62 protein-coding genes (2 of these 62 running past the window's edge) are annotated in these 56,850 nt (G+C 41.8%); 55 read left to right on the forward strand and 7 right to left on the reverse strand.

Going from position 1 to position 56,850, the window contains the following annotated elements; genetic code table 11:
* The 16 genes from mnmA to M1E09_RS06025 all read left to right on the forward strand — a co-directional run.
* Positions 1–593, forward strand: partial view of a tRNA 2-thiouridine(34) synthase MnmA gene (gene mnmA / locus M1E09_RS05950; RefSeq protein ID WP_456273931.1) — the 3' portion only. The gene continues 523 nt to the left of window position 1, outside the view; only the last 593 of its 1,116 coding nucleotides appear in the window; its start codon lies beyond the left edge, outside the window; it ends in the stop codon at positions 591–593.
* Positions 594–748: 155 nt separating this feature from the next.
* Positions 749–1,414 (forward strand): tetratricopeptide repeat protein, encoded by a 666-nt coding sequence (locus M1E09_RS05955; RefSeq protein WP_456273932.1) that lies wholly within the window; start codon positions 749–751, stop codon positions 1,412–1,414.
* A gap of 23 nt (positions 1,415–1,437) precedes the next feature.
* On the forward strand, positions 1,438–3,822 hold the full coding sequence (gene recD2 / locus M1E09_RS05960; protein ID WP_456273933.1) for an SF1B family DNA helicase RecD2: 2,385 nt from the start codon (positions 1,438–1,440) through the stop codon (positions 3,820–3,822).
* Between the two features lie 197 nt (positions 3,823–4,019).
* On the forward strand, positions 4,020–4,208 hold the full coding sequence (locus M1E09_RS05965; protein ID WP_148937764.1) for a hypothetical protein: 189 nt from the start codon (positions 4,020–4,022) through the stop codon (positions 4,206–4,208).
* A 16-nt stretch (positions 4,209–4,224) separates the two neighbouring features.
* On the forward strand, positions 4,225–4,356 hold the full coding sequence (locus M1E09_RS05970) for a DUF3918 family protein (protein ID WP_456273934.1): 132 nt from the start codon (positions 4,225–4,227) through the stop codon (positions 4,354–4,356).
* A 482-nt stretch (positions 4,357–4,838) separates the two neighbouring features.
* Positions 4,839–5,912 carry an AI-2E family transporter gene (locus M1E09_RS05975; RefSeq protein ID WP_456273935.1) on the forward strand — a complete coding sequence of 358 codons (1,074 nt, stop codon included), beginning with the start codon at positions 4,839–4,841 and terminating at the stop codon, positions 5,910–5,912.
* 376 nt (positions 5,913–6,288) lie between these two features.
* Complete coding sequence (alaS, locus tag M1E09_RS05980) at positions 6,289–8,922, forward strand: alanine--tRNA ligase (protein WP_456273936.1); 2,634 nt, start codon at positions 6,289–6,291, stop codon at positions 8,920–8,922.
* Between the two features lie 80 nt (positions 8,923–9,002).
* The gene (locus M1E09_RS05985; protein ID WP_409251462.1) at positions 9,003–9,269 is read left to right on the forward strand and encodes an IreB family regulatory phosphoprotein; all 267 of its coding nucleotides are present in this window, start codon (positions 9,003–9,005) and stop codon (positions 9,267–9,269) included.
* A 3-nt stretch (positions 9,270–9,272) separates the two neighbouring features.
* Positions 9,273–9,689, forward strand: coding sequence for a Holliday junction resolvase RuvX (gene ruvX / locus M1E09_RS05990; protein WP_456273937.1), 417 nt, complete (start codon positions 9,273–9,275; stop codon positions 9,687–9,689).
* Positions 9,690–9,701: 12 nt separating this feature from the next.
* On the forward strand, positions 9,702–9,986 hold the full coding sequence (locus M1E09_RS05995) for a DUF1292 domain-containing protein (RefSeq protein WP_456273938.1): 285 nt from the start codon (positions 9,702–9,704) through the stop codon (positions 9,984–9,986).
* Positions 9,987–10,143: 157 nt separating this feature from the next.
* Entirely contained in the window at positions 10,144–11,280 is a 1,137-nt protein-coding gene (mltG, locus tag M1E09_RS06000) for an endolytic transglycosylase MltG (protein WP_456273939.1), read from the forward strand.
* A 170-nt stretch (positions 11,281–11,450) separates the two neighbouring features.
* The gene (locus tag M1E09_RS06005; RefSeq protein ID WP_456273940.1) at positions 11,451–12,086 is read left to right on the forward strand and encodes an O-methyltransferase; all 636 of its coding nucleotides are present in this window, start codon (positions 11,451–11,453) and stop codon (positions 12,084–12,086) included.
* 84 nt (positions 12,087–12,170) lie between these two features.
* The gene (gene udk / locus M1E09_RS06010; RefSeq protein ID WP_456273941.1) at positions 12,171–12,806 is read left to right on the forward strand and encodes a uridine kinase; all 636 of its coding nucleotides are present in this window, start codon (positions 12,171–12,173) and stop codon (positions 12,804–12,806) included.
* A gap of 250 nt (positions 12,807–13,056) precedes the next feature.
* Positions 13,057–13,533 (forward strand): transcription elongation factor GreA, encoded by a 477-nt coding sequence (gene greA / locus M1E09_RS06015; RefSeq protein WP_456273943.1) that lies wholly within the window; start codon positions 13,057–13,059, stop codon positions 13,531–13,533.
* Positions 13,534–13,679: 146 nt separating this feature from the next.
* Positions 13,680–15,443: a peptidoglycan D,D-transpeptidase FtsI family protein gene (locus M1E09_RS06020; RefSeq protein ID WP_456273944.1), complete on the forward strand. Its 1,764-nt coding sequence runs from the start codon at positions 13,680–13,682 to the stop codon at positions 15,441–15,443.
* A 115-nt stretch (positions 15,444–15,558) separates the two neighbouring features.
* Positions 15,559–16,314 (forward strand): DUF1510 family protein, encoded by a 756-nt coding sequence (locus M1E09_RS06025; protein ID WP_456273945.1) that lies wholly within the window; start codon positions 15,559–15,561, stop codon positions 16,312–16,314.
* Positions 16,315–16,382: 68 nt separating this feature from the next.
* On the opposite strand, the gene M1E09_RS06030 is transcribed toward M1E09_RS06025, so the two are convergent.
* Positions 16,383–16,592, reverse strand: coding sequence for a YrzA family protein (locus M1E09_RS06030; RefSeq protein ID WP_456273946.1), 210 nt, complete (start codon positions 16,590–16,592; stop codon positions 16,383–16,385).
* Between the two features lie 179 nt (positions 16,593–16,771).
* Between M1E09_RS06030 and mtnN the strand changes: the two genes are divergently transcribed.
* The 5 genes from mtnN (at position 16,772) to M1E09_RS06055 (ending at position 18,744) form a co-directional block, all read left to right on the forward strand.
* The gene (mtnN, locus tag M1E09_RS06035; protein ID WP_456273948.1) at positions 16,772–17,467 is read left to right on the forward strand and encodes a 5'-methylthioadenosine/S-adenosylhomocysteine nucleosidase; all 696 of its coding nucleotides are present in this window, start codon (positions 16,772–16,774) and stop codon (positions 17,465–17,467) included.
* 132 nt (positions 17,468–17,599) lie between these two features.
* On the forward strand, positions 17,600–17,851 hold the full coding sequence (locus M1E09_RS06040) for a YrhC family protein (RefSeq protein ID WP_456273949.1): 252 nt from the start codon (positions 17,600–17,602) through the stop codon (positions 17,849–17,851).
* Between the two features lie 375 nt (positions 17,852–18,226).
* Positions 18,227–18,364, forward strand: a complete 138-nt coding sequence (locus tag M1E09_RS06045) for a YrzI family small protein (RefSeq protein WP_456273950.1) — start codon at positions 18,227–18,229, stop codon at positions 18,362–18,364.
* A gap of 52 nt (positions 18,365–18,416) precedes the next feature.
* Positions 18,417–18,554, forward strand: a complete 138-nt coding sequence (locus M1E09_RS06050; RefSeq protein ID WP_456273951.1) for a YrzI family small protein — start codon at positions 18,417–18,419, stop codon at positions 18,552–18,554.
* Positions 18,555–18,606: 52 nt separating this feature from the next.
* Entirely contained in the window at positions 18,607–18,744 is a 138-nt protein-coding gene (locus M1E09_RS06055) for a YrzI family small protein (RefSeq protein ID WP_456273952.1), read from the forward strand.
* Positions 18,745–19,432: 688 nt separating this feature from the next.
* Here the strand turns inward: M1E09_RS06055 and sigK are convergent.
* Positions 19,433–20,152, reverse strand: a complete 720-nt coding sequence (sigK, locus tag M1E09_RS06060) for an RNA polymerase sporulation sigma factor SigK (RefSeq protein ID WP_456273953.1) — start codon at positions 20,150–20,152, stop codon at positions 19,433–19,435.
* Positions 20,153–20,333: 181 nt separating this feature from the next.
* Here sigK and M1E09_RS06065 point away from each other — a divergent pair, with 181 nt between their 5' ends.
* Positions 20,334–20,468: a hypothetical protein gene (locus M1E09_RS06065; protein ID WP_456273954.1), complete on the forward strand. Its 135-nt coding sequence runs from the start codon at positions 20,334–20,336 to the stop codon at positions 20,466–20,468.
* Positions 20,469–20,685: 217 nt separating this feature from the next.
* Positions 20,686–21,471, forward strand: a complete 786-nt coding sequence (locus M1E09_RS06070) for a phosphatidylserine decarboxylase (protein WP_456273955.1) — start codon at positions 20,686–20,688, stop codon at positions 21,469–21,471.
* Positions 21,472–21,554: 83 nt separating this feature from the next.
* On the opposite strand, the gene sda is transcribed toward M1E09_RS06070, so the two are convergent.
* Entirely contained in the window at positions 21,555–21,695 is a 141-nt protein-coding gene (sda, locus tag M1E09_RS06075) for a sporulation histidine kinase inhibitor Sda (RefSeq protein ID WP_456273956.1), read from the reverse strand.
* A gap of 520 nt (positions 21,696–22,215) precedes the next feature.
* On the opposite strand from sda, the gene M1E09_RS06080 reads away from it, so the two are divergent.
* The 8 genes from M1E09_RS06080 to M1E09_RS06115 are packed head-to-tail and all read left to right on the forward strand — an operon-like array spanning position 22,216 to position 27,244.
* A complete protein-coding gene (locus M1E09_RS06080) occupies positions 22,216–22,737 on the forward strand; it encodes a YqeG family HAD IIIA-type phosphatase (RefSeq protein WP_456273957.1) in 522 nt (173 codons plus the stop codon).
* Entirely contained in the window at positions 22,719–23,834 is a 1,116-nt protein-coding gene (yqeH, locus tag M1E09_RS06085) for a ribosome biogenesis GTPase YqeH (RefSeq protein WP_456273958.1), read from the forward strand. Before M1E09_RS06080 ends, yqeH begins: the two co-directional genes overlap by 19 nt.
* A 36-nt stretch (positions 23,835–23,870) precedes the next feature.
* Entirely contained in the window at positions 23,871–24,704 is an 834-nt protein-coding gene (aroE, locus tag M1E09_RS06090) for a shikimate dehydrogenase (RefSeq protein WP_456273959.1), read from the forward strand.
* Between the two features lies 1 nt (position 24,705).
* Positions 24,706–24,999 carry a ribosome assembly RNA-binding protein YhbY gene (gene yhbY / locus M1E09_RS06095; protein ID WP_456273960.1) on the forward strand — a complete coding sequence of 98 codons (294 nt, stop codon included), beginning with the start codon at positions 24,706–24,708 and terminating at the stop codon, positions 24,997–24,999.
* Positions 25,000–25,011: 12 nt separating this feature from the next.
* Entirely contained in the window at positions 25,012–25,587 is a 576-nt protein-coding gene (locus M1E09_RS06100; protein ID WP_456273961.1) for a nicotinate-nucleotide adenylyltransferase, read from the forward strand.
* Positions 25,574–26,140: a bis(5'-nucleosyl)-tetraphosphatase (symmetrical) YqeK gene (gene yqeK / locus M1E09_RS06105; protein ID WP_456273962.1), complete on the forward strand. Its 567-nt coding sequence runs from the start codon at positions 25,574–25,576 to the stop codon at positions 26,138–26,140. The genes M1E09_RS06100 and yqeK overlap by 14 nt, the downstream gene beginning before the upstream one ends.
* 4 nt (positions 26,141–26,144) lie before the next feature.
* Positions 26,145–26,501: a ribosome silencing factor gene (rsfS, locus tag M1E09_RS06110; RefSeq protein ID WP_456274915.1), complete on the forward strand. Its 357-nt coding sequence runs from the start codon at positions 26,145–26,147 to the stop codon at positions 26,499–26,501.
* A complete protein-coding gene (locus M1E09_RS06115) occupies positions 26,498–27,244 on the forward strand; it encodes a class I SAM-dependent DNA methyltransferase (protein ID WP_456273963.1) in 747 nt (248 codons plus the stop codon). The genes rsfS and M1E09_RS06115 overlap by 4 nt, the downstream gene beginning before the upstream one ends.
* Before the next feature lie 89 nt (positions 27,245–27,333).
* Here the strand turns inward: M1E09_RS06115 and comER are convergent, their stop codons facing one another.
* Positions 27,334–28,155 carry a late competence protein ComER gene (gene comER, locus M1E09_RS06120; RefSeq protein ID WP_456273964.1) on the reverse strand — a complete coding sequence of 274 codons (822 nt, stop codon included), beginning with the start codon at positions 28,153–28,155 and terminating at the stop codon, positions 27,334–27,336.
* 130 nt (positions 28,156–28,285) lie between these two features.
* On the opposite strand from comER, the gene M1E09_RS06125 reads away from it, so the two are divergent.
* The 3 genes from M1E09_RS06125 to M1E09_RS06135 all read left to right on the forward strand — a co-directional run bounded on the left by M1E09_RS06125 (position 28,286) and on the right by M1E09_RS06135 (position 31,912).
* Positions 28,286–28,912 carry a helix-hairpin-helix domain-containing protein gene (locus tag M1E09_RS06125; RefSeq protein WP_456273965.1) on the forward strand — a complete coding sequence of 209 codons (627 nt, stop codon included), beginning with the start codon at positions 28,286–28,288 and terminating at the stop codon, positions 28,910–28,912.
* A gap of 141 nt (positions 28,913–29,053) precedes the next feature.
* Positions 29,054–29,608: a ComE operon protein 2 gene (locus M1E09_RS06130; RefSeq protein ID WP_456273966.1), complete on the forward strand. Its 555-nt coding sequence runs from the start codon at positions 29,054–29,056 to the stop codon at positions 29,606–29,608.
* A gap of 6 nt (positions 29,609–29,614) precedes the next feature.
* On the forward strand, positions 29,615–31,912 hold the full coding sequence (locus M1E09_RS06135) for a DNA internalization-related competence protein ComEC/Rec2 (protein WP_456273967.1): 2,298 nt from the start codon (positions 29,615–29,617) through the stop codon (positions 31,910–31,912).
* 64 nt (positions 31,913–31,976) lie between these two features.
* On the opposite strand, the gene M1E09_RS06140 is transcribed toward M1E09_RS06135, so the two are convergent.
* A complete protein-coding gene (locus M1E09_RS06140) occupies positions 31,977–32,111 on the reverse strand; it encodes a YqzM family protein (RefSeq protein ID WP_456273968.1) in 135 nt (44 codons plus the stop codon).
* A gap of 292 nt (positions 32,112–32,403) precedes the next feature.
* On the opposite strand from M1E09_RS06140, the gene holA reads away from it, so the two are divergent.
* The gene (gene holA / locus M1E09_RS06145; RefSeq protein ID WP_456273969.1) at positions 32,404–33,441 is read left to right on the forward strand and encodes a DNA polymerase III subunit delta; all 1,038 of its coding nucleotides are present in this window, start codon (positions 32,404–32,406) and stop codon (positions 33,439–33,441) included.
* 94 nt (positions 33,442–33,535) lie between these two features.
* Here holA and rpsT read toward each other — a convergent pair whose 3' ends face one another.
* Positions 33,536–33,787, reverse strand: a complete 252-nt coding sequence (rpsT, locus tag M1E09_RS06150; RefSeq protein WP_456273970.1) for a 30S ribosomal protein S20 — start codon at positions 33,785–33,787, stop codon at positions 33,536–33,538.
* Positions 33,788–33,987: 200 nt separating this feature from the next.
* Here rpsT and gpr point away from each other — a divergent pair, with 200 nt between their 5' ends.
* From gpr to deoC, 14 genes are all read left to right on the forward strand, one after another.
* Positions 33,988–35,118 carry a GPR endopeptidase gene (gpr, locus tag M1E09_RS06155; protein ID WP_456273971.1) on the forward strand — a complete coding sequence of 377 codons (1,131 nt, stop codon included), beginning with the start codon at positions 33,988–33,990 and terminating at the stop codon, positions 35,116–35,118.
* A gap of 177 nt (positions 35,119–35,295) precedes the next feature.
* Positions 35,296–36,501, forward strand: a complete 1,206-nt coding sequence (spoIIP, locus tag M1E09_RS06160; protein ID WP_456273972.1) for a stage II sporulation protein P — start codon at positions 35,296–35,298, stop codon at positions 36,499–36,501.
* 40 nt (positions 36,502–36,541) lie between these two features.
* A complete protein-coding gene (locus M1E09_RS06165; protein ID WP_456273974.1) occupies positions 36,542–36,877 on the forward strand; it encodes a YqxA family protein in 336 nt (111 codons plus the stop codon).
* 407 nt (positions 36,878–37,284) lie between these two features.
* Positions 37,285–39,120, forward strand: coding sequence for a translation elongation factor 4 (gene lepA, locus M1E09_RS06170; RefSeq protein ID WP_456273975.1), 1,836 nt, complete (start codon positions 37,285–37,287; stop codon positions 39,118–39,120).
* 121 nt (positions 39,121–39,241) lie between these two features.
* Positions 39,242–40,384 (forward strand): radical SAM family heme chaperone HemW, encoded by a 1,143-nt coding sequence (gene hemW / locus M1E09_RS06175; protein WP_456273976.1) that lies wholly within the window; start codon positions 39,242–39,244, stop codon positions 40,382–40,384.
* A gap of 312 nt (positions 40,385–40,696) precedes the next feature.
* Entirely contained in the window at positions 40,697–41,725 is a 1,029-nt protein-coding gene (hrcA, locus tag M1E09_RS06180; protein ID WP_456273977.1) for a heat-inducible transcriptional repressor HrcA, read from the forward strand.
* Positions 41,726–41,853: 128 nt separating this feature from the next.
* Positions 41,854–42,447 carry a nucleotide exchange factor GrpE gene (gene grpE, locus M1E09_RS06185; RefSeq protein ID WP_456273978.1) on the forward strand — a complete coding sequence of 198 codons (594 nt, stop codon included), beginning with the start codon at positions 41,854–41,856 and terminating at the stop codon, positions 42,445–42,447.
* A gap of 32 nt (positions 42,448–42,479) precedes the next feature.
* Positions 42,480–44,306, forward strand: coding sequence for a molecular chaperone DnaK (dnaK, locus tag M1E09_RS06190; protein ID WP_456273979.1), 1,827 nt, complete (start codon positions 42,480–42,482; stop codon positions 44,304–44,306).
* Between the two features lie 183 nt (positions 44,307–44,489).
* The gene (gene dnaJ / locus M1E09_RS06195) at positions 44,490–45,611 is read left to right on the forward strand and encodes a molecular chaperone DnaJ (protein ID WP_456273980.1); all 1,122 of its coding nucleotides are present in this window, start codon (positions 44,490–44,492) and stop codon (positions 45,609–45,611) included.
* 24 nt (positions 45,612–45,635) lie between these two features.
* Complete coding sequence (gene prmA / locus M1E09_RS06200; RefSeq protein WP_456273981.1) at positions 45,636–46,577, forward strand: 50S ribosomal protein L11 methyltransferase; 942 nt, start codon at positions 45,636–45,638, stop codon at positions 46,575–46,577.
* 24 nt (positions 46,578–46,601) lie between these two features.
* The gene (locus M1E09_RS06205) at positions 46,602–47,354 is read left to right on the forward strand and encodes a 16S rRNA (uracil(1498)-N(3))-methyltransferase (protein ID WP_456273982.1); all 753 of its coding nucleotides are present in this window, start codon (positions 46,602–46,604) and stop codon (positions 47,352–47,354) included.
* A 5-nt stretch (positions 47,355–47,359) separates the two neighbouring features.
* Positions 47,360–48,706, forward strand: coding sequence for a tRNA (N(6)-L-threonylcarbamoyladenosine(37)-C(2))-methylthiotransferase MtaB (mtaB, locus tag M1E09_RS06210; protein WP_456273983.1), 1,347 nt, complete (start codon positions 47,360–47,362; stop codon positions 48,704–48,706).
* Positions 48,707–48,986: 280 nt separating this feature from the next.
* Positions 48,987–50,651 (forward strand): glycoside hydrolase family 13 protein, encoded by a 1,665-nt coding sequence (locus tag M1E09_RS06215; protein ID WP_456273984.1) that lies wholly within the window; start codon positions 48,987–48,989, stop codon positions 50,649–50,651.
* Between the two features lie 132 nt (positions 50,652–50,783).
* Entirely contained in the window at positions 50,784–51,455 is a 672-nt protein-coding gene (gene deoC, locus M1E09_RS06220; protein ID WP_456273985.1) for a deoxyribose-phosphate aldolase, read from the forward strand.
* 36 nt (positions 51,456–51,491) lie between these two features.
* Here deoC and M1E09_RS06225 read toward each other — a convergent pair whose 3' ends face one another.
* Positions 51,492–52,430: a Na/Pi symporter gene (locus M1E09_RS06225; RefSeq protein ID WP_456273986.1), complete on the reverse strand. Its 939-nt coding sequence runs from the start codon at positions 52,428–52,430 to the stop codon at positions 51,492–51,494.
* A gap of 284 nt (positions 52,431–52,714) precedes the next feature.
* Between M1E09_RS06225 and rpsU the strand changes: the two genes are divergently transcribed.
* The 6 genes from rpsU to yqfC all read left to right on the forward strand — a co-directional run.
* Positions 52,715–52,888 carry a 30S ribosomal protein S21 gene (rpsU, locus tag M1E09_RS06230; protein ID WP_006838418.1) on the forward strand — a complete coding sequence of 58 codons (174 nt, stop codon included), beginning with the start codon at positions 52,715–52,717 and terminating at the stop codon, positions 52,886–52,888.
* Positions 52,889–52,902: 14 nt separating this feature from the next.
* A complete protein-coding gene (locus tag M1E09_RS06235) occupies positions 52,903–53,355 on the forward strand; it encodes a GatB/YqeY domain-containing protein (RefSeq protein WP_456273987.1) in 453 nt (150 codons plus the stop codon).
* A gap of 426 nt (positions 53,356–53,781) precedes the next feature.
* A complete protein-coding gene (locus M1E09_RS06240; RefSeq protein ID WP_456274916.1) occupies positions 53,782–55,068 on the forward strand; it encodes an NfeD family protein in 1,287 nt (428 codons plus the stop codon).
* A gap of 35 nt (positions 55,069–55,103) precedes the next feature.
* Positions 55,104–56,105 (forward strand): flotillin-like protein FloA, encoded by a 1,002-nt coding sequence (floA, locus tag M1E09_RS06245; RefSeq protein WP_456273988.1) that lies wholly within the window; start codon positions 55,104–55,106, stop codon positions 56,103–56,105.
* A gap of 30 nt (positions 56,106–56,135) precedes the next feature.
* Positions 56,136–56,552, forward strand: a complete 417-nt coding sequence (locus M1E09_RS06250; protein ID WP_456273989.1) for a hypothetical protein — start codon at positions 56,136–56,138, stop codon at positions 56,550–56,552.
* A gap of 68 nt (positions 56,553–56,620) precedes the next feature.
* Positions 56,621–56,850, forward strand: partial view of a sporulation protein YqfC gene (gene yqfC, locus M1E09_RS06255; protein WP_456273990.1) — the 5' portion only. The gene runs 55 nt beyond the window's last position; 230 of the gene's 285 nt are visible here — the first part of the coding sequence; the start codon lies at positions 56,621–56,623; the stop codon falls past the right edge of the window.

Raw genomic sequence — 56,850 nt, forward strand, 5'->3', positions numbered from 1 at the left:
ATAAGAAAAAGGTAAGGGAAATCGCCAAAGAAGCCGGGCTTGCAACTGCGGCCAAGAAAGACAGCACAGGTATTTGCTTTATCGGCGAACGTAACTTCAAAGAGTTCTTAAGCAACTATCTTCCTGCACAGCCTGGGAATATGGAAACACTGAGCGGAGAAGTAAAAGGCAGACATGACGGGTTGATGTATTATACGATCGGCCAGCGCCAGGGACTTGGAATCGGCGGAGCAGGCGAACCGTGGTTCGTAATCGGTAAGGACCTCGATAAGAATGTTCTTTTTGTGGAGCAAGGATTTGATCATCCTGCCCTATATTCTGACTCAATTTCAGCTGTCGATATTAACTGGACCTCTGCTGCTGCCAAGCCTGAAGATTTTGAGTGCACAGCGAAGTTCCGTTATCGCCAGGAAGACCACGCAGTGAAGGTTGAACTGCTTGAGGGCGGAAACGCAAGAGTGATCTTTAAAGAACCTGTCAGGGCGGTAACACCAGGACAAGCCGTTGTCTTTTATAACGGAGATGAATGCCTTGGCGGAGGAACGATCGATGAAATTTTCAAAGATGAAAAGAAACTTGATTTCGTCGGCTGATATCAAAAGGTTAATCAGATGTATATCTGATTAACCTTTTATTTTTAGCTTGGTTTTCATAGGAAGATAAGCAGTTATGATATACTAGGGACAGAATAAGGAAGACAATCGTAAATGACATAATACATAAAACAACAAACAAGAGGTGTACAGAAATGGATAAAAATTTAAAAGGAATTCAGCTGCTTCAAGAAGGAAAAATGGAGGAAGCTGTTAAGTTTTTTACAGAGGCTATTGAAGAAAATCCAACAGATCCGGTCGCATACATAAACTTTGGGAACGTATTGCTTTCTGTGGGAGAGAACGAAAAGGCGGAGAAATTCCTGAAAAGAGCGATCTCTCTTGATTCAGAAGCCGCTTCGGCTTATTATTCACTGGGCAATCTTTATTTCAATGGAGAAAACTTTGACGCAGCAAAAGAAGCCTTCGAAACGGCGATCAAAAAAGGGTTGGAAAATGAGGATGTCTTTTTTATGCTTGGCATCTGTCTTGTGAACCTGGAGCAGCCGAAACTTGCTCTTCCATACCTGATGAGAAGTGTAGAGCTTAATGAAGAGGATACCGATGCACGCTTTCAATATGGCCTGTGCCTGGCAAAGACAGAGGCATATAAAGAAGCGATTGAACAACTCGAAATTGTAGTGGAACAAGATCCTGCTCATGCGGATGCTTATTATAATCTGGGAGTTGCCTATGCAGGGTATGCAGACGATGCAGAGAAAGCAAGGAGCTGTTTTGAGAAAGCACTTGATGTTCAGCCTGACCATATGCTTGCAGGATACGGATTGAAAATGATCGACCAGTTAAAAGAAGAGAATTAACTTAGAAACAAGGGGGTTTCTAAATGAGCAGGCAAGACTCGTTAGAACTTTTTGATGAAAATGAAATATATGTAAAAGGCAAACATCTTGTCACCATCTTTCATAATGAAAGCAATCTTTATTCTGTCATCAGAATCAGGGTCGAGAAGACGAATGCGGAGTATGAAGATAAGGAAGCAGTCATTACAGGACACTTCCCAAAGATTCATGAACAGGAAACTTATATCTTTCATGGAGCATTCAAGGATCACCCTAAGTTCGGCATGCAATTCCATGCCGAGCGCTTTAAAAAAGAAATCCCCCAGACTAAGCAAGGAATCGTCGATTACCTTTCAAGTGAGCTATTCAAAGGAATCGGCAAGAAAACCGCTGAGAAAATTGTAGAACAGCTCGGAGAAAATGCGATCAGCAAAATCCTGGAGACTCCAACCCTCCTTGATGATATTCCTAAGCTCCCACCTGATAAGGCAAAGACTCTTTATGACTCACTAGTGGAACACCAGGGGCTTGAAAGAGTGATGATCAGCCTGAATACCTTTGGGTTTGGTCCGCAAATTTCGATGAAGATTTATCAGGCATACAAGGAGCAGGCACTTGAAATACTACAAAAAAATCCGTATAAGCTGGTGGAAGATATTGAGGGGATCGGTTTCGGAAGAGCGGATGAACTCGGCAGCAAATTAGGCATTACCGGCAGCCATCCTGACCGTATCAAAGCTGCCTGCCTTTATACCCTCGAACAGAATTGCCTTCAGGAAGGCCATGTGTATCTCGAAGCAGAAACTCTGCTGACAAATGTCAAGTCCCTGCTTGAAAAGAGCCAAAGTGAAAGAATCAGTTTTGAGGATATTTCTCGAGAAGTCATTAAGCTGCAAGAAGAAGGCAAAGTCATCGGAGAAGAAAAACGGGTGTATTTGCCTTCCCTTTATTTTTCGGAAAAAGGGATTGTCACTAATATTGAAAGACTTCTTTCTCAAGACCAATACAAAGACCAGTTTCCTCAGTCTGAATTTCTTATGGCCCTTGGCGGACTCGAAGAAAGGCTCAACGTTCAGTATGCCCCGACTCAAAAGGAAGCGATTGAGACTGCGTTAATGTCGCCGATGATGCTCCTGACAGGCGGTCCGGGGACAGGGAAAACAACCGTTATCAAAGGGATCGTCGAGCTTTACGCAGAACTTCATGGATGTTCTCTCGATCCGAAGCAGTATAAAGACGAACCGTTTCCGGTCCTGTTGGCAGCTCCAACCGGGAGAGCGGCTAAAAGGATGACGGAATCGACGGGGCTTCCTGCGGGGACGATTCACCGGCTATTAGGCTGGAATGGGACAGACAGCTTTGACTATGATGAGGACAGGTCGATCCAGGGGAAGTTGTTGATTGTGGATGAAATGTCCATGGTTGATACTTGGCTTGCCCATCAGTTGTTCAAAGCCCTTCCTGATGATATCCAGGTCATCCTTGTTGGGGATGAAGACCAGCTGCCTTCTGTAGGCCCGGGACAGGTATTGAAAGACCTTTTGAAGTCTGAAGAGATACCGACAGTGCGTTTGACAGATATATACCGGCAGGAGGAGGGTTCCTCGATCATCGAAATGGCGCATGAAATGAAGGAAGGGAGGCTTCCGTCCAATCTGCTTCAGCCTCAAAGGGACCGCTCCTTTATAAAATGTACAACCTCCCAGATTGCAGAAGTTATAGAAAAAGTGGTCACCAATGCTAAGACAAAAGGTTACAGCGCAAAGGATATCCAGGTTCTCGCCCCGATGTACAGAGGTCCGGCTGGAATCGACAAGTTGAATGTCATGCTACAGGAAATCTTTAACAGCAATGATGGCTCCCGAAAAGAGATTGCCTTTGGCGATACCAAGTACCGGATTGGAGATAAAGTATTGCAGCTGGTCAATCAGCCTGAAAGCAATGTATTTAACGGGGATATCGGTGAAGTCATCTCGATTTTTTATGCAAAGGAAAATACCGAAAAACAAGATATGGTTGTCGTTTCCTTTGAAGGAAATGAAGTAACCTACACCAGACAGGAATTGAATCAAATCACGCTTGCTTACTGCTGTTCCATCCATAAATCGCAAGGAAGCGAATTTCCGATTGTCATCCTTCCCGTCGTAAAAAGTTATTTCAGGATGCTGCGGAGGAATCTGCTATATACAGCGATAACAAGAAGCAGAAACGCCTTGATTCTATGCGGGGAAGAGCAGGCACTAAAAATAGGTGTTGAAAGAGAAGAGGATGTCCAAAGGCTGACAACATTGTATGACAAGCTCAAGGGGACGAACAATCAAGAGGCAGTCCCAATTGATGAAAAGCAGCCGGAAAACAAATTTGAAGCAATGTTCCAAGCCGACCCGATGATTGGAATGGAAAACGTTACACCTTATGATTTTATGTGAAGTGGCGAACTCTATTAGTATCCGGGGACGTTAGAACCGGATATCAAAGCATGATGGCGCCGTTCTTCCTCGTATTGCAATTAATTGAATAGGCTTTAGGCAATTTGGGCATACTGCTACTGGAAAATATGGCAAAGATCTACTTTTAAAAGCAATTAAAAGCAGGCGATGCCACGGATTCAGAAGGGTGGCGGAATGTGATGAAATGCCCAAATTGTCAAAGCAAGGATATAGGCAAGATTGGAATCAACCAGTATTACTGCTGGAAATGTTTTATTGAACTTTCAATTACCAAAGGTGTCATACACACACACCAGGTCGAGGAAGATGGAACGTTAAGCTCTTTGGATGATTTATTTGACGAGGAAGACCGCCAATTAAGCTAAGAAAGAGGTGGGCTTCATGAACAAAACACTAGCCTCAATGATCGGATTTGGAGCTGGAATTGCTGCTACGGTAATGTCTCGCCGTTCAGACATGATGAGCGGGAGAAATATGAAAAAAATGCGTAAACAAATGAAAAAGATGTTTTAAGGAACAGAGGGATTTCCCTCTGTTTTTTTGTTTTCCTGCAGGCAGCCTTTTGGGTTAAAAGGGTGATGATAACAAGGGAACACACTATTATAAAAAAGAATCTGGTTAGTAATAGGGCGATTATCAAGGAAACACACTATGATAAAAAAGAATCTGGTTAGTAATAGGGCGATTATCAAGGAAACACACTATGATAAAAAAGAATCTGGTTAGTAATAGGGCGATTATCAGGGAAACACACTATTATAAAAAAGATTCACATGAGTAATAGGGTGAATAGAAAAGAAACACATCATTATAAAAATGTTTCTGGTTTATACAATATCGATTATTCGAGAATATTTACATACCCTCGCTTAAACATTAACTTAGACGGGTCTCACCCAATCAGCAACCATACCTAGAGGCGCTAACATTGAATGGTTTCCTATTTTTTGCCCACATTAAGTAATAGATGAAACCAGACGAAAGGAGAGCGGGATATGAATAACCGTCCATACGTCAAGTGGCTCTACAGGCTGTCAATCACTCTGCTTGCTGTCATCACTGTCTATGTACTCTACCTGCTCCAGCCTGTATGGAAGCCGATTTTGAATGTCCTCATACTTGTATTAATACCTTTTTTATTGGGCGGTTTTATCACCTATCTTCTTCATCCTTTAGTTGAAAAACTTTTTAAGGCAGGCATCCACAGGGGTGTCGCCATTCTTTTAATTTATATCTTTTTTTTCGGTGGCCTTGGATATGCCATTTATAAAGGAATTCCGGCCATCATCCATCAGTTGAAGGATCTCGCGGAGAATGCACCGCTTTATACAGAACAGTACCAACGCTGGCTTGACTATATCCAAAAGCAGACATCCACTTGGCCGGACGGAATACAACAGGAACTGGAGATGAGAATTGAAAAGTTTGAAGACTGGCTCAATGGCATCGTTGCAATCATCTTATCCGGTGTGCTGAAAGTAATGAACAGCATGCTGTTGTTTGCTATCGTTCCGTTCATCTCTTTTTACCTGTTAAAGGATTTTCCAAAAGTAAAGAATACGGCAAGGAGTTTGACACCAGAAAAGTGGCGCAAAAATGCTGGGAACTTTTTGAAAGACCTTGATGAATCACTTGGAGGTTATATAAGGGGACAATTACTCGTTTGCTTTCTGATCGGGTCGATTGCAGCTATCTCTCTGTGGGCGTTTGGGATGAAATACCCTTTGCTGCTCGGAATCATAATAGGCATTACCAATGTCATTCCTTATTTCGGCCCGATTTTCGGAGCCGTTCCAGCTGCCATCGTGGCCAGTACTGTTTCAACTGATATGGTCATCAAGGTAATAGTCATCGTTTTTGTCCTGCAATTTTTGGAAGGGAATGTCCTATCTCCTTTAATCGTAGGGAAAAGTCTTCATATGCATCCGCTTTTTATCATGGGAGCCCTCATCATTGGCGGAGAAGTGGGCGGAGTGCTGGGTCTGATTGTGGCTGTCCCTTTATTGGCGATGTTAAAAGTGGCCTTTCTCCATGCCCGTACTCATTTTACAGCCCATGAAAACAGTTAAATGAAAATAAATTATCGGTTTTTCCCCGGTTCAGATTGACAAATGCCAGTGATATTTCTATAATTCGACATATACAATAAAACATGATCAAATCGACGAAAGATCGAGTATGTTATAGTCCATCTGAGTGTGAAGGCACGTAAGAGAGGAATTTCCGAGGCTGAAAGAAATTCCAGATGAAGGATAACAGAACGCTAATCCAGAGTGCAGGCAAACCTGCCGTTCGCCGCGTTAAGGCTTCAGAGTGATGAATTTCCGAAAAGAAATTCATAACCAGGGTGGTACCGCGAGCAAGCTCTCGTCCCTGACCAGGGATGAGGGCTTTTTTGTATGCTTTTTTAGAAAAGTTCTCAGAATATGAAGGAGGAGAAAACAGATGAAAACATTAACAGGTGCTGAAATCAGAAGGAAATTCCTTGATTTTTTCAAGGAAAAAGGCCACAGGGTAGAACCAAGTGCATCACTCGTTCCACATGAAGATCCTTCATTGCTGTGGATCAACAGTGGTGTAGCTACATTGAAAAAATATTTTGATGGACGGGTGATTCCTGAGAATCCACGCATTGTAAATGCCCAGAAATCAATCAGGACCAATGATATTGAAAATGTTGGTAAAACAGCACGCCATCATACTTTCTTTGAAATGCTGGGGAATTTCTCCATTGGCGATTATTTCAAAGAAGAATCCATTGAGTGGGCGTGGGAATTCCTCACGGATGAACAATGGATCGGTTTTGATCCGGAGAAACTATCAGTGACAATCCATCCGGAAGATGAAGAAGCATTCGAAATCTGGAGAGACAAAATTGGTGTCCCTGCAGAGAGAATCATCCGTATTGAGGGCAACTTCTGGGATATCGGTGAAGGCCCAAGCGGACCGAACACAGAAATTTTCTATGACCGTGGATCTGAATATGGCGACAACCCTTACGACCCTGAATTATATCCTGGTGGAGAAAATGATCGTTACCTGGAAGTGTGGAACCTGGTATTTTCTGAGTTTAACCATAATCCCGACAATACTTATACACCACTTCCAAAGAAGAATATTGATACAGGAATGGGACTTGAAAGGATGGCTTGTGTCGCACAGGGCGTTCCGACTAACTTTGATACAGACCTTTTCATGCCGATCATTTCTGCTGTCGAGGAGATTGCAGGTGTGAAATACCGGGAGGATGAACAGAAGGATGTTGCATTTAAAGTCATTGCAGATCATATCCGAACTGTATCCTTTGCTGTTGGTGACGGAGCATTGCCTTCCAATGAAGGAAGAGGGTATGTACTAAGAAGACTCCTTCGACGTGCAGTAAGGTTCGCCAAACAAATCAACATCAATAAACCTTTTATGTATGATCTTGTGCCGGTGGTGGCCGAGATCATGGTTGACTTCTATCCTGAGGTGAAGGAAAAAAGTGAATTCATTCAGAAGGTTATCAAAAATGAGGAAGAGCGATTCCACGAAACGCTCAATGAAGGATTGTCGATCCTTTCTTCTGTTATCAAAAAAGAAAAAGCCGAGGGCAGCAGCCTCATCTCAGGAAAAGATGTCTTCCGTTTGTATGACACTTACGGATTCCCGGTTGAATTAACTGAGGAGTATGCTGAGGAAGAGGGCATGAAGGTAGATCAGGAAGGCTTTGAAAAAGAAATGGAACTTCAGCGTGACCGAGCACGTTCTGCCCGCCAGGATACAGGATCGATGCAGGTTCAAGGCGGTGTTCTTGGAGATATTAAAACTACAAGTGAATTCTTAGGATATGAAAGTCTTCAATCCTCCGCAAAAGTTGAAGTAATTGTATTCAATAATGAGTTGGTTGAGAGGGCTGAAGCAGGTAATGAAATACAGTTCATCCTTGACAAGACCCCATTTTATGCTGAAAGCGGCGGACAAATAGGAGATAAAGGCTTCCTGCTGGCAGATGGTGTCAAGGTTTCCGTAAAAGATGTCAAGAAGGCACCTAATGGCCAAAACCTTCACAGCGCTGTAGTTGAAGAGGGGACTTTGACGAAAGGGCAAGATGTCCAGGCTTTGGTTGACGAACAGACCCGAAGTAAAATTGTTAAAAACCATACTGCGACTCATTTGCTTCACCAGGCTCTTAAAGAAGTCCTTGGAGATCATGTCAACCAGGCAGGATCACTTGTTGAGCCTGACCGTTTGCGCTTTGACTTCTCTCACTTTGGGAGTGTAAGTGCAGAAGAAATTGAAAAAATCGAAGCGATTGTGAATAAGCAAGTATGGCACAGTACTGATGTTGATACCGAATATAAATCGCTTGCAGAAGCAAAAGAAATGGGAGCGATGGCTTTATTTGGAGAGAAATATGGAGATACTGTCCGTGTAGTCTCTATCGGGGATTTCAGTCTCGAGCTTTGCGGAGGTTGTCATGTCAGTAATACATCTTCAATCGGCCTATTCAAAATCGCAGCAGAAAGCGGCATTGGTGCAGGCACACGCAGAATTGAAGCGGTGACAGGTGAAGCAGCTTACAAACTTTTAAATGAACAAGTGGGTATACTGAAACAGGCGGCTGAAAAAATTAAATCCAATCCAAGAGAAATAGTGACACGCATTGACAGCCTGCTTGCAGAAATGAAAGATTTACAACGTGAAAATGAATCACTGACAAGCAAGTTGTCCAATATCGAAGCCGGCAGCCTGGCAGATAAAGTGAAGGAAATCGATGGAGTTCATGTTCTGTCTGCAAAAGTGGCTGGTGCAGATATGAATAACCTCAGAAATATGGTCGATGACTTGAAACAAAAACTTGGTTCTGCAGTTGTGGTACTTGGTTCAGCCCAAGGTGATAAAGTCAATATCACGGCAGGTGTAACAAGGGATCTTGTTGAAAAAGGATACCATGCAGGTAAGCTGGTTAAAGAAGTTGCAGGTATTTGCGGCGGAGGCGGCGGAGGCCGTCCGGATATGGCACAAGCAGGCGGAAAGAATCCGGAAAAATTGGATGTAGCCTTGAAGTTTGTAGAAGATTGGATCAAATCCGTTTAAATCGATACTAAAGTGGTGTACAATGAAAGTAATGAGACAGGTTTGTAAGAATACACCAAGCCTAAAGAGAGGTGCGAATTATGAGCTCTTTTGATAAAACGATGCGATTTAATTTTTCGGATGAACCATTCGAACAGGATGTAAACGAAGTTCTTCTCCAGGTTCACAACGCTCTGCAGGAAAAAGGGTACAATCCTATCAATCAGATTGTCGGCTACCTGTTATCTGGAGACCCTGCGTATATTCCAAGACATCAGGATGCACGAAACATCATCCGTCGTTTAGAACGTGATGAGATCATTGAAGTGCTGGTGAAATCATACTTGAAGCAGCATAAAGAGGGGTAAAGCATGCGGGTTATGGGACTGGACGTCGGCTCGAAAACAGTCGGCGTAGCAATAAGCGATGCAATGGGCTGGACGGCCCAGGGCATCGAAACAATCTCGATCAACGAAGAACAGTCGAAGTTCGGACTTGACCGGGTGGAAGAATTGATTAAAGAATATGAAGTAGACAAGGTCATCATTGGTTTTCCAAAGAATATGAACAATACTGTCGGCCCGCGTGGAGAAGCTTCGCAAAAATATGCCCGGCTCCTGGAGGACAAGCTTGGAGTCGCGACGATTTTGTGGGATGAACGTTTAACCACGATGGCAGCCGAAAGAATATTACTGGAAGCTGATGTAAGCAGAAAAAAACGGAAAAAAGTAATTGATAAAATGGCAGCAGCCTTTATCCTTCAAGGATATTTGGACAGCCAAAAATAAGAGGTGTATAAAATGGAACACGGCGAAAACCAAATTACAATAATTGATGAAGAAGGAAGCGAACAGCTTTGTGAGGTTCTTTTCACTTTTGAATCAGATCAATTCAACAAATCCTATGTACTTTATTACCCTGTAGGGGCAGATGAAAATGGAGATGAAGAAATTGAAATCCATGCATCTGCATTCTTACCTGGAGAAGAAGGTGAAGAAGGAGAACTTAAGCCTATCGAAACCGAAGAAGAATGGGATATGATTGAAGAAATGCTTGAAACTTTCCTTGATGAGGAAGAAGAGTAAAAGTTCGATAAATTACAGAGGACATCTGCGAATGGGAATTTGATTCCTTTTTTGCAGAATGTCCTCTTTTTTTGGTTGAAAAATGTAGTATAATGAAACAGATGCATGTCGAATATTAAGGGGGAACCCCGTTTTTGCTCGAGAGGGGGAAATATAAATGAACGAAGAAAAAAAATCCAAAAAAGAGATTCTTTTATCCAAACTAATAGAGCGAAAAGAAGAAGCAAAAGTCGTACGTAAGATAGTGGGTATCATTGTCCTTGCATTGTTCATCATCATAGGCGGAACAATCATTGGAGGATATCTGTATGTGAAATCTGCCTTGCAGCCTGTGGACTCAGATAACAATAAAGCAGTCGATGTGGAGATTCCAATCGGTTCAGGAGTCACTTCAATCGGAAATATACTTGAAGAAAACGGGATTATTAAAAATTCACTGATTTTTAAGTACTATGTAAAGTTCAACAATGAATCCGGATTTCAAGCAGGAAACTATGATCTAACTCCGGCAATGACTCTTGATGAGATCGTGACCAGCTTAAAGACTGGAAAGGTCATGAAAAAAGCGGAGTTCAAGGTCACCGTACCGGAAGGGCTTCAACTCGATCAAATTGCTGAAAGAATTGAAGAAAAGACCCCATACAGCAAAGAAGAAATCATGAAAAAGCTTGATGATAAAAGCTTTATAGAAGAGATGATCGCCAAATATCCGGACCTGCTCGTAAAAGAAGAAATATTTGCAGATGGAGTCAAGCATCCTCTTGAAGGATACCTTTATCCATCGACATATCCTTTCTATGAGGAAGAACCATCACTTGAAGCCATTATTGATAAAATGATAGCCCAGACAGGAGAAGTCCTGAATCAATACGAGACTTCCCGGATTGAACAGGATTTTACTGTTCATGAGCTTTTGACCCTTTCTTCCCTGGTAGAAGAAGAAGCGACTGAAAAAGCGGACCGCGGAAAGATTTCAAGTGTGTTCCATAACCGGTTAAAGGAAGGTATGATGCTTCAGACAGACCCAACCGTACTGTATGCTCTCGGGGAACATAAGGACAGGACAGTCTATAAAGACCTGGAAGTAGACTCTCCATATAATACTTACCAGAACACAGGGCTGACTCCAGGGCCAATAGCCAATGCTGGATTGACGTCTATAGAAGCAGCCTTGCAACCGGATGACACTGAGTATTACTACTTCCTGGCTTCGTCTGAAGGAACTGTCTATTACTCCGAAACGTTAGAAGAACATAATGAGAAAAAAGCACAATATATAACTTCTGAAGAGTAGAGGAGAAGAGGGAAGTATTAGCTTTCCTCTTTTTAATATGGTAGAATAGTACAAGTGTTTTTTAGACCATGATATAAAAAGAATTCGATATAAACTTGAGGTAGAAAGCTTGCGGGCTTTCTACTTTTATGTAGTTTTACTTGTATGTGAATGGAAAGTGAGTGACTGTTTTGGATAATGCCGTAAATGGATACATTGAGTCGTTAATTCAAGGACGAAATCCTCTTTTAACTGAAATGGAGGAATTTGCCCATAAAGAAAATGTTCCGATCATGGAGCTGCCAGGAATTGAAACATTACTGCAGGTTTTAAGAATCCAAAAACCCGCTCGGATTTTGGAAATTGGAACAGCCATTGGGTACTCAGCTTTAAGAATGACTGAAGCCCTTCCTGGAGCTGAAATTGTAACGCTGGAAAGAGATGAGCAAAGATACAATCAAGCTTTGGAATTCGTCTCCCGTTCTTCACAAAAAGACCAAGTGACAATCCTTTTTGGCGATGCTCTGGAACTGGAGAAAGAGGTTGAAGAAAAAGGTCCCTATGATGCAATCTTCATTGATGCGGCCAAAGGGCAATACAAGAAATTCTTTGATCTGTATACCCCTTTTCTGTCCAATGAGGGTGTGATTTACTCAGATAATGTTCTGTTTAAAGGAATGGTAGCTGAGGAAACTGTGGAAAATAAACGGATACGCCAAATGGTCAAAAAAATTAAGGAATACAACGATTGGCTGATGGACCACCCGGATTACCTGACAGTGATCATTCCTGTTGGGGACGGTCTGGCCGTAAGCAAAAGAAAATAATCTATATAAAATACGTCATGAGAAGCGCTGTCTCTATAGTTGACAGCCTCTGCAGCACGAACCAGGAAAGGAGATCCGCTATCCATGAAACATAAGCCAATTGTTATAGGTGTAGCAGGAGGATCGGGATCCGGAAAAACCAGTGTAACCCGTTCAATTTATGAATCATTTCAAGAACATTCAATCCTGATGATTCAACAGGACTATTATTATAAAGATCAAAGCCATTTACCTTTTGAGGAAAGGCTTAAAACCAATTATGACCATCCGCTTGCATTTGATAATGAGCTTTTAATTAAGCATTTAATGAAACTTTTGAAGAATGAAAGCATCGAAAAGCCGATCTATGATTATAAAATGCATACCCGTTCAGAAGAGACTTTGCTTGTTGAACCAAAAGATGTAATAATTTTAGAGGGAATATTGGTATTAGAAGATGAAAGATTGCGTAACTTAATGGATATTAAGCTTTACGTGGATACTGACGCAGATCTGCGGATCATCCGCCGGATGCTGAGAGATATCAAAGAGCGGGGCCGTTCAATCGATTCAGTGATCGACCAGTATATCAACGTCGTCCGTCCAATGCACAATCAGTTTATCGAACCGACTAAGCGCTATGCAGATGTTATCATCCCTGAAGGCGGCCATAATCATGTTGCGATTGATTTAATGGTAACAAAAATTCAAACAATTCTTGAACAAAAATCATTTTTGTAATACGATAGCATAGATAAAAACATACAGCATTTTCAGAAATATTCACGATCCCAAGGAATCAATCAATGCCCATATTCTTTATTAGGGAATGGATGAAAAGGTTCAAGGAATATCCTTGCCTTTTAGTCCATTCCCTGAATTGCAATGGAAGAATAAGCAGAAGAGGAAATTCCGCTGCTGTAGCGTACACACATACGTACATATGGAACCGGTGGGAGGTTCTTATACTTACTATAAGGAGTGAAGTATTTTGGCAACAGAAAAAGTATACCCAATGACTCAAGAAGGTAAGGAAAAATTAGAAAAAGAACTCGAACATTTAAAATCGGTAAAACGTAAAGAAGTTGTGGAAAGAATCAAAATCGCCCGCAGTTTCGGTGACTTATCCGAGAACTCTGAGTATGATGCTGCGAAAGATGAGCAAGCATTCGTAGAAGGCAGGATTTCCACTCTTGAAAATATGATCCGCAATGCGAAAATCATTCAAGAAGACGAAATGAACTCTGACACAGTCACACTCGGAAAGACAGTAACATTCGTTGAGCTTCCAGATGGTGAAGAAGAAACATATACAATCGTTGGAAGTGCAGAAGCGGATCCATTCGAAGGTAAAATCTCGAACGATTCACCAATCGCAAAAAGCCTGTTAGGCCATAAGGTCGGCAGTGAAGTTTCGGTTCAAACTCCAGGCGGAGAAATGAACGTGAAGATTACAGCTGTTAACTAATTTTATTTTAAAAGTGATGAAGGCTTAAGCTTTCATCACTTTTTTTGTTCAATTCTTTTCTGACCTTCTCATATGCATCCAGCATTTTAACCTCAGCAAGTATGTTTCCCGCCAAAACGTCAACACTGATTGACGAGGTGTTCTAGATGAAAAAAAAGCGAATATACTTTTTCAGCGGAATCGTTTTGCTGTTTATGCTGGGCCTTCTTCTGAGACTAATGCAACTTCAATTATTGGAAGCAGAGTCGTTCTCAAAGCATCAAATTAATCTAATCGAAAATAGCGTAAACCAAAGAACGCAGCAGCTGATCATCGATGAAGGAAGGGGAGCTTTCCTTGATAGAGCCGGAGAACCGCTCAACTATGAATCGAAGAATGTTCTGGTGCTGTTTCCATTCCTGGCACGGATTGATTGGGAGACCGCAAAAGTTGCCGATATTCTAAAAATTGATGAGAGTGAACTTCATCATGCGATAGAACAAGAAAGTGAGCCATTCGTTTATGGCGGGGATGCCCCTTACATATTAAGCGAGAACCAGATGAATGAAATAAACAATTTAAAATTAAAGGGTGTTTTCGCTTTAAAACGAAAATATTCAAAGGATGAGATCCTGGCTGAGCAGTTCATTGGGTTAACGGGTGAAAATGAAGAAAGGTTTCATGCGAGATACCCTGATAAGGTAAAAGGAGCGACCCAGAAAATCGGTATTACGGGCCTTGAGAAATCATTTGATGAATGGTTGATTGCTGAGCAGGAATCCAAATTGATTTACCATGTTGATGCAAGAGGCGGGCCGCTATTTGGGGTGGATGTGAAATACTTAGCACCTGCCAATCCATTTTATCCTTTGGATATCCAGACAACGATAGATTCAACGTTGCAAAAACAAATGGAAGAGTTGGTAGATAAGCATTCAATTTTAAAAGGAGGAGCTGTGCTTATAGATATTAAGAATGGCGATATCCTTGCAAGCGTATCAAGGCCATCCGTCCAGAAAGCCACCCCGTTTTCGGATGATGGAGCGAAAAACTTAATGGCAACGCAGATTGTCCCTGGTTCTGTATTCAAGACAGTTGTTGCTTCTGCAGCTATTGATTTAAATCTGGTAGATGAAAACACTTTGTTTTCCTGTGATGAAGATATATATGGAGAACCAGCTGCTAAACCACATGGAACTATTAATATTAAAGACAGCTTTGCCGTCAGCTGTAACCGCACATTTGCCGATATCAGCAAAGAGTTAATAGTGAACGATGAAAAGGTTTTGGACCATTATGCTGAGAGATTAGGATTGATAGGAGATATAAGCTGGGAAGGAAGCGTCTTCCATTATGAGGATTTTAAGCCTCTTTCATTGGATGAAGGCAGAATCTTTATTAATGAGGACGAAAGAAGTGATTTGAATTTTATGGCCCAAACAGGAATCGGTCAGAGAGAGGTCCGTGTAACTCCAGTAGGTGTCGCAAACATGATGGCAACGATTGCCCGAGGCGGCAAAAAGCAAAGTGTGAGAGCTGTCAGCAGTATTCAATATAAAAACGGAACACAGCTTACAGGGTTTCCAGTCCAGAAAGCAGAAGGCACGGCAGTCTCTCCCTATACAGCGATGAAAATGCAGCAATACCTGCGGAACGTGGTGGCTGGGGAAAATGGAACAGCAAGGTACTTACAGACGGCAGCTTATGAAATAGCAGGCAAAACCGGGACAGCGCAAACAGGACAACGGATTGGTGAAAAGGAACTGTATAATAAATGGTTTGCGGGTTATTTTCCTTTCGAAAATCCTCAATATGCACTCGCTGTTGTCAATATGGATGTATTTGAATATGAAGGCGGAATCTATCCGGTTTTTAAAGATATTGTAGACATGATTCATTCCCAGAATGAATCTGGTGGAGATGACTACTAGGAAAACCTCCTTATTTTTCATTAAATTTCTTTTGATGAATTTATTAGCATGGTAGAATGGGTAAAGAGAGAGAGCCTGACAAAGGTTTATAGAATTGCAGGGGAGTGTACGATTAATGGCAAAATATAATTCTCGTTTAGATAAAAGAGCAAAGAAAAAGTCCAATGTCATCCTGAACAGCCTGATTGCGGTTGTCCTTGTGTTGATCATTGCGGTAGGAGCGACGATCTTCCTTGGAAATGACACCGACCGTGCTGCAGTAGAGAATACAGATACTCAAGGTACGAATGCTGAAGTGGCTGACAGCAGCTCATCTTCTGATGAAGAGCAATCAGATACAGCTGCGACTGAAAGCACTGACAAGGAAGCAGCTGAATCTTCTGCTGGAGATAGTGAAAATGCAAACGCTGAAAATTCTTCAGCAGATGAAACGGGTGCTGATGGAGAAGATAAGCCTGTCGCTGACGGTGAAGAATTAACGGATGAGGAAAAGAAAGAAAAGGATAAAAAAACTTCTTCTGACAGTAAGAAGGTAGTTAAAGAGAGTGACGAACCAAACGTCAAGAAAGTTATCGTAGACCCAAGCTGGAAGCCGATCGGGACACAACAGACAGGAGAGCACGTCGCACAATATGAACAAGATTCTGCAGACTGGCAGGAAAAAGTGCAGGCATTGTCTTATGCAACGGGAATTCCCGAGGGCAACATGACTGTGTGGTGGCTTGAACGTAACGGAGGGCCTGACAAAGCAATCGGTACCGTAGCGCCTAAGGACCAGTCAACCACCTACCGTGTCTACTTGCAATGGGTAGACGGCAAGGGATGGAAGCCTGTAAAAATGCAAGAATTGGTTGAAAATGACAAAGATTGATGAGGTTGTTCTCAAATAACATAAGCTGATCCATACAGCGGCTGCCGCTGCCTTGGATCAGCTTGTTTTTATATCTGTTTTGCTTTGAAGTGAACCACTGCCGTATACAATCGCTGGCCTCTTTCATCCAAACTAACATTGTGTGATACAGAATGCACGGTTAACAGGATACTTTTGTTATGGCCGATTTGTTCATTGATTTTTTTCTCGAGCGTCTGTAAATCACGCGCTTCAAAAAATTCAATTTTGTCCTGGATTAAATCAAATTCTATATTCATAATTCCCTCCTGATTTATGGCTGCTCTTATTTTATCAGATAGTCTATAGACTGTTACAATAATTCTCTTCACTCATCTATTACTGCAAGGCGGTGATGTGGAAAACCGATAGCCTTTGGGGTAAAATAGCTACATACATAAAGAGTATACAATAAGGTGAAAGAAATGAGGTTATTGATATGAAAATTGCAATTATCGGAGCTATGGAAGAAGAAGTCAGGCTACTTAGGCAGAATATTGATAATGCGGCAGAAGAGGTTATCGGTGGAAGCCAATACACTTCAGGTAATATGCATGGTGTAGAGGTTGTCCTCTTGCGTTCAGGAATCGGGAAAGTAAATGCTGCAATGAGTACAGCGGTTCTGCTTGAGAGATTTAAACCAGATGTTGTCATCAATACCGGTTCTGCCGGCGGTTTTGACCCCAATTTAAACGTTGGCGATGTTGTCATTTCAACAGATGTGAGGCATCATGATGTCGATGTTACCGCGTTTGGCTATGAGTATGGACAGGTTCCCCAGCTCCCTGCAGCTTTCACTGCTGATGAAAGGTTAAAAGAGGTTGCTGCCGAAAGTGCCAAGGAAACGTCTGATGTCAAGGTTGTATCAGGCTTGATCGCTACAGGTGATTCGTTCATGAATGACCCTGCACGTGTTGAGGCGATCCGCGATAAATTTGAAAACCTGCAAGCTGTTGAAATGGAAGCTGCTGCCATTGCCCAAGTAGCACATCAATTCCAGGTGCCATTTGTGATTATCAGGTCTCTTTCAGATATTGCCGGCAAAGAATCTCATATTTCCTTCGATCAATACCTGGAAACAGCGGCAGTAAATTCTGCCAACCTGGTCATGAAAATGGTGTCCAAGCTGAAATAAAACCATAAAGATCCCTTCTTTCCACATTTGGTGAGATTTACATGAATAAAAGTCCCTTTTTCTGTGTTACAGTGGAAGTAGACTTTTTAGCGACGTAAATCATTGAAACCCAAAAGAAAGAGGGGATTTCGTTTGGAAAATATCAAAAAGATTATAAATGATAAAATCATAGATTATAAAAGATTTGCTTTTGTCCTTGTTTCATTAAGTGTATTTCTTTATCTGGGAGCTGTCCTTCCTGTGGAAGAAAAAACGCTCATGAAAACTTATGTATTAATGGGCGGAACTGTAGTCCTGCTTGCTTTCTCAGGCATGTTTTTCTATCAGGCGGCAAGGCTGAAGAAGAAGCTTTCAGACATGGATGATGAACAAGTCAAAATGTAACCAAAAAACCGGAAAGGGGCTTACCCTTTTCGGTTTTTTTTATGGTCAAATACACGTTTTGAAAATTTTTCAAAAAAAGGCAAATAAAATGGTTTACTTTTCCTGTTGAAATGGATATACTTACCTCTGTAAAGAAATAACAATCAAAAAAGGAGGTCGAATGAAATGATGATGGTAGCGAAAGCCGGACTGAAGACAATCACTGCAACTGAATATATTTTTACACATTCGATCGCCGATGGATTGATTATTTCGTAATTAAACTAATCATACCAAGCCGCGGGAGTGTGTGCATTCCTGCGGCTTTTTTGTGACTGCTGCGGGAGGTGTCTCTTCGCGGCTTTTTTTAATGGTGTTTTTTAAGGAGGTGTCAGTATGACGTTAAATATTTTATTTATGAGCATCACGGTCAGGAAAAGAATGAGGTCTAGTGAGGATTACAATCATGACTTGGTGGTTTCAAAACATTTTGAAGAAAACAGGCTAAAACAAGAATCAATGAGATTATTCTAATCAAATTGTAACCTAAGAGAATGAAGATCACTTTTAAAAGGGAGGTGTTAGTATGACGTTAAATATTTTATTCGTGAGCATTACCATACAAAAACGAATGCGTTCTATGCAGGATTACAATCATGACATGATGGTTTCCAGGCAGTTTGAAACGAACAAATTAAAGCAAGAATCAGTAAGAATATTCTAGAAATCCCATCAAATAATGTGAAGGGGAAACGACTTTAAAGGGAGGTGTTAATATGACGCTGAATATATTATTCATGAGCATCACAATCAAGAAGCGGATGCGTTCAGTAAATGAGTACAATCATGATGAGTTGGTCTCTAAGCACTTTGAAGAAAACAAATTAAAGCAAGAATCTGTCCGACTATTCTAATTGGAGCTACATGAAACTAAAACGATAATGAGAGGAGAAAAGAGTATGGTCATTTTTCAGGTGAAACGTCTAAATGCATTATGGGTGGAGAAAGACTCTGCATAACGATTTTGCAGAAACACTTTCTTACCATCGAACCAAGCAGTCTTTGCTTGAATTTAAAGCAGAAAAATATCTTGGATGGTGAGTACACATGTTTTTAAATGTCACGCTAATAACTTTAATCATAAAGAGAAAAAAGCGAAAATAAATCAAAAGGCCGGTTGAGTGGGGAAATACTCATCCGGTCTATTATTAACAGCTTAATTAGATTTTATATAGGCAAGTGATGCACTTCACAAAGTTGTCAATGATTAGTAAATAACTGTTCACTTTCTCGCCGTTGATTTGGAAATCGTTGTGATAAATTAATAGTAAGAACAAATTAAACAAAACGAATATAAAAAGGAGTGGGGAACATGTTCTCTATGATCATGGGACTATTGTTGACAACTGCTATTGGTGTCATTATTGCTGCTGAAGTAAGCGTTGACTAATTAGGTCTATATAGAAAATGGCTTAACTGAATATCTTCGGTCAATGAGAGATAATCTGGTTGCGATTGATCTCTCTTTTTTTTGCGCCTGAAAGACCTCTAAATTGAGTAGAAGAAAAAAAACAGCCTTGGAGTCAGGCTGTTTGTTTACCTTTATGAAGAAGATTGTCTTTTCTCTTTTTCTTCCCTGTAAAATTCATGGAACATTTTCATTAATGCCCGTTTCTCAATTCTGGATACATAGCTCCGTGAAATGCCCAGTTCTTTAGCGATTTCTCGTTGAGTTTTTTCTTCTTTCATATCAAGGCCAAAACGGCCGATGATGACTTCCTTCTCGCGATCATCCAATACACAAATATATTTTCGGACTTTTTCCAGCTCCATGCTCAGTTGGATTGTTTCAATGACATCATCGGCATCAGACTTTAGAATATCGATTAAACTGATTTCGTTGCCTTCTTTATCCTGCCCGATCGGGTCATGGAGGGAAACATCTTTTTTTGTTTTCTTCAGAGCCCTTAAATGCATTAATATTTCGTTCTCGATACACCTTGCTGCATAGGTAGCCAGCTTCGTACCCTTTCCTTCAGAGTAGCTTTCAATAGCTTTTATCAATCCAATCGTGCCGATTGAGATGAGGTCCTCCGGATCTTCACCGGTGTTTTCGAATTTTTTTACAATATGGGCAACAAGTCGAAGATTATGTTCAATCAAGATGTTCCTTGCATTCTCGTCCCCGTCGGCCATCTTTCGTAAGTATTTTTTTTCGTCTTGTGATGAAAGCGGCTGCGGAAAGGCATTGTTCTTTACATAAGATACTAAAAAGATCAGCTCTTTGAGAAAATAGCCTATAGCAGTTGCAATTGCGGACATACTTTCACCTCCAGTAAAGGACTTTAGCCTATATAGCATCATATGTTAAAAATGTTCTGTCCTTGCACGTCCTTTCAATTTACTTTAATAATGGTGCCCATTCTAATGTATCATCTGCCTATACACGACACGTACATTGAGCATAGGATAGATATAACAACACACTTGGGAGGGAATCATTATGGTCTATGGTTATCCATATTACTATGCACCAGTCTATCCTCGAAGTTATGGCGGTTTTTATCTAGCGCTTGCTGTTGTCCTGATTATTCTGTTGTTCCTTTTTGGCTGCTGGCGTTATTACCAATATTCTTAAATAAATGCCCAAGGTGCTTCCAAAGAGGCACCTTCTTTTATGGGTGTTAATGGAATATTTTAGCCTGCTACATCGTTATAAAATTGAGTTGCGCAGTACTAGGAAGTCAAGCCACTGCTTTTTCCATTAATGTGTTCATAGAAAACAAAAAAATCATGGACCTTTTCAGAGAAGTATATAATAATAGGTACTACTATATACTTAAGGAGCTGTGACGTTGAGAAAGCTTTTTTATCAACTTTGTATTGAATTGACCAATAAAACCTGGTCATCTGTATTGCTGCAAAAGTTTGTGCAGTCAGGACTGAGCGCAAAGTTCATCCCTTCCTATATAAAAACGTATAAAATCAACACCGAAGAAATTGAAAAAGATTACAAGGCTTACCCGAATCTTCACTCCTTTTTCATCAGAAACCTGAAAGAAGGAATGAGGAAAGTGGAAGGGGATGAAACTGAAGTGATCAGCCCGGTAGATGGAAGGCTGGCTGATAGCGGCACCATTTCAGATTCATTAAGAATGCTTGTTAAAGGAAAAGAGTATTCGGTCGAGGAAATGCTGGGAAGCAAGGAAAAAGCAAAGAAATATGCGGGTGGACAATCCCTGATTTTGTATTTGAGTCCAGCTGACTATCACCGCATACATAGTCCGGTGGATGCAGCTGTTATCGGAAGGTGGGAATTGGGCAAACATTCCTACCCGGTTAATGAAGTGGGATTGAAGCTGGGGAGAAGCACCTTGGCCAAAAATTACAGGTCCATTACCGAGGTTTCCCATCAAAGCGGCAATATGTGTCTTGTTAAGGTGGGGGCAATGTTTGTAAATTCGATAAAGTATTCAAATGAGGGAAAACAGTGGGAGAAAGGCGAAGAAATCGGCTATTTTTCATTTGGCTCGACTGTCATCCTGCTATTTGAACAAGGGCAATTCAGCTTGAATGACAAAATGGAAGTCCCTGGTTCTGTGAAAATGGGACAAGTAATTGGAAAGCTAACGAGTCAGTAAAACTCCCTTTCTGTTATAGGGAGCTTTTTTATTAATAAAAGAGCAGTCAGCTGGCTGACTGCTCCTTTGGGAATCTGGTCTATTTATGATGAAATTTTAATGCGGTATGTCAGGGACCGACGGTGAATTTCAGTTTCAATGAGGCGGATAAACTCTGGATTCAATTTCAGATCTCTCGCTTTGTAGTACGATTCAATCAACAGGTCATCAGAAAGTTTACGCACAATGTTCACCTCCAAAAGATATCATTTTTTCATTTTTTATCTCATATAGTAGTAAGTTTTAACTTTGTATACTTACTCTACCAAATTTAAACAAGCAGAACAAGCGTTCCGTTATCCACAGCTTTTGGTGGATAACTTGTGGTTAAGTTGTTTATAAAAAGGCAATATTCTTTAAAATATAGGGGGATACTGTGTATAAAGTTATCCACAAATTTACAACCCCTTCAATTTGTCGAAAAGTTTTTTATTTTTTTTTTGAATTTTCTTTGCAACAACTAATATAATAGTAATTTCTGGCCCTTTCAGTACCCAGGAGTTTTAATAACTAAAGTAGTTTTCTTGATGAAAAAGCCAATGGCTGCATGCAGACTGGCTAGAAGTATGTAACGTTCTTTCTCCAGTTATTTCCCTTATCTTAATGGTTAACCAATAAAAGGCATATTAAATGGTTAATTTTGAATCTAAAGGGAAAATTGGTTATGATTATAGCGGTAGAATAGGAAAGTAAGAGGTGTAAAACGTGTTAAAATCATTTTTGCCTAATGAGCAAGTAAAAGATGTTTTCCAAATAAAACCCGAAACTTTAAAGAAACAAGGGATTAAGGCAATTATTACAGATCTTGATAATACATTGGTCGAGTGGGATAGAGCCCAGGCGACCCCTAAGTTAATCAAATGGTTTAAGTTAATGCAGGATCACGGGATTATGGTTACTGTTGTTTCTAATAATAATGAAGATCGAGTCAAAAGCTTTGCAGAGCCATTGGACATCCCTTTTATTTTTCAAGCGAGAAAGCCGATGGGCAGAGCGTTTAAACGTGCGATAAACGAAATGGGCGTGAAAAGGGAAGAGACTGTCGTTGTCGGAGATCAGCTGTTGACAGACGTTCTTGGCGGCAACCGCAGTGGATTCTATACGATACTGGTTGTCCCTGTGGCACAGACAGACGGATTCATCACAAAGTTTAATCGTAAAGTTGAAAGAAGGATCATGAACTTTTTTAAACGTAAAGGCATGATTCAATGGGAGGAAGAAAAGTGACCAAGATTGTATGTACGGGATGCGGAGTCGGCATTCAAACCGAAGATAAGGACAAATTAGGGTATGCACCCGCGTCATCGTTGGAAAAAGAGGAAATTGTCTGCCAAAGATGCTTTCGATTAAAGCACTATAATGAAGTGCAGGATGTTTCTTTGACAGATGATGACTTCCTGAAGATCCTGAATGAAATCGGGAAAGGGGAAGGCCTCATTGTAAAAGTTGTCGATATATTTGATTTCAATGGCAGCTGGCTCCCTGGCCTGCACCGGTTTGTAGGGAACAATCCGGTTCTCTTGATCGGCAATAAAGTTGATTTGCTGCCGAAATCGGTGAAGCCGTCTAAATTAATCAACTGGATGAAGTATCAGGCAAAGCAACTGGGCCTTAAGCCGGTCGATGTGAAGCTGATGAGCGCTGCTAAAGGACAATTTATTGAGGAAGCAGTTGAAGCAATAGAAGAATACAGAAAAGGTAAAAGTGTTTACGTTGTTGGATGTACGAATGTTGGAAAATCAACATTCATCAATCGTGTCATCCATCATGTTACAGGGGAAAAGGACATTATTACAACTTCCCATTTCCCGGGAACGACCCTTGATATGATTGAAATTCCATTGGATGACGGAGAGGCCCTGATCGATACACCGGGAATCATCAACCATCATCAAATGGCTCACTATGTAGATAAGAGAGATCTTAAATACATTACTCCGAAAAAAGAAATTAAGCCGAAGGTGTTTCAATTAAATGAAGGCCAGGCATTATTCTTTGGAGGTTTGTCCCGTTTCGATTATTTAAGCGGAGGGCGCCGTTCGTTTGTATGTTACCTTTCTAATGAGCTGAATATCCACCGAACTAAAGTGGAGAATGCTGATGAGCTTTACAGCAACCATGCAGGTGAGATGCTTCAGCCGCCAAGAAAGGATGATCTTGACCAGTTTCCTGAACTTGTCCGTCATGAATTCAAGATCAAGGAAGGGAAAACAGATATTGTTTTTTCAGGGCTTGGCTGGGTAACAATCAATGATCCTGGAGCAACAATCGCTGCCCATGTTCCAAAAGGGGTAAGTGTTTTTATGAGAAAATCACTTATTTAAGCCCTGAAACAGACTGAATATATGGGAGGTTTCCCGATGAAGACATTGTATGGTGTAATCGGAAATCCGATCGCTCACTCGATGTCCCCTCTTATGCATAACGATGCTTTTAAAGCGAATGGGCTGGACAGCCATTATCAGCCTTTTCTGGTGAATAGCGGTGATTTGCAGAAGGCGGTTGAGGCATTGAGGATTTTAGGAGTCAAAGGCTTCAATGTCACAATCCCGCACAAAACAGCCATTATACCTTTCCTGGATGAAATAGATCCGCTTGCAGAGGCCATTGGTGCAGTCAACACGGTAGTAAGAAAAGCTGACCGCTTCATTGGCTATAACACGGATGGTCTGGGATTTTTCCGATCATTGAAAGAGAGCTGTCCATTTCCCATTGAGGATAAAAAAGTATTGATCATCGGTGCTGGAGGAGCTGCGAGGGCTATATTTTATTCGCTTGCAGCTTCAGGGATGAAACACATCGATATTAGTAATCGTACAGTTTCAAAAGGGGAAAATATCATAAAAGAATGTCCGTTTTCATGTCAGTCGGCTGCCCTTACGATTCAGCAGGCTCAACAGGATTTGGAGAAATATGATATTATAGTCCAAACCACTTCTGTCGGTATGTATCCTGAAATAGAAGCTATGCCTTTTGAAGTGTCCCGTATTAAAGAGGGGGCATTCATTTCAGATATTATATATAACCCGCTTTCCACCAAGATGATCAAAACATTCCGGTCTCTTGGCGGTCATGGAGAAAATGGTATTGGGATGTTCGTACATCAAGGAGCAATGGCATTCGAATTATGGACAGGGATCAAACCCGATTCCTGTCGAATGAGAAAAATAGTTCAACAACATCTGGGAGGTTAATATGTTAACTGGCAAACAAAAAAGATTTCTTCGTTCTGAGGCTCACCATCTAAGCCCGATTTTTCAAGTCGGAAAAGGCGGGGTCAATGACAATATGATTAAACAGATAAGCGAAGCATTAGAAGCAAGAGAATTAATGAAAATAAGTGTACTGCAAAACTGCGATGAAGATAAGGATACCGTGGCTGAAGAAATTGCTTCCGGTGCAGGGGCGGATATCGTTCAAATCATTGGCAACACCATTATCCTGTACAAAGAATCCAAAGAAAATAAACGGATTGTCTTTCCTAAATAAAAGGAGTCCTCTATGAAAAAAAGAGTTGGATTGCTGGGCGGTACATTCAATCCCCCACACCTGGGACATTTGATTATCGCTAACGAAGTGCTTTCACAACTGAATTTGGACGAGGTCAGGTTTATGCCTGCCGGTATCCCGCCTCATAAAAAGCTAACAGGAGATACCACTTCTCACCAAAGAAAACGGATGGTTGAAGAAGCGATAAAGGAACATCCGCAGTTCATCCTTGAATCAGTCGAGCTGGACAGGGAAGGTACATCCTATACTTATGAGACGGTTCAACTGCTCACAGAAAGGGAGCCTGACTCTCAGTTTTATTTCATTATCGGAGGAGATATGATTGAATATCTTCCAAAGTGGCATAAAATTAATGAGCTTTCACAGCTGGTCCAGTTTACAGGCGTCAAGAGGCCTGGCTATAAGGAGAATACTCCTTATAATGTAAAAATGGTGAAAGTCCCTCAGATTGAAATCTCTTCTACGATGATCCGAGACAGAATCTCTACAGGCAGGACAATCAAGTTTCTCGTGCCTGAAAGGGTTTCAGATTATATCAGGGAGGAGAAACTATATGAAAAGAGATAAAGCACTCAGTCTTGTGAAGCCACAGCTGACGGAGCACCGCTATCAGCATACTTTGGGAGTGGTTGAGTCGGCGCTTGATCTGGCTGAAAGGTATGGTGTTGACCTCTACAAAGCTGAAATGGCAGCCATTTTCCATGATTATGCAAAATTTCGTCCAAAAGACGAAATGAGAGAGATCATTGAAACACAGAACCTGGATGACAGGCTGCTCCGGTATAATACTGAATTATGGCATGCCCCTGTGGGAGCCTATCTGGTAGAAAAAGAAACAGGGATGGGTGATGAAGAGATATTGAATTCCATCCGTTTCCATACTTCCGGCAGGCCGGGCATGACACAGCTGGAGAAAGTCATTTATCTTGCGGATTATATTGAGCCGGGCAGACATTTTCCAGGTGTAGATGAAGTAAGGGAACAAGCTAAACATAATCTTGACCAGGCATTGATAAGTTCCATCAGAAATACAATCGGATTTCTCATGAAAAAAAATCAGGCTGTTTTTCCTGATACATTTTATACATTCAATGAGTTAGTTCTAAATTATAGGAGTTGATATGATGAACAGTAAAGACTTGCTTTCAGTTGCTTATAAAGCAGCTGATGATAAAAGGGCAGAAGATATTGTGGCTCTTGATATGAAAGGTATTTCATTGATAGCTGACTACTTCGTCATTTGCCATGGTAATTCAGACAAACAGGTCCAAGCCATTGCCCGGGAGCTGAAAGAGAAAGCTGAAGAATCAGGGACAGACGTAAAACGGATGGAAGGATTTGATGAAGCCCGCTGGGTACTGGTTGATATGGGTGACGTCGTTGCACATGTGTTCCATCGTGAAGAAAGAGGATACTACAAACTCGAAAGGCTTTGGGGAGATGCCCCGATTGTTGATGTCAGCAGCGAGATCGAACAATGAGCTATCAGCAATTCGCCTACATCTATGATTATCTGATGAGGGATGTCCCTTATGATTCATGGGTGGAGTACATCAATAAACAGGCGAAACAATACCTGGTAAAAGGAAAAGCGCTTTTGGATATAGGCTGCGGGACCGGTGAACTCCCGTTAAGGCTCATGAAAGAAGGGTATTCGGTTACTGGGGTTGATTTGTCTGAAGATATGCTTTTTATTGCACGGGAAAAAGCTCAAGATGAGGGGCTCACACTGCCCTTATTTCAACAGGATATGAGTGAGCTTGAAGGAATGGGCACATTTGATATCATTACGATTTTTTGTGATTCATTAAATTATCTGGAGAACGAAGAGAAGGTTGTCAGTACTTTCAATAAGGTCAAAGACCACCTTGCTGAAGACGGAATTTTTCTGTTTGATGTTCACTCCATCTTTAAGATTACACAAATCTTCCTGAATGAAACCTTTACTTATAATGATGAAGATGTTTCTTATATTTGGGACTGCTTCCCTGGTGAAGCTCCCAACAGTGTGGAGCACGAGCTTACCTTCTTTGTCAAAGATGATGAAAGCGGGCAATATGAACGCATCGATGAATTTCACCATCAGCGGACGTACCCGGTTTTAACATTGCAGAACTGGCTTGAAGAGGCAGGGTTTAGTGTTTTATCCGTCACCGCTGATTTTTTGGATGTATATCCGGGAGATCAAAGTGAAAGAATTTTTTTTGCATGCAAAAAAGCATAATAGTAAAGAGGCAGGCTGTTGAATTGCAGCCTGCCGTTTTTTTAAATAATAAAGGATTTGAAGAATACTTCTAGAATATAATAATAAGGTCACAGACCAAACTGCTGTTTTGTTTCCTTTAAATCTTCATCAAACTTCTTATGTGTCGCCTTGAATAAATCATTAAACAGTTCCCCGATATTTGCTTCCATTGCAGAAATACCTTCGCCTGTAATACCGCCCTTAACGCAAACCTTCTCTTGAAGTGCTGCCAGTGTATAAATTTCCTTTTTTAGAAGTTCTCCAAGGCCGATTAACATTTCAGATGCCAGCACTGTTGCTGTCTGCTCGTCAATTTTTGTTTCACTGACTGCCCCTTGAATGAATTTCCTCGTTAAATAAGTGAAAAAAGCCGGTCCACAGCTGACAATATCCGAAGAAACCCTGGTGATATTCTCGTCAATAACGACAGGTGTAGAGACAGCGCTTAACAACTTCCATATCGCTTCCTGCCATTCTGATGAGCATTTTCTCCCATATGAAAATAAGGATACCCCGCTCAGTGCCCTGTTTGTTATGCTCGGAATCACTCTCATACATGAACAGTCCACAAGCGATTCTATTTGGTCAACACTGATCGGGCTGGTTATGGATACAATGCATTTATCCTTCGTAAAGCAGCCTGGATTATTATTTAAAAGGGGATATATATCCAAAGGTTTCACACAAATAAAAATCACATCAGAATCATTGATGAGATCAGCCGGTTGATCATATACTGAAATCCCTTTAAATTTGTTCTGGATTTTTTCAGCTTTTTCCTTTGTGCGATTGACGACATTGAGGTCAGAAGGAGAAATTGCTCCTGCCTCAATAAATGCTTCAATTAAGATGCCGCCCATATTGCCTGTTCCCACTATTCCTACCTTCATGTGCAGCCCTCCTTCTTCACACATCTTTTTTCATAACTACAAGTTTATCCATTGGTTTCAATTAACCTTCTCTTACCATTCCTATGATTTTTAAAAACCGAATATACCTAATATACAAAGGAGGGAAATCATGCTCCGATCAATGTTTAATAAGTATAAAGCCCCGATTGCTATTCTCATGACAGCTGTTTTTTTCATAGCCGTTTATATTATCAGGCCTGATGAACAAAAAAACGTTGTTGTGGAAGAAGGGGTGCAGGTGGAAAGTGTTGATACTCCTGCTGCAATTGTAATGAATGACGAGGGAAACACTGAACAGAAAGTGGCGAATGAGATTTTTGTCGATGTAAAAGGAGCCGTGAAAAAACCAGGCATCTACAAAGCGGTCATGGGGGAAAGGGTGAATGACCTGATAATCAGAGCCGGTGGTTTTACTCAGGATGCGGGGGAGGATAGCGTGAATCTTGCCCAGAAAGTCGTGGATGAAATGGTTGTTTATGTCCCTGAGGAAGGTGAGGAGGGGGCTGCCGCTGTTCCTTCTATTACAGATACACAAGGAGAAGCGGTTTTGGATATCAATGCGGCTGAGAAGGAGGATTTCGAAAAACTTCCAGGTATCGGTCCCTCTAAAGCAGAAGCCATTATTGTCTACAGAACTGAAAATGGCCCCTTCAAAACAATTGACGAATTAAAAGAAGTTTCCGGTATTGGTGATGGGACATTTGCCAAACTGAAAGATTCCGTCACAGTCCGCTAAATCTGTAAAAAGGATTGACGGAAGCGCAGCTTTGTCATTACACTCAAATTAACACTTATTTACTAGCTGCTCTTTTTTGTATACATATGGTAAACAGATCGGGCAATCTGACACAAGGATAACTTGGAAGGGGTTTTGTACATGTCACGAATTTCATGGAATCACTACTTTATGGCCCAATCACACTTACTGGCTTTACGGAGCACTTGTACCCGTTTGACAGTCGGAGCGACTATTGTGAGGGACAAGCGGATTATTGCAGGAGGCTATAATGGATCAATTGCAGGAGGAGTCCATTGTGTGGATGAAGGGTGTTATGTCATCGATAATCACTGTGTCAGGACCATTCATGCAGAAATGAATGCTATCCTGCAGTGTGCGAAGTTTGGTGTCGGTACGGAAGGTGCTGAAATATATGTAACCCATTTCCCTTGTCTTCAATGCTGCAAGGCGATCATTCAGGCAGGGATCAAAAAGGTATTTTATGCAGAAAGCTATAAAAACCATCCGTATGCCATCGAATTATTTGACCAGGCTGGCGTTCATCTTGAACAGGTTCCGTTTACAGAATCGGGAATAGATGACCAGGGAAAGAAGTTCAGTCAGCAAATGCTGGACAAGCTCGAAGAACTGGGATTAAACAGTACAGAGTTAACTCAGTATCGTGACCAATATGAAAAAATCTTTAAAGGATAACAGCTGATGAAAAAAGGACAATTAATATATCCCGCCTTGTCAGTAGTAACTGGTACTCTGCTTGCACTTCATTTTCATTGGGGTGCATTTTTTCTCTTCACTTTCCTCATACTGTTATTTACCCGAAACCTCCCTTCCGTTCCGCTTGTTTTATCCCTCTGCCTGCTTATCGCTTCATTTATGTTAACCTCTAATAAAGGAGATCCCCCTAATTCAAACCTTTCCCCTTCTCAAATACCTTTTACCGTCACCTTTCGGGAAGCCCCTAAAATTGATGGAGACAGTTTAAGAGGCTTCATTAAAGTGAATGACAGTGAGAAAGCAATACTACATTATAGGATTCCTGATAAAAGACAAAAAGAATTGCTAGAGAAGATGGATTTTACGGAATTAGCATGCAATGTTCCGGGTGAATTATCCCGTCCGCAGTCAGCGAGAAACGAGAACGCCTTCAACTATGCAGAATATCTTCACGCTAAGGGTGTTGAATGGACCCTTAGAGTAAATCATTTATCAGCTGAGCAATGCGTTATCCGAAGGCTGCCGCTTATAGAAAAGCTGGCTGTGTGGAGGGAGAAAGGGTTGAGATCAATTGATGAACACTACCCTGAAAGGGCTGGCGCGATTGCTGCTGCTCTCGTATTTGGTAACAGGGACAGAATTCCAGATGAGATCACCACAGGGTACCAGCGCCTGGGTGTAATCCACCTTCTGGCGATTTCCGGCCTGCATGTAGGCATGTTGTTTGGCATTCTATTCTTTTGCTTTCTAAGAGCAGGGATTGCAAGGGAGCATGTTAAAGTGATTCTGCTTGTGATACTTCCTCTGTATGTTATTTTGACTGGTGGAGCTCCCCCTGTAATAAGAGCTGCCGGCATCATGGGTGCCTTGCTGGTATCGAGCTTCCTAAAATGGAAAATGACAGCTGCCGATGCCCTGTCGTTGGTTTTAATCAGCTACCTATTAGTTGACCCGCTAATCCTTAAAGACATAGGCTTTCAATTGTCATTTAGTGTTAGTTTTGCCCTTGTTTTATCTTCGAAAATCCTTCTGGACCAAGGAGACCCTGCGTGGAAGACGATCTTTAAAGTAACTGCTGTTTGTCAGATTGCTTCTATTCCGGTCCTTCTATGGCATTTTTACGAATTCTCTCTCATTGGCTTTGGAGTGAATACGTTCTATGTCCCCTTCTTTACAATCATACTTCTTCCGCTCGCGCTGCTTTCTTTCCTATTGCTTCAACTATTTCCTCCTGGAGGCAGAATTTTGATATTCCTGATGGAAAATGCGGTCCTTTTCATCGATTTCATAACCCTTAAATTAACTAATCTGCCATTGGTCACGTTTTCAGCAGGAAAACCAATATTGATACTAATGTGTTTGTATATCCTTTCCATTTTTTTCTTTTTTGTCAAGGCAGAAAAAGTAAAATGGACAATCGCTGTATTCCCGCTGATCTTTTTACTGGGAGCGGATAAGTATTCGGATTTCATCGATCCATATGGTGAACTCATCATGGTGGATGTCGGCCAGGGGGATTGCATTATCATCAAGCTTCCCCGCAATGAAGGGGTCTATATGATCGATACAGGAGGTGTTATGTCATTTTCGGAAGAGCCGTGGCAGAAGAGAACTAATGAATATTCCCTAAGCACCCATGTCCTGATGCCGTTATTAAAAAGCAAGGGCATTGATAAGATCGACAAGCTCATTTTGACACACAGTGATTTTGACCATGTTGGTACTGTGGTTGAACTGATGGAAAATATTGAGATTGAGAAAATCTATATTTCTCCAGGCTCAGAAAGAAGCAAAGCCGTCAAAGCAATTATCGAAAAGGGGAATAAAAAAGAAATTCAAATCAAGAAGGCTAAAGCAGGTGAAAGCTGGAGTGAAAACAGCGGGAGTTTCATGTTTTTATACCCATTTGATGAGCATTATGAAGGGAATAATGATTCTTTGGTGCTTTATGGTGAATTCGGGGGTAAAAAATGGCTGTTTACCGGTGACTTGGAGAAGGAAGGGGAGCGGGAGCTGATTCAAAGATGGAGGATTGATGTGGATGTTTTAAAAGTCGGGCATCATGGAAGCTCCACTTCTTCAAGCGCGCCTTTTCTCTCTGTATTAACGCCGGATTATGCTTTAATTTCAGCAGGGGTGAACAACCGGTACGGACATCCGAGTCCTGAGGTGGTCGGCAGGCTCGAAGAAGGAGAAGTTAAGGTTTACAGCACTGCGGTCCACGGCGGAATCCATTATAAATTTTTAGGCAGAAGTGGAACGTTTACAACGATACTCCCATAAGATGTATTACGAATAACAGAACGAAAAAGGAGTTCGTCAAGTGACGAACTCCCATGCTTACTCATTAAGAACCTATGTACTTAATGACTACAGCCATTATGAACAATGTGGCAAAGAAACCGAAAGATACGATGAAACCAACGCCAGAATCAATTGCATCATTTCTTTTCGATTGGACATTTTTTTCGAATTCGTTCATAAGTACCCCTCCTATTTCTATCTTAGTATAGATGATTCCATTGAAAAAATCTATACTTGCACTTTACATTTTCCTTTACTGACAAGAGTTGTCACATATATGTTCACATTCTCTGGTGACACTAATATTTACAAGGGAGATACCGCCGGTCAAAAAGGGTCCTAGGTCTTTTTCATCGGCGTTAAATATAGATTTAGGGGGTGTCCTCATCCTTGGGCGTCCCCTTTCCACTTGTCAAAACCGCCAGGCTTTTTTAGGATAGTATTATCTAGAGAAAATGGAGAGTGCGACTTTGGTTATTGATATTTGGAAGAAAATCGAGAACAAACAATTTGCCAGCATATACTTATTATATGGAAAAGAATCCTTTTTGATAAATGAAACGAAGCAAAAAATTGTCGGACAAGCTGTTTCTGAAGAAGAGGTGGACTTTAACTTTTCAGTTTATGATCTTGAAGAGACACCCGTCGAGACAGCCATAGAGGATGCTGAAACGTTTCCATTTATGGGGGAAAGGCGTGTGGTCGTTCTACATAATCCCGTATTTTTGACCGCTGAAAAAACGAAGGAGAAAGTTGAACATAACATCAAAAAATTTGAACAGTATCTTTCTTCCCCATCTCCATATACCATCCTTGTCATTTCTGCTCCTTATGAAAAGCTTGATGAGCGCAAGAAAATCACTAAACAATTAAAAAAGCAGGCAGAAGTACTTGAAGCGAAAAAATTGAATGAAAAAGAATTAAGAACATGGGTGAGAGAAAGAGCGGCATCCAATACGGTTCAAATCGATGAAGGAGCCATCGACTTGCTGCTTGCTCTTGCAGGCACCAACTTGATGATGCTTACACAGGAAATTGACAAGCTGTCTTTGTATGTCAGTGAAACCAGCCGGATTGATGAAACGGTTGTGGAAGCATTGACTGCCCGTTCTTTGGAACAAAATATTTTCGCTCTGGTGGAAAAAGTAGTTCAGCGAAAAACAGAAGAAGCATTGCGGATCTATTATGATTTATTGAAGCAAAATGAAGAACCCATCAAGATACTTGCGGTTTTATCTGGTCAATTCAGGCTTATTTACCAAGTGAAGGAATTGGCAAGAAGAGGATACGGCCAGCAGAAGATCGCTGGATTTTTAAGGGTCCATCCGTTCAGGGTCAAACTCGCAGCCGGCCAGGCTAAACACTTTACAGATAAACAGCTCTCAACCATCATTGAGCTCCTCTCCCAGGGAGACTATGAAATGAAAACAGGCAGACAAAAGAAAGAAATGATTATTGAACTTTTTTTATTTAAGATACATGAACAGTCTTTGAGTAATTCCAGATAATAAAGTATCGGGTGAAACGGAATCACCTGCACTGTATGAATTACAAAGAGACAAAAAAAGATCCCTCATTTTGAGGGATCTTTTTTTAAGTCAATTAGTTAACTTTTTTCATTAAGCGTGATTTTGAACGATCAGCAGCGTTTTTGTGGATAAGACCTTTTTGTGCTGCTTTATCTAAATGCTTAACTGCTTGAGCTACTAGTTCTTTAGCGTTATCATCATTGTTTTGTGCAGCAGCTTCCGCTTTTTTAACAGCAGTACGCATAGATGATTTTACAGTTGCGTTTTGTGCATTTCTTGCTTCGCTCGTTTTTACGCGTTTGATAGCAGATTTAATATTTGGCATTCCTGTCACCTCCTACAAAGCGATCGAGAATTATATTCAACTCGATTTTACAATTCTTAAAATTAATCAGAACAAATGATATTTTATCAAATCAGGGTATATAATGCAATACTCTTCATTTGAAAAGATATCAGGTGAATGAAAGTTTCTTTAAAGGCAAAGATAAAGGTAATGAAGCTAAGCATAAGGGGGCTGTCAAAATGGAAGAGAAAGAAACGGTCGATTTAAGTCAATATTCTATCAGAACCGATCTTGCTGTTGAAGCAAGAGAGATGGTACTTGCCGAAAAAAGCAAAGATGCTGAAAAGGCTGAACAGGTATCAGAGTTAAAAGGCGTCATCGTAAATGAAAAAGAGATTGAAGGAATAACGGTCTCACACGTTAAAATTACGGAAGAAGGCCAAGAATTGCTGGGGAAAAAGGCTGGTAATTACCTGACAATAGAAGCTCATGGAATCAGGCAGAGCCAAGCCGCACTTCAACAAAAAGTAGAGGAAGTTTTTGCTAAGGAGTTTAGTGCCTTCTTGAAAGAGAAAGGAATAAGTCAAGACGCGAGCTGCCTGATTGTAGGGCTTGGGAACTGGAATGTCACACCCGATGCATTGGGGCCTCTTGTTTGTGAAAATTTGATTGTAACTAGACATCTTTTTGAATTGCAGCCTGAAGCGGTTGAAGAAGGCTATCGCTCAGTATCCGCACTTTCTCCTGGAGTCATGGGGCTCACCGGGATTGAAACAAGTGACATTATATACGGGGTAGTCGAGAAATCGAAACCGGACTTTATTATAGCAATCGATGCCCTTGCCTCACGTTCAATTGAGAGAGTCAACTCTACTATTCAAATTTCAGATACGGGCATCCATCCAGGTTCAGGGGTAGGGAATAAACGAAAAGGTCTGGATGAAGAGACTCTCGGAGTCCCGGTTATTGCAATCGGAATCCCTACGGTGGTGGATGCTGTTACGATCGCAAGTGATACAGTGGATTTTCTTCTTAAGCATTTTGGCAAAGAGCTTAATGAAGGAGATAGGCCTTCCCGTTCTTTGGCTCCTGCCGGCATGACGTTCGGTGAAAGGAGAAAGCTGACAGAAGAGGATCTTCCGGAAGAACATCACCGGAAAACCTTCCTTGGGATTGTTGGCACTCTTGAGGACCAGGAAAAAAGGAAGCTCATTCATGAAGTGTTATCACCGATAGGCCATAATCTAATGGTAACGCCAAAGGAAGTCGATGTTTTCATTGAAGACATGGCCAATCTGGTGGCGAGCGGGCTGAATGCGGCTCTGCACAGTGCGGTTGATCAGGAAGATGCCGGGTTTAAAACACATTGATTCAAGAAGTACAAGCTCACTGGGCTTGTACTTTTTATATGCTGGAATGTTGTCCGCAGCCGGAAAGGGATCATCATTGTAACAACATCAAATTCACAAAACGACTTCTCTATTTCAGTTCTACTTTTTCTATCTCTATCATAATTTGTACTAGAGTCGGACAGGAAGGGTGGAAATATGAAGTCGTATAAGTCGTCCAATTATGTTGTAGCAGTGAATCTAACGACAATTGTTAAAGGAATATTGGCATTTGTTTTTGGCCTCCTTTCGATTTTTTCATTGTCTGGAATCCTTACGTCGCTAAAACCTGAATACAGAATCGCATCCAGTTCCGTCAATCATGCAACAGAGCATGTATCAGGGGAGATGTTATATAACCTCTTCACTATGGAAAACAGGGCGTTTGAATCAGCTCAACCTGCAGAGGTGGAACTGCCGTCGATGTCCAATCTCATTTTCAGGATGGCGACGAATGTCAGTTTTCAGGATCCCCGCAGTTTCCTTGGAAGGGAACTCCCAGGGTTTTCAATTTTTGACTCAGACATTCTCGTTGCCGGGGAAGGCACCGATTTTACTAATATGCCGTTTGAATCGGTCCCGCCTGCGGAAGTATTGAATCCTGATAATGATGCACAGCTTCAGAATACAGAAAAAATCGAAAATCCATCTTCAGGGGAGAATACCAATAACTCAGGATTGACGACAGGGGATAAAAAAACAGTTTACCTTTACTTTACACATACTCGTGAATCCTATTTGCCATACTTGAAAGATGTAAATAATCCGGATCTTGCCCATCATTCACAAATAAATGTCACCAAAGTTGGAGATAAATTAAAAGAAGAGCTGGAAAACAGGGGAATCGGAACGATGATCGACAAAACCGATATTATCGCAAACCTCAACAAGAAAGGCCTTGACTATTGGTATGCCTACCAGGAATCGCGGCCAGTTGCCCAGGCGGCGATGGCCGGAAATAAAGATTTGATCTACTTAATTGATATCCACAGGGATTCCCAGAGAAAAGACATCACGACTGCGACAATAAACGGTCAGCCATATGCAAAACTGGCTTTCGTAGTCGGGGCAGAGCATCCAAATTATGAAAAGAACTTAAAGATAGCAAAAGAACTTCATAACCAGCTTGATACAAAATATAAAGGAATCTCACGAGGGGTTTTCGTTAAGAAAGGCAGCGGGACAAACGGGAAATTCAATCAGGATTTAACGGCAAATTCACTACTGGTCGAATTTGGCGGAGTCGACAATACATTTGAAGAATTAAACCGGTCATCAGCTGCTTTAGCGGACGTGTTTTCAGAGTATTATTGGCAGGCGGATAAAGTAGGGCATGTCATCTCGGCACCTGCATCAAGCGAATAGAGGTACAGGATTTTAAACATTGAAGTAAAGGATGAGCAAGATGAAACGTTTCATGTTAAAAAGCATACTGTTGGTTTCAATATTATTCATCGGCGTTCTCATCGGGATGCAAAAAGCAAACGATGGGATCAGGGATATGAAGGGGTATGATGACGAGGCTTTTGGGACTCCCCTGACAGTATCCGAAGACGAGGCGGGGAATATCGAAGCGTCCCTTTTGGGGCAGGAGATGGGGAGTGCCTCTATTTCCGAGAAGAAAAAAAAGCTGGAGGAAATGAAAAGCTTTAATTTCTTTTCCGAAATCGGGAAATCAGTCGCCGGCATCATAAAAGGACTGGCAGAAAAAACAGTGGAATTTGTTTCATCTTTGATTTGATAAAGAGGACGCTTGCTGGCGTTCTCTTTTTTTTAAGAGATAAGAAAGTATAAAAAAGATGGTATGGAAATTAGGTGGCGGTTCTGAATCCAGCTCCAGCGCCTAGCCCCGACAAGCATAAGCCAATCCGTCAAGAAGGTTAAAGAGCAACCTTCCCGCCGGCTCGTCTTATGCTTGTCGGGGCTGACCAAGGCGCTTGCGCTTTTTTTATGTATCGCTCTTTTCGTAAATATTGTTCGGACAAATACCCATGAAAAATCATACCGAAAGCATATACTATAAAACACAGGGGATGGAATCCTAAATTAAGCATTCATCCTGCCGCTATGGTTATGATTGAATATTGCTATATGTACTGCTATAATTCAAAATAGTGTACATGCGTCGATTAACAGGAGTTGAAAGTAATGAACCGTGAGGAAAAATTAAAAAGACAACAGAAAATCCGTAACTTTTCTATCATTGCACATATAGATCATGGAAAATCTACTTTGGCTGATAGAATTCTTGAAAAAACAAAAGCATTGACTGCCAGAGAAATGAAAGAGCAGCTGCTTGATTCAATGGACCTCGAAAGAGAACGTGGAATAACGATCAAGCTTAATTCTGTTCAACTAAAATATCAGGCAAAAGATGGGGAAGAATATATTTTCCATTTGATTGATACACCGGGCCACGTCGACTTCACATACGAAGTTTCCCGAAGCCTGGCAGCTTGTGAAGGCGCAGTTCTCGTCGTCGATGCAGCCCAAGGGATTGAAGCACAGACGTTAGCCAATGTTTATTTGGCACTCGACAACAATCTTGAAATACTGCCGGTAATAAATAAAATTGACCTGCCGGCTGCAGACCCTGAACGTGTAAGACAAGAGGTGGAAGATGTCATTGGACTGGATGCATCGGAAGCAGTCCTTGCATCTGCCAAAGCGGGAATCGGCATTGAGGATATCCTGGAACAGGTGGTTGAAAAAGTTCCTGCCCCAGAGGGAGATCCGGATAACCCGCTGCAGGCTCTGATTTTTGATTCCTTATATGATTCGTATCGAGGAGTCATTGCGTATATCCGTGTGGTAGAAGGTTCTGTCAAGGTCGGCGACAAAATCAAGATGATGGCGACCGGCAAGGAATTTGAAGTCAATGATGTCGGAGTGTTCACGCCAAAAGCGACTTCAACCAAAGAATTGACTGTCGGAGATGTAGGCTACTTAACGGCTGCAATCAAGAATGTCGGAGATACTCGTGTAGGTGATACCATTACGGGTGCAAAGAATCCTGCCGATAAGCCTCTTCCAGGTTATAGAAGGCTTAATCCGATGGTTTACTGTGGTTTATATCCGATTGATTCTGCTAAATACAATGATCTCCGTGAAGCGTTGGAAAGACTGGAACTGAATGATTCAGCCCTTCAATACGAGCCGGAAACATCCCAGGCGCTCGGATTTGGTTTCAGATGCGGATTCCTTGGATTACTTCATATGGAAATCATCCAGGAACGTATAGAACGTGAATTCAAAATTGATTTGATTACGACAGCGCCAAGTGTTATTTACAATGTCCATATGACAGATGGCGAAGAATTGAAGGTAGATAATCCTTCCATGATGCCTGACCCGCAAAAGGTCGAGAGTGTTGAGGAACCTTATGTAAAAGCGACAATGATGGTACCTAATGACTATGTTGGAGCCGTCATGGAATTATGCCAGGGTAAACGGGGCAATTTCATCGATATGCAATATATGGATGAAACACGCGTCAACATCGTGTACGAAATTCCATTGGCTGAAATTGTCTATGATTTCTTTGATCAGTTGAAATCAAGCACAAAAGGCTATGCGTCATTTGATTATGAATTAATCGGATATAAAGAGTCCAAGCTTGTGAAAATGGATATTCTTTTAAATGGAGAACAGGTTGATGCTTTAAGCTTCATCGTCCATAGAGACTTTGCTTATGATAGAGGGAAAATCATCGTTGATAAATTAAAGGAACTCATTCCGAGACAGCAGTTTGAGGTTCCGATCCAGGCAGCGATCGGCCAGAAAATCGTGGCACGTTCCACGATTAAAGCCATCCGTAAAAACGTCCTTGCTAAATGTTACGGCGGAGATATTTCACGTAAACGTAAACTTCTTGAAAAGCAAAAAGAAGGTAAGAAGCGAATGAAACAAGTCGGTTCGGTAGAGGTTCCGCAAGAGGCATTCATGGCCGTATTGAAAATGGATGATGACGGTGGTTCTAAGTAAGGGTTATAATATTAAAATTCAAGATCTCGATTTTTAATAACATAAAAATGAAGGGGGGATTTGCTTGTATTAAGAGCAGGCCCCCCTTTCTCTATCGGGATTTATCAAAGGTAGTGAAAAAATGATACGTTCAGCATATATCCACATTCCTTTCTGTCATCATATTTGCCATTATTGTGATTTCAATAAGGTGTTCATGAAGGGACAGCCGGTAGATGAATACCTGGCTTCCCTGAATAAAGAAATGAAAATGGGGATCGAGAAGTATCCTGCAGAGAAATTGTCGACGATATTTGTTGGAGGCGGTACACCGACAGCTTTGGACGCCTCTCAACTGGAAGTTTTATGTAAAAATATTAGTGATACCCTTCCTTTCTCAAAGGATGAGGTGGAGTTTACTTTCGAAGCTAATCCCGGAGATTTAACGAGCGATAAATTGGAAGTGCTTTATGAACATGGTGTGAACCGTTTAAGCTTTGGCGTTCAATCCTTTAATGATAAGCTGCTTGAGAGAATCGGCCGGAATCATAGAAGCAAAGATGTATATACTTCAATCGACGCCGCCCAGAAAGCCGGTTTTGATAACATCAGTATTGATTTGATCTATGCTTTGCCTGGACAGACGGTTGAGGATTTCAAGCATACCTTGAAAACGGCATTAGATTTCGATCTTCCTCATTACTCCGGATATTCTCTCATCATTGAACCGAAAACCGTGTTTTATAATCTGATGAGAAAAGGAAAGCTGTCTTTGCCTCCGCAGGAAGCGGAAGCTGAGATGTACAGTGTATTGATGGAAGAGATGCAAAGAGCTGGAGTCCATCAATATGAAATCAGCAACTTTGCCAAAAAGGGTTATGAGAGCAGACACAACCTGGTTTATTGGAATAATGAAGAATACTATGGCTTTGGAGCAGGCGCACATGGATATGCCAATGGAAACCGGTATGCCAACTACGGACCGCTGAAAAAATATATGGACCCATTGGCTGAAGGACGTTTGCCGATTATTGAAAACCATGAACAGACAAAAGCTGAAAAGATGGAAGAAGAAATGTTCCTCGGACTTCGAAAAGCCGAAGGAGTATCCGTCGTCCGTTTCACTGAAAAATTCGGGGAAAGTCCATTGGCTGTTTTTAAAGAAGCCATTGAAGAAATGACTAAAAAGGAATTATTAACTGTAGAAAATTCCTATATCCGCTTAACCCAAAAAGGAAAGTTTCTCGGCAACGAAGTCTTCCAGGCCTTTTTGGGAGTCATTTAAAATGTGGTTTTAATAGCTCATCCAAAACGGAATGGTCATTTTGTTCTGATGGATTGATTGGAGCGGAAGGTGTGCGACCTCCTGCGGGAGCAGCGGGACAGTGGAGATGCCACAGGCGAAGGCGAGGAGGCTCCACGCCCGCCCCGCGGAGTCGCACACCTGGAGCGGAAATCAATAAACCCTTTCCAAAAATTTCATACAAGAAAGTCCAGACCAACGATTTGTTCTAATTGACATCTCCAACATGATTTGATAATTTATTATTAGATTTAGCACTCATTAAACGAGAGTGCTAACAGAGGTGATGAAAAGTTGTTAACAGATCGACAGTTGCTTATACTTCAAGTAATCATTGATGATTTCATCCGGTCTGCACAACCTGTAGGTTCGAGAAGCCTATCTAAAAAAGAAGAAATATCTTTCAGTTCCGCAACGATCAGGAATGAAATGGCAGATTTAGAGGAGTACGGATTTATCGAGAAACCACACACTTCTTCCGGTCGCATCCCGTCAGAAAAAGGCTACAGATATTATGTAGACCATCTGCTGGCACCCGTTCAGCTTGAAAACAAGGATGTCAAAACGATCCGTTCCATTTTTGCCGAGCGGATATACGAAATGGAAAAAGTCGTGGAAAGATCCGCTAAGATCCTTTCAGAACTCACTAATTATACGGCGATTGTTCTTGGTCCAGGGGTGAAAGAAAACAAGCTTAAGAAAATACAGATCATCCCCATCAACCAGGAAACGGCAGTTGCTATTATCGTTACGGATACAGGACATGTGCAAAACCGGATGTTCACAATCCCGCAATCGGTAAACTCAAGTGACCTGGAAAAGCTCGTCAATATTTTGAATGAACGCTTATCCGGTGTTTCCATGCATGAATTGAATGACAAGATATTCAAAGAGGTTGCTCAGCTGTTAAAGCAGCACATCCATAACTATGATTTGATGCTTCATTCATTGGTAAGCACAATGGATCTTCCGTCAAATGAGAAGCTGTTTTTCGGCGGGAAAACGAATATGCTTAATCAGCCGGAATTCAATGATATCCAAAAGGTGCGCCTGCTGTTGAACATGATAGAACAGGAGGAAGGCATTTATGATATGATCAAGCACCTTCCGAATGGCTTGAATGTGAAGATTGGCAAAGAAAATAATGTATCTGCAATGGAGAATTGCAGCCTCATTACGGCTTCTTATTCAGTTGCTGACGAAAAAGTAGGCTCAATTGCAATACTGGGGCCGACAAGGATGGAATATTCCAGGGTCATTAGCTTATTGAATTTTCTTAGTGAAGATATGTCCAAAGCGTTAACGAAACTGTATCAAAGCTAATGCCGGTGGATATATTGATAAAGGATAACGGGACTGATGGACAGCTGTCGGTGCCTTCGTCCCGGCTCCGTTTTGAAACAGCTGTCGTCAAAGAGGAGGCGTCCTCTACTTTTAAGGAGGTGAAAGGAATGGCAGAAGAAATGAACAACAAAGTTGATCACGAAGAAATGAATGATCAGCAAGAAGAGCAAGCCTCTGCAGGGAATGAAGAAGAAATTTTTGCTGAAAGCCTGGAGGATCAGGATGGCGAAGAGAGCGGACAATCTCCGGAGGAAACACAAATCCTGGAACTGCAATCAAAGTTGGATGAGTCTGAGAGCCGTTACTTGAGATTGCGTGCTGATTTTGATAATTTCCGCCGCCGCGCGAACCTGGACCGTGAGGCGAGTGAAAAATATAAAGCTCAAAGCTTGTTAACTGAATTGCTTCCGGCAATCGATAACTTTGAGCGTGCCTTGAATATCGAACCAGAAAATGAGCAGACAAAATCCTTGCTTCAAGGAATGGAAATGGTTTATCGTAGCTTAGTGGAAGCGCTGAAAAAAGAAGGAGTGGAACCGATTGAAACAGTCGGCCATGAATTCGATCCTCATCTGCACCAAGCTGTAATGCAAGGGGAAGATAAAAATTTTGGTTCAAACATCGTTATTGAAGAGTTCCAAAAAGGTTATAAACTGAAGGACCGTGTAATTCGCCCTTCAATGGTAAAAGTGAATCAATAAACTTACATACAGAATACAAGGAGGTTTTTCTCATGAGCAAAATAATCGGTATTGACTTGGGGACTACAAACTCATGCGTGTCAGTCCTTGAAGGCGGAGAGCCAAAAGTAATTCCAAACCCGGAAGGCAACCGTACAACTCCTTCCGTTGTAGCATTTAAAAATGGGGAAATGCAAGTTGGGGAAGTGGCAAAGCGCCAGGCTATCACAAACCCAAACACAGTAATTTCCATCAAGCGCCATATGGGAACAGACTATAAAGAAAAGATTGAAGATAAAGAGTACACTCCTCAGGAGATTTCTGCAATGATCCTTCAACACTTGAAAGGTTACGCAGAAGACTATCTTGGCGAGAAAGTTGAAAAAGCAGTCATCACTGTGCCGGCTTATTTCAATGATGCTGAACGTCAGGCTACTAAGGATGCAGGTAAAATCGCCGGCCTTGAAGTAGAGCGTATCATCAACGAGCCGACAGCTGCTGCACTTTCTTATGGCCTTGATAAAATGGAAGAAGACCAAACAATCCTTGTTTATGACCTTGGCGGAGGTACTTTCGACGTTTCCATCCTTGAACTTGGCGATGGTGTTTTCGAGGTGCGTTCAACTGCAGGGGACAACAGACTTGGTGGAGATGACTTTGACCAAGTCATCATTGACTACCTTGTAGAGCAGTTCAAAAAAGAAAACGGCATTGACTTGTCAAAAGATAAAATGGCGCTTCAACGCCTTAAAGATGCGGCTGAAAAAGCGAAGAAAGATTTGTCTGGTGTAACTTCCACGCAAATTTCACTGCCGTTCATCACAGCAGGTGAAAGTGGACCATTGCACTTGGAAGTGAACATGACACGTGCAAAATTCGATGAGCTTTCTGCTGATCTGGTGGAGCGTACTATGGGACCTACTCGCCAAGCAGTGAAAGATGCTGGTCTTTCTGCAAGTGAAATCGACAAAGTTATCCTTGTCGGCGGGTCTACACGTATTCCTGCTGTTCAAGAAGCAATCAAGAAAGAATTAGGAAAAGACCCTCATAAGGGTGTTAACCCTGATGAAGTAGTGGCAATGGGTGCTGCCATCCAAGGTGGAGTATTGACTGGTGACGTAAAAGACGTTGTTCTTCTTGACGTGACACCATTATCACTTGGTATTGAAACAATGGGCGGCGTATCTACGAAGCTTATCGAGCGCAACACGACTATCCCTACATCCAAGTCACAGGTATTCTCAACTGCAGCAGATAACCAGAATGCTGTTGATATCCATATCCTTCAAGGTGAGAGACCAATGGCAGCAGACAACAAGACACTTGGACGTTTCCAATTGTCTGATATCCCGCCTGCACCACGCGGAGTACCGCAAATTGAAGTTAAGTTCGATATCGATAAAAACGGTATTGTTAATGTTTCTGCCAAAGATCTTGGAACAGGAAAAGAGCAAAACATCACAATCAAATCTTCAACTGGTTTATCTGAAGATGAAATCGAACGTATGGTGAAAGAAGCTGAAGAAAATTCGGAAGCTGATAAAAAACGTAAAGAAGAAGTTGAACTTCGCAATGAAGCAGATCAATTGATCTTTACTACTGAAAAAACAATCAAAGATCTTGGTGACAAAGTAGAGGAAGCTGAAGTCAAAAAAGCTGAAGATGCTAAAGATGAACTGAAAGCTGCAATCGAAAAAGACGACTTGGAAGAAATCCGCACGAAAAAGGATGCTCTTCAGGAAATCGTTCAAGCTCTATCAATGAAGCTTTATGAACAAGCAGCACAAGCCCAGCAGCAAGCTGAGGGAGCTGAAGGCCAGGCAGGCGGCGATGATGATGTTGTCGATGCTGAATATGAAGAAGTAAAAGACGACAAGTAATACAACTTCATAAATACGGCCAAAAGGAAAGTCAAAGTCAGGTCTATCTTGACTTTGGCTTTTTCTTTGGTAAGGCACTGGGGACCAGGGGGAATCTCCCCTATTTCTCAATTAATATTGTGAGGGACCCCCTTTTAATGTTAAAATAACCTTTATGCATAAGGAATCGGGAGTGTTGTATTGATGAGTAAACGGGACTATTATGAAGTTCTCGGCGTTGAAAAAGGCGCCTCGAAAGATGAAATTAAAAAAGCATACCGCAAACTCTCAAAAAAATATCATCCTGATATTAATAAAGAAGCGGATGCAAATGATAAATTCAAAGAAATCAGCGAAGCATATGAAGTATTGAGTGATGAGCAAAAGAAAGCCCAATATGACCGCTTTGGCCATACAGATCCAAACCAGGGATTCGGCGGGGGAGACTTCGGCGGCGGCTTCGGAGGATTTGAAGATATCTTCAATACATTCTTTGGCGGAGGCGGCGGACGCCGTCGTGACCCAAATGCACCGCGAGCGGGTGCTGACTTGCAATATACCATGAGCGTAACGTTCGAGGAAGCGGTATTTGGCAAAGAAACAGATATTGAAATTCCTAAAGAAGAAGAATGTGATACTTGTGACGGTTCAGGAGCCAAGCCGGGAACCAAACCGGAAACCTGCTCACACTGTCAAGGTACCGGCCAGCTGAATGTGGAACAGAACACGCCTTTTGGACGCATTGTGAACCGCAGAGTCTGCCACCATTGCCATGGTACTGGGAAATTCATCAAGGAAAAATGTAATACATGCGGAGGAAATGGAAAAGTCCAAAAACGTAGAAAAATACATGTGAAAATTCCGGCTGGAATCGATGAAGGCCAGCAGCTGAGAGTTACCGGACAAGGAGAGCCAGGTGTAAACGGAGGCCCTCCAGGAGATTTATATGTCGTTTTCCATGTAAGGCCACATGAATTCTTTGAGCGTGACGGAGACGATATCTACTGTGAAATGCCGATTACATTCGTTCAATCTGCTTTAGGAGATGAAATTGAAGTACCGACATTGCATGGGAAAGTGAAACTGAAAGTTCCTGCGGGTACTCAAACAGGAACCAAGTTCAGGCTGAGAGGCAAAGGTGTGCCAAACGTAAGAGGATATGGCACAGGGGACCAGCATATCAGAGTGAAAGTCGTAACACCTACCAAGCTGACAGAAAAGCAGAAAGAGCTGCTGCGTGAATTTGCTGATATCACTGGACAGGTTCCGGACGAACAGCATGAAAGTTTTTTTGATAAGGTAAAACGCGCCTTTAAAGGTGAATAAACAGGAACGGAGTTGGTAGAATCGATGAAGTGGTCAGAAATCAGCATTCATACAACAAATGAAGCGATCGAACCGATTTCAAATATTCTTCATGAAGCAGGAGCAAGCGGGGTAGTGATTGAAGATCCATTTGAATTGGAAAAAGAGCGTGAAGACATTTTCGGAGAGATCTACCAACTCAATCCTGATGACTTCCCTGAAGAGGGAGTTATTGTGAAGGCCTATCTGCCGGTAAACAGCTTCCTTGGCGAAACGGTTGAAGAAATTAAGCAGGCTGTTGAAAACCTTGTGAAATATAATATCGACATTGGAAGAAACAAAGTCGAGATTTCGGAAGTAAATGAAGAAGAATGGGCTACAGCTTGGAAAAAATATTATAATCCAGTCAAGATATCTGAGAGATTTACTATTGTACCTACCTGGGAGCAATATGAACCTGTGCACAGTGATGAACTTATCATCGAATTGGATCCGGGGATGGCGTTTGGAACAGGGACTCATCCAACGACTGTAATGTGTATACAAGCGTTGGAGCGGACTGTGAAGCCGGGAAATCATGTCATTGATGTTGGAACTGGGTCTGGTGTCCTCAGCATTGCTTCTGCTATGCTGCAAGCCAAAAAAGTTGAGGCATATGACCTTGATGAGGTAGCTGTGAATTCAGCCCGTTTAAATACGAAGTTAAATAAGGTGCAGGAAGTCGTTACAGTCAGTCAAAATAATCTTCTTGATGGTGTCATGCCTGGAGCAGATGTCGTGGTAGCAAATATACTTGCTGAAGTCATCCTCCGATTCACAGACGATGCTGCGGCTATTGTAAAGCCTGGGGGTTATTTTATCACCTCTGGCATAATCGGCCAGAAGAAGGAACAAGTTAAGTCAGCCATCATGGAAGCGGGTTTTGAAATTGAAGAAGTGATTTTGATGGAAGACTGGGTGGCAATAATAGCAAAAAAGCCTGAATAATCGTCTTGTAAAGGGTGAAACACCATGCAGAGATACTTTGTGGAACAGCAGTTTGAAGAAGGAAGTCCAATCATGATAGACGGAGAGAACTTCCACCATATGGTACGTGTAATGAGAATGTCTGAATCTGCTTCATTCTACGCTGTCTTTAAAGATGGCAGGTCGGCAATAGCCGAAATTGAAACGATTACCAGTGACTATCTCGAAGCCAGGATAGTACAATGGGAAACAGATGATAAAGAGATGCCGGTGAAAATTACCGTTGCGAGCGGACTGCCAAAAGGGGACAAGTTGGAGTGGATCATACAGAAAGGGACTGAGCTTGGTGCTTATCAATTTGTCCCTTTTACCGCAGATCGCTCGATTGTAAAGTGGGATGATAAAAAAGCAAAAAAGAAAGTGGAACGGTGGTCGAAAATTGCCAAGGAAGCGGCAGAACAATCACACCGCCAGCAAGTTCCCGGGATTTTTCCTCCCATGTCATTGAAAGAGCTGATCCAATTGGCCGGTGATTTCGATCATAAGGTTATTGCTTATGAAGAAGAAGCTAAAGCCGGTGAAAGCAGCAATTTAGCCCATACCCTTCAATCAGCAAAACAAGGTGACAGTCTCCTGGCTGTTTTTGGGCCAGAAGGCGGTTTGACTGATAAAGAAGTAAATATGCTCACGGAACACGGATTTATTCCATGTGGATTAGGTCCAAGAATTCAGCGGACGGAGACAGCGCCCCTATACCTGCTGTCTGCCGCATCCTATCAATTTGAGTTAATGAGGTGACTATTATGCCAACTGTAGCTTTTCATACCCTCGGTTGTAAAGTGAATCACTATGAAACAGAGGCTATTTGGCAATTATTTAAAGAAGAAGGCTATGAACGCCTCGAATATGAAAATACTGCTGATGTATATGTTATCAATACCTGTACTGTTACAAACACTGGTGATAAGAAAAGCCGCCAGGTAATCAGGCGTGCTATCAGGAAGAACCCTGATGCCGTTATATGTGTCACAGGCTGTTATGCCCAGACGTCTCCTGCCGAAATCATGGCGATTCCAGGAGTGGATATAGTCGTAGGAACGCAAGACCGCAGAAAGATGCTCGAATATATCGAGCAATTCAAAGAAGAAAGACAACCAATCAACGGTGTCGGAAATATAATGAAAAATCGTGTGTATGAGGAGCTGCAAGTTCCTGCTTTTACAGACCGTACAAGAGCTTCTTTGAAGATTCAGGAAGGCTGCAATAATTTCTGTACCTTCTGCATCATTCCTTGGGCAAGAGGTTTAATGCGCTCGAGAGACCCTGAGGAAGTAATCCGCCAGGCTCAACAGCTGGTGGATGCAGGATATAAAGAAATCGTCCTCACTGGGATCCATACAGGCGGTTATGGTGAAGACATGAAGGATTATAATCTTGCAATGCTGCTTCGTGACCTGGAAGCGCAGGTAAAGGGCTTAAAACGCATCAGGATTTCATCCATAGAAGCAAGCCAGCTAACGGACGAAGTAATTGAAGTGATTGATAATTCCAATATGGTAGTAAGGCATCTTCATATTCCGCTGCAGTCAGGGTCTAATACTGTTTTGAAGAGAATGAGAAGAAAATACACCATGGAATTTTTCGCTGAGAGAATTGAAATGCTGAAAAAAGCGTTGCCCGGACTTGCTGTGACGTCGGATGTGATTGTCGGGTTCCCTGGGGAAACGGAAGAGGAATTCATGGAAACCTACAACTTTATTAAAGATCATAAATTCTCTGAACTCCACGTTTTCCCTTATTCGAAACGGACGGGTACTCCTGCGGCAAGAATGACCGATCAAATCGATGAAGATGTGAAAAATGAAAGAGTTCATCGTTTAATTGAGCTGTCCAATCAGCTTGCTAAAGAATATGCTTCACAGTTTGAAAATGAAGTGCTGGAGGTTATTCCAGAAGAGATTTACAAAGAAGATCCGGACAGCGGCTTGTATGTGGGTTATTCCGATAACTACATGAAAGTGGTCTTCCTGGCATCTGAAGATATGATTGGCAAGCTTGTTAAGGTTAAAATTACGAAAGCAGGCTACCCTTATAACGAAGGACAATTCGTCAGGGTCCTGGAAGAAGAAAAAACAAGCGCAGTCAGCTGAATTGAAATAAAGCCGGTTCTCTAACAGGAACCGGCTTTATTTTTACTCCGAGCGAATAATGGAAGGCACTCTTTTTTTCACTCGGGAACAATTTCCCGGCTATCCAGCGCGCTTGCACTTTTTATTGTAAAAATGTTATTGATTAGTTGCCAGATTAGCTGTAAACTAAATAAGTACCACAAAAGATGAATAGAAGCGCTTTTTTTTTACCTATTAGTGCAAACGATTGCGCAATAAAAAGTGTACTTAATAATTTTAATTAGTTTGAGGTGTTTTCAGTATGAAAAAAATCTGGTGGAAAGAAGCCGTAGGTTATCAAATATACCCTCGCAGCTTTCAGGATTCCAATGGAGACGGAATCGGCGATCTGCAGGGAATGATCCAAAGGCTGGATTATATAAAAGATCTTGGTATAGATGTTATCTGGATTTGTCCGATGTATAAGTCCCCTAATGATGATAACGGGTATGATATTTCCGATTATCAAGATATCATGGAAGACTTTGGGACGATGGATGATTTCGACTTACTGTTGAAAGAGGTCCATGCCCGTGGAATGAAGCTGATCATCGACCTTGTTCTGAACCATACAAGTGACGAACATCGCTGGTTCATTGAGTCACGTTCTTCAGTGGATAACGAAAAGCGTGATTGGTATATATGGAGAGACGGCAAAAACGGGAAAGAGCCGAACAATTGGGAAAGCATCTTCGGCGGTTCTGCGTGGGAGTATGATGAGAAAACAGATCAATACTACCTTCATGTCTTCTCTACAAAACAGCCTGATTTGAACTGGGAAAATGAAAATGTGCGTGAAGCGCTTTATGACACAGTGAATTGGTGGCTTGATAAGGGCATTGACGGTTTCAGGATCGACGCAATCAGCCACATCAAGAAACGACCAGGCCTGCCTGACATGCCTAACCCTAAAAAGAAGAAATATGTTTCCTCCTTTGATATGCATATGAACCAAAAAGGAATCCATCAATTTCTTCAGGAGTTCAAAGACAAAACATATGCCAATTATGACGTAATGTCCGTCGGGGAGGCAAACGGAGTGACAGCTGATGAAGCGGAACTCTGGGTTGGAGAAGAAAAAGGCAAGATGGACATGATCTTTCAATTTGAACATCTAGGCCTGTGGGATGCAGAGACAAATCCTGACCTTGATATCGTTGAATTGAAAAAGGTACTGACCCGTTGGCAAAAAGGGCTGGAAGGCGACGGCTGGAATGCATTATTTATTGAAAATCATGATAAGCCGCGAGTGGTTTCCACTTGGGGAAATGATGAGGAATATTGGAGAGAAAGTGCTACGGCGATGGCGGCTATGTATTTCTTGATGCAAGGAACCCCTTTCATTTATCAAGGACAGGAAATCGGCATGACCAATGTTCAGTTTCCTTCCATTGAAGACTATGACGACGTGGCGGTAAAGAATCTTTATAAGCTGAAAAGAGAAGAAGGTGCTTCTCACCAGGAGATCATGGAAATTATCTGGGCCTCATCAAGAGATAACAGCCGCACACCGATGCAGTGGTCCGATGATACAAATGGCGGATTTTCCGAAGCTGCTCCTTGGATGAAAGTAAATGAGAATTACAAGCGTATAAATGTAGAAGCTCAGTTAAAAGACCCAGAATCCATTTTATCTTTTTATAAAAAGATGGTCTCGGTTAAAAAGGAGAACGAAATCTTTACCTATGGTGTGTATGATTTGATTCTGCCTCTGCACAAACAGATTTACGCTTATACGCGAACGCTGGGGAAAGAAAAGGTTCTTGTCATCGCAAACCTTTCAACAAAAACAGCAGCAGCCGATCTGGAAAAATTATCAGTGAGCAGCCGCGGTTTAATGCTGAATAACTATAAGGTCGAAGAACATGGTGATGTTACCAGCATCAGCCTGAAACCTTACGAAGCAAGAGTATATAAACTCGTATAAAATAGGTGAAAAAGACTTAGACTAAGTTGGAATTAGTCTAAGTCTTTTTATATTTGTTCTTCATGCTTTATTTTTCCTGAACCTTTGTTAAAATAGAGAGGTACGGACAACCTGTTTGGAGGAGTGTTAATTATGGAAAAAAATGTTGCTAAAATGATCGATCATACATTATTGAAACCGGAGTCAACAAAAGAGCAAGTTACAAAAATCTGTGCAGAAGCAAAAGAATTTGGTTTTGCTTCAGTGTGTGTAAATCCTGCATGGGTTAAATATTCTGCAGAACAGTTAGCGGGAACAGATGTGAAGGTTTGTACAGTAATCGGTTTCCCCTTAGGGGCGACTACATCTGAAACGAAAGCATTTGAAACGAAGGATGCTATCGAAAAAGGTGCAACAGAGGTAGATATGGTTATCAATATCGGGGCGTTGAAAGATGGGAACGATGACCTGGTCAAGCAGGATATCCAGGCAGTTACTGCTGCTGCTAAAGGCAAGGCTTTGACAAAAGTGATTATCGAAAGCAGCCTGTTGACAGATGAAGAAAAAGAAAGAGCTTGCAGGCTTTCTGTAGAAGCGGGAGCGGATTATGTTAAAACATCGACTGGCTTCTCTACAGGCGGAGCTACTGTAGAAGATATCAGGTTGATGAGAAAGACAGTCGGCCCTGATATCGGAGTGAAAGCATCTGGCGGAGTAAGAAGCGTAGAAGATGCCCAAAACATGATTGAAGCAGGGGCAACAAGAATCGGTGCAAGTTCCGGAGTGCAAATTGTTCAAGGTTTGACAAGCGAATCTGATTATTAATGAGAAAAGCAATTCGTCTTTGGCGAATTGCTTTTTTTAGCTCCTCGGAATATATTTATCCCCATGTATCCGTACTATCATTTCACCAAAAGCACCGGAAAATGGCAAAACAAGAACCGAACAGATCACATTGAAAACAAGACTGGCATGCGCAAGCTGAAGTTCAGGATCGTCGGTGGCCCATTGTACCACCTGTGCCAATTCATCGATAAAGGGAATGAACACTAAAACGCCTATCACATTCAGCCAAATATGGGCAAACACAGTAAGCTTTGTTGTCCTTCCACTGCCGATTCCTGCTATGTAAGAAGTTACACATGTGCCGATATTCGCACCGAGCATAATCGCAATCCCGGCAATAATCGAGACGATGTCCGTATTGACAAAGCTCATGGCGATTCCTGTAACGACGGTGCTCGATTGAATCAAACCAGTTAAGATGGTACCAAGCAAGATTGATACCAGGGAATTAGCGTTTGATTTCTCCATAAGCATCCCGACGAAATCCTGATCGGACAGCGGTTTTGCGAGCTCTTCAAATCCGGCCATACTGGAAAAAATCAGGGCAAGGCCTAGCAGCGACAATGCGTAGGGGTTTGCCTTCGGATTCGGGATTAACAATAGTATCAGGGAAAGCGCAAGTAAAGGGATGCTTAGGAAACCAATATCCAAAGAAATTATTTCCAGAGTAAGGGTGGTTCCGATATTGGTTCCCAATATGATTCCGATTGATTGGCGGAAGCTTAGTATTCCCGCTGACACAAATCCTATGGTAAGGACCATTACTGCGGAACTGCTTTGCAGGATGCCAGTAACAACAATTCCGATGATAAACCCTTTCCAGGGAGCATCTGTCCACTTGAATATCAATGTTTTCATTCTCTCTCCAGCTAAATTATATAAGCCGCTCTTCAGCCAAAACATCCCGATAAGAAAACTGAATATCAACAAAAGAAATAATAAAAAATAAAGCATGTCCCCACCTCCTTATATACTCTATTAGGCTGAGGATGGAGACATGTCTATTTATACAAGCAAATAATGAGAAATTGTTGACCTTAAGCAAGGCTTATATTATAATTGCAAAGTGAATGGATTTAAATATCCATACAGAAAGATTACTTTCTGTAACAGGCTGTACTTATTAGCAGCAAAGTGAAGGGCAGCTAGGTTTTTGTCAGATGCCCAAAGGTATGGCAAATTGCCAAGGTCTTTACTTGAACATGTAAGTGCAGTGTTTCGGAGGGAGGGAAAGAGAGATGTCAAAAACAGTTGTTCGTAAAAACGAATCGCTTGAAGATGCTCTTCGTCGCTTCAAACGTTCAGTTTCTAAAACAGGAACTTTGCAAGAGTACAGAAAGCGCGAATTCTATGAAAAGCCAAGCGTGAAGCGTAAGAAGAAGTCTGAAGCAGCCAGAAAACGTAAGTTCTAAGAGAGGGTGTATATATGAGTCTTCTCGATCGTTTAAATAATGATATGAAACAAGCTATGAGGAATAAAGAGAAAGATAAGCTGTCTGTCATCCGTATGCTGAAAGCGGCATTGCAAAATGAAGCGATTAAGCATGGCAAACAGGAGCTTTCTCAAGACGAAGAGTTGACTGTCCTTTCTCGAGAAGTGAAGCAACGGAAAGACTCCCTCCAGGAATTTCAAAACGCAGGCCGTGAAGATCTCGTTGAAAAAATTCAAACGGAACTGACTTACGTCGAAATATATATGCCTGAACAGCTGTCTGAAGATGAAGTATCTGATATTATCAAGCAAGCTATTGAGGAAACAGGTGCTGCTTCCAAGGCAGATATGGGTAAGGTGATGGGGGCTATCATGCCTAAAGTTAAAGGGAAAGCTGATGGAGCTCTCGTTAATAAACTTGTTCAAAATCATTTATCGCAACAATGAAAATGAGAAGCGGGTATCCGCTTCTCATTTTTTATTAAGGCTGTTTTCACATAAATTGTTGCTTTCGGATATCCCCTGTTTACAAAGTAATTTCTCTTTGAACAAGGAGAGCAGCACTTTTCTTTCTTGCTTACCAGAGTATTTTTTTGTGAATTATAGTTATATCTTTTGTAATTCATACTAAATAACAACAAAGCTTACGAAAAGAGCCTTTATTAAAAGTGTCTTGGAATCGCTTACTATAAAAAAGGGTGAATGTTTGCTAAGCATATTACCCTAAAAGAAACTTTTTTAAAAGTTATTTAAAAGTTTGAAACCTTTTTTTGTTTGATTCGTACATAATATATACAACTTGTAATATTTTCTTGATAAAACGAAAGGGGTGAAACCTTGAAATTAATTAGGAAAATTTATATAAGCGGATTGATGCTGTTACTTGCTGTTTCGCTGTTAGGCTCTTTTGCTTTCAATGCAAAAGCTAAAGAAGAACTGGTTTATGTCATACCAATTGAAAAAGAGGTTGAAAAGGGCCTGTATGCTTTTTTGGAAAGGGGAATTGAAGACGCACGTGAGGCTGGTGCTGATTTAATTGTATTCCATATCGATACCCCTGGAGGTGCAGTGGATGCAGCAGGAAACATTGCCAAACTGCTGGATAACACCGAAATCAAAACCGTTGCCTTTGTCGATAACCGTGCCTTGTCAGCCGGCGCCTTTATCTCGTTGCATGCTGATGAGATCTACATGGTGCCAAACTCGACGATGGGAGCTGCGGCAATCATTGACCAAGCTGGGAATGCAGCAGGTGAAAAAGCAGAAAGCTACTGGCTGGCCGCGATGAAAAGTGCTGCCGAAACCAGTGGTCGAGATCCAAAGTATGCACTGGCGATGGCAGATAAATCAGTAGATCTTCCTGAAGTAGGTGCCGGAGAAGGAGAACTCCTTACTCTTGATGCCAAAACAGCTGAATCTGTGGATTATTCTGAAGGAACAGTAAGCAATATGGATGAACTCCTGGAGGAATTGGGCATGGAAGGTGCCGAGATACAGAGTGTGGAGGAAACCTTTGCTGAGAAGCTGGCCAGATTTATCACCAATCCGGTTGTGGTTCCGATTTTATTGTCACTGGCAAGTTTAGGGCTTGTGGTGGAATTGTATTCGCCTGGATTTGGGGTAGCCGGCTCAATCGGATTGGCGTCCTTGCTTCTCTTCTTCTATGGACATTTGGTTGCAGGTTTAGCAGGATATGAAACCCTGATCCTATTTGTTATTGGTGTTGGTTTAATAATCGCAGAATTTTTCCTGCCCGGGGGGATTGCTGGGATTTTGGGAATTGGTGCTGTCATAGGAAGTATTCTAATGGCAGGCGGCAATGTTGTCTATATGGGAATTTCTATTCTGATAGCACTGCTGGTTGCGGTGGTTGCCATGGTGCTGTTTGTAAAGGTGCTGGGGAAAAAAATGAAACTGTTTAATAAAATTATCTTAAGAGATTCCACTAATACAGAAAGTGGATATGTTTCGAATGTAAACCGGCTTGAGTTGATTGGGGCGACAGGGGTGACAATGACTCCTTTGCGTCCATCCGGGACGATTCTGATTGATGATGAAAGAATTGATGCGGTGACAGAGGGCGGCTTCATAGCCCAGAACAAGCCTGTAAGGGTAGTCAAAGTAGAAGGTTCGCGAACAATTGTAAGAGAAATAGAGTAAAACTTGAGGATGCTTAATTTGAAGGAGGAAATGGAATGGTTCTAGATGCAAGCACGATTTTAGTATTGGTAGCCGTAGTGGTCGGACTCATATTCTTGGGAGTTCTTTTCACATTTGTACCAGTGATGCTGTGGATTTCAGCAATTGCTGCGGGAGTCAAAATCAGTATCTTTACGTTAGTGGGAATGAGATTAAGAAGGGTTATTCCAAACCGTATCATCAACCCGCTTATCAAAGCGCATAAAGCAGGGTTGACTGTAACGATCAACCAGCTGGAAAGCCACTACCTTGCCGGAGGGAATGTCGATCGTGTCGTAAATGCACTGATTGCTGCTCACCGTGCTAATATTGAATTGTCGTTTGAAAGATGTGCGGCCATTGATCTTGCAGGCCGTGATGTTCTTGAAGCGGTGCAGATGAGTGTTAACCCTAAAGTAATTGAAACACCATTCATCGCCGGTGTGGCAATGGACGGCATTGAAGTGAAAGCGAAAGCCCGTATTACTGTGAGAGCAAATATTGACCGTCTAGTCGGGGGTGCCGGTGAAGATACAATCGTAGCCCGTGTCGGGGAAGGGATTGTATCCACTATCGGGTCTTCCGAAAACCATAAGAAAGTGCTCGAAAATCCTGATCTCATCTCGCAGACAGTTCTAACTAAAGGGTTGGATGCCGGTACGGCATTTGAAATCCTCTCGATCGATATTGCCGATGTTGATATCGGGAAAAATATCGGTGCCGAGCTGCAAACAGAACAGGCTGAAGCTGATAAGAATATTGCCCAGGCAAAAGCAGAAGAACGCAGAGCGATGGCTGTTGCCAACGAGCAGGAAATGATTGCACGCGTTCAGGAAATGAGAGCGAAGGTTGTAGAAGCGGAAGCGAAAGTACCGCTTGCTATGGCAGAAGCTTTAAGATCTGGAAATATTGGTGTCATGGATTATATGAACTTCAAGAACATTGATGCCGATACCGATATGAGGGACTCGATCGGCAAGTTGACTGGAGATAAGAACGAAGAGGGTAAAGATGAGTAGATTTTCTACTGGGAGAAAGGTGATCTTTGAATGGAAAACCTGATATTTCTCGTCATTGCCGGCTTAATCAGCATGCTTTTTAACAGGATGAAACAGAACCCGCCTAAAGAGGAACCGCGTTCGCCTCGTCCTGCTGCTGATAGACAGGAGGAATACACTGAACCTGAAACCTTCTTTGATAAAGGAATTGAAGAGATTGAAACACAGGGAAGAAATAAATTCCTTGAGAAGCAGCAGGAAGCTAAACAGCGAATAGCGCAGTTGAAATCTCAGGAAGAGCAATACAACAGGCGGGCGCAGAGAGTGAAAGTAAGCAAAAAAGCGCCTGTAAGGCAGGAAGCTCAAATAAACCTAAGAAATCTTGATCGAAATGATATTGTCAAAGGTATCGTTTTCTCGGAAATTTTAGGACCGCCGAGAGCCAAGAAGAAAAACTGGCGCGGGTGAAAATAAAATAACAGTGATGAAACCCCCTTTTATTTCATAAATATGAGATGAAAGGGGGTTCTTTTTGTATGGCAAAAAAATGGGTTCAAAAAGCGCGCCAGTGGATGACCAAAACAATGGACCTTCCGGAAGATGTCATGATGGACCTTCCCCGCATAACGATGATTGGACAAATTCATATTTATATTGAAAACCACAGAGGGCTGTTGACCTTTACAGATAATGAAGTAAGGCTGCTATTGAAACAGGGGCAGCTGCTGATAAGAGGCCAGTCATTTGTTATAAAAATGATTCTCCC

The organism is Bacillus sp. AK031 (genome assembly GCF_053903065.1).

What these genes read in the sequence shown, in the direction of transcription:
- M1E09_RS05955 (WP_456273932.1), top strand. Translation starts at nt 749, where the DNA reads ATGGATAAAAATTTAAAAGGAATTCAGCTGCTTCAAGAAGGAAAAATG.
- recD2 (WP_456273933.1), top strand. Translation starts at nt 1,438, where the DNA reads ATGAGCAGGCAAGACTCGTTAGAACTTTTTGATGAAAATGAAATATAT.
- M1E09_RS05970 (WP_456273934.1), top strand. Translation starts at nt 4,225, where the DNA reads ATGAACAAAACACTAGCCTCAATGATCGGATTTGGAGCTGGAATTGCT.
- M1E09_RS05975 (WP_456273935.1), top strand. Translation starts at nt 4,839, where the DNA reads ATGAATAACCGTCCATACGTCAAGTGGCTCTACAGGCTGTCAATCACT.
- alaS (WP_456273936.1), top strand. Translation starts at nt 6,289, where the DNA reads ATGAAAACATTAACAGGTGCTGAAATCAGAAGGAAATTCCTTGATTTT.
- M1E09_RS05985 (WP_409251462.1), top strand. Translation starts at nt 9,003, where the DNA reads ATGAGCTCTTTTGATAAAACGATGCGATTTAATTTTTCGGATGAACCA.
- ruvX (WP_456273937.1), top strand. Translation starts at nt 9,273, where the DNA reads ATGCGGGTTATGGGACTGGACGTCGGCTCGAAAACAGTCGGCGTAGCA.
- M1E09_RS05995 (WP_456273938.1), top strand. Translation starts at nt 9,702, where the DNA reads ATGGAACACGGCGAAAACCAAATTACAATAATTGATGAAGAAGGAAGC.
- mltG (WP_456273939.1), top strand. Translation starts at nt 10,144, where the DNA reads ATGAACGAAGAAAAAAAATCCAAAAAAGAGATTCTTTTATCCAAACTA.
- udk (WP_456273941.1), top strand. Translation starts at nt 12,171, where the DNA reads ATGAAACATAAGCCAATTGTTATAGGTGTAGCAGGAGGATCGGGATCC.
- M1E09_RS06020 (WP_456273944.1), top strand. Translation starts at nt 13,680, where the DNA reads ATGAAAAAAAAGCGAATATACTTTTTCAGCGGAATCGTTTTGCTGTTT.
- M1E09_RS06025 (WP_456273945.1), top strand. Translation starts at nt 15,559, where the DNA reads ATGGCAAAATATAATTCTCGTTTAGATAAAAGAGCAAAGAAAAAGTCC.
- M1E09_RS06030 (WP_456273946.1), bottom strand. Translation starts at nt 16,592, where the DNA reads ATGAATATAGAATTTGATTTAATCCAGGACAAAATTGAATTTTTTGAA.
- mtnN (WP_456273948.1), top strand. Translation starts at nt 16,772, where the DNA reads ATGAAAATTGCAATTATCGGAGCTATGGAAGAAGAAGTCAGGCTACTT.
- M1E09_RS06045 (WP_456273950.1), top strand. Translation starts at nt 18,227, where the DNA reads ATGACGTTAAATATTTTATTTATGAGCATCACGGTCAGGAAAAGAATG.
- M1E09_RS06050 (WP_456273951.1), top strand. Translation starts at nt 18,417, where the DNA reads ATGACGTTAAATATTTTATTCGTGAGCATTACCATACAAAAACGAATG.
- M1E09_RS06055 (WP_456273952.1), top strand. Translation starts at nt 18,607, where the DNA reads ATGACGCTGAATATATTATTCATGAGCATCACAATCAAGAAGCGGATG.
- sigK (WP_456273953.1), bottom strand. Translation starts at nt 20,152, where the DNA reads ATGTCCGCAATTGCAACTGCTATAGGCTATTTTCTCAAAGAGCTGATC.
- M1E09_RS06065 (WP_456273954.1), top strand. Translation starts at nt 20,334, where the DNA reads ATGGTCTATGGTTATCCATATTACTATGCACCAGTCTATCCTCGAAGT.
- yqeH (WP_456273958.1), top strand. Translation starts at nt 22,719, where the DNA reads ATGGGAGGAAGAAAAGTGACCAAGATTGTATGTACGGGATGCGGAGTC.
- aroE (WP_456273959.1), top strand. Translation starts at nt 23,871, where the DNA reads ATGAAGACATTGTATGGTGTAATCGGAAATCCGATCGCTCACTCGATG.
- yhbY (WP_456273960.1), top strand. Translation starts at nt 24,706, where the DNA reads ATGTTAACTGGCAAACAAAAAAGATTTCTTCGTTCTGAGGCTCACCAT.
- M1E09_RS06100 (WP_456273961.1), top strand. Translation starts at nt 25,012, where the DNA reads ATGAAAAAAAGAGTTGGATTGCTGGGCGGTACATTCAATCCCCCACAC.
- yqeK (WP_456273962.1), top strand. Translation starts at nt 25,574, where the DNA reads ATGAAAAGAGATAAAGCACTCAGTCTTGTGAAGCCACAGCTGACGGAG.
- rsfS (WP_456274915.1), top strand. Translation starts at nt 26,145, where the DNA reads ATGAACAGTAAAGACTTGCTTTCAGTTGCTTATAAAGCAGCTGATGAT.
- M1E09_RS06115 (WP_456273963.1), top strand. Translation starts at nt 26,498, where the DNA reads ATGAGCTATCAGCAATTCGCCTACATCTATGATTATCTGATGAGGGAT.
- comER (WP_456273964.1), bottom strand. Translation starts at nt 28,155, where the DNA reads ATGAAGGTAGGAATAGTGGGAACAGGCAATATGGGCGGCATCTTAATT.
- M1E09_RS06125 (WP_456273965.1), top strand. Translation starts at nt 28,286, where the DNA reads ATGCTCCGATCAATGTTTAATAAGTATAAAGCCCCGATTGCTATTCTC.
- M1E09_RS06130 (WP_456273966.1), top strand. Translation starts at nt 29,054, where the DNA reads ATGTCACGAATTTCATGGAATCACTACTTTATGGCCCAATCACACTTA.
- M1E09_RS06135 (WP_456273967.1), top strand. Translation starts at nt 29,615, where the DNA reads ATGAAAAAAGGACAATTAATATATCCCGCCTTGTCAGTAGTAACTGGT.
- M1E09_RS06140 (WP_456273968.1), bottom strand. Translation starts at nt 32,111, where the DNA reads ATGAACGAATTCGAAAAAAATGTCCAATCGAAAAGAAATGATGCAATT.
- rpsT (WP_456273970.1), bottom strand. Translation starts at nt 33,787, where the DNA reads ATGCCAAATATTAAATCTGCTATCAAACGCGTAAAAACGAGCGAAGCA.
- gpr (WP_456273971.1), top strand. Translation starts at nt 33,988, where the DNA reads ATGGAAGAGAAAGAAACGGTCGATTTAAGTCAATATTCTATCAGAACC.
- spoIIP (WP_456273972.1), top strand. Translation starts at nt 35,296, where the DNA reads ATGAAGTCGTATAAGTCGTCCAATTATGTTGTAGCAGTGAATCTAACG.
- M1E09_RS06165 (WP_456273974.1), top strand. Translation starts at nt 36,542, where the DNA reads ATGAAACGTTTCATGTTAAAAAGCATACTGTTGGTTTCAATATTATTC.
- lepA (WP_456273975.1), top strand. Translation starts at nt 37,285, where the DNA reads ATGAACCGTGAGGAAAAATTAAAAAGACAACAGAAAATCCGTAACTTT.
- hemW (WP_456273976.1), top strand. Translation starts at nt 39,242, where the DNA reads ATGATACGTTCAGCATATATCCACATTCCTTTCTGTCATCATATTTGC.
- grpE (WP_456273978.1), top strand. Translation starts at nt 41,854, where the DNA reads ATGGCAGAAGAAATGAACAACAAAGTTGATCACGAAGAAATGAATGAT.
- dnaK (WP_456273979.1), top strand. Translation starts at nt 42,480, where the DNA reads ATGAGCAAAATAATCGGTATTGACTTGGGGACTACAAACTCATGCGTG.
- dnaJ (WP_456273980.1), top strand. Translation starts at nt 44,490, where the DNA reads ATGAGTAAACGGGACTATTATGAAGTTCTCGGCGTTGAAAAAGGCGCC.
- prmA (WP_456273981.1), top strand. Translation starts at nt 45,636, where the DNA reads ATGAAGTGGTCAGAAATCAGCATTCATACAACAAATGAAGCGATCGAA.
- M1E09_RS06205 (WP_456273982.1), top strand. Translation starts at nt 46,602, where the DNA reads ATGCAGAGATACTTTGTGGAACAGCAGTTTGAAGAAGGAAGTCCAATC.
- mtaB (WP_456273983.1), top strand. Translation starts at nt 47,360, where the DNA reads ATGCCAACTGTAGCTTTTCATACCCTCGGTTGTAAAGTGAATCACTAT.
- M1E09_RS06215 (WP_456273984.1), top strand. Translation starts at nt 48,987, where the DNA reads ATGAAAAAAATCTGGTGGAAAGAAGCCGTAGGTTATCAAATATACCCT.
- deoC (WP_456273985.1), top strand. Translation starts at nt 50,784, where the DNA reads ATGGAAAAAAATGTTGCTAAAATGATCGATCATACATTATTGAAACCG.
- M1E09_RS06225 (WP_456273986.1), bottom strand. Translation starts at nt 52,430, where the DNA reads ATGCTTTATTTTTTATTATTTCTTTTGTTGATATTCAGTTTTCTTATC.
- rpsU (WP_006838418.1), top strand. Translation starts at nt 52,715, where the DNA reads ATGTCAAAAACAGTTGTTCGTAAAAACGAATCGCTTGAAGATGCTCTT.
- M1E09_RS06235 (WP_456273987.1), top strand. Translation starts at nt 52,903, where the DNA reads ATGAGTCTTCTCGATCGTTTAAATAATGATATGAAACAAGCTATGAGG.
- M1E09_RS06240 (WP_456274916.1), top strand. Translation starts at nt 53,782, where the DNA reads ATGCTGTTACTTGCTGTTTCGCTGTTAGGCTCTTTTGCTTTCAATGCA.
- floA (WP_456273988.1), top strand. Translation starts at nt 55,104, where the DNA reads ATGGTTCTAGATGCAAGCACGATTTTAGTATTGGTAGCCGTAGTGGTC.
- M1E09_RS06250 (WP_456273989.1), top strand. Translation starts at nt 56,136, where the DNA reads ATGGAAAACCTGATATTTCTCGTCATTGCCGGCTTAATCAGCATGCTT.